We start from the raw sequence: 57,671 nt of genomic DNA, 5'->3' as shown, positions 1-57,671 counted from the left end.
CCGGTTAGTGGCGCCATTGACGTGGTGGCTGAAATAGCAAAAATTCAAGAGGAGTTACAATATACAAAGGGCTTTTTGAACTCCGTTCAAAAGAAATTGTCCAACGAGCGTTTTGTGAACAATGCCCCGGAACAGGTAATTGCCATAGAGCGAAAAAAACAAGCGGATGCGGAAGCCAAGATAGAAACCTTGGAAAAAAGTTTAGCAAGTCTACAATAAGTCAGAAGGACAAGTATTATCTATTCGAATCTTGGATTAATTAATTAACTATTTTACATATTTTTTTATTTAAATTTTAATTTCTTCTTGTTGGAAATATAGGATTTTACGTTCTTTGTTTAAAATGATTCTAAATAATGAAAAAACAACGTGAACGCTCCAATAAAATGCGTACCTACCACAGGTATTTGGGGTTCTTTCTTGCAGGTATTATGGCCGTTTATGCCCTTAGTGGTATCATCTTAATTTTTCGAGACACCGATTTTTTAAAGAACGAATACAAGAATGAAAAGCAATTGGAAATCGGTCTCACTCAGGAAAAAGTTGGCGAAGCATTGAAAATTCGAAATTTGAAATTTCAGAAAAGCGAAGGAGAAATCGCCAGCTTTGAAAATGGTACATACAACACGAATACTGGAATGGCCGAATTTACAACGAAGCGTTTACCCTTGGTTTTGGATAAAATGACGCATTTGCATAAAGCTAAATCTGCCGATCCACTTTATTTTTTGAATATATTCTTCGGTTTGTCCCTTTTATTTTTTGTGCTTTCTTCATTTTGGATGTTCCTCCCCAATACGACGATTTTTAAGAAAGGTCTTTATTTTACGGCAGCAGGAATGATACTTGTATTTGTGCTCTTGTATCTCTAAGTTTTGTATCTTATCATATAAAATTTGATAAGAACATCATGAAAGAATTACGAAAAGAGGAAATAAAACAAGAAGTCTTCGATCTCTATGATGCCTACGCGCACAACAAACTGCAAAGAAGGGAATTCATGGAGAAACTCTCCTTATACGCGGTAGGGGGTGTAACGGTTGCATCATTAATGAGTTTTTTAATGCCTAATTATAAGGATACTTTCTTGGTGGATAAACAAGACCCTAGATTGGAAAGTGGCTTTATCACGTATAATTCTCCAAAGGGAGGCGGTGAAATCAAAGGGCTTCTGTCCAAACCCGCAAAATTTGACGGAAAACTGGGTGGTATTGTAGTAGTCCATGAAAATCGTGGGCTCAACCCATATGTAGAAGATACGGCAAGACGTGCTGCGTTGGAAGGTTTTATAACATTGGCACCAGATGCCTTAAGTCCCTTAGGTGGTTATCCGGGTACTGATGATGAGGGCAGGACAATGCAAAGAAACCGTGATCGTAACGAAATGTTGGAGGATTTCATAGCTGCATTTGACTATTTGAAAGCACATGAGGATTGCAACGGAAAAATAGGAGTGGTAGGATTCTGTTTTGGCGGATGGATTTCGAATATGATGGCCGTTAGGGTGCCCGAGTTGGCCGCTGCCGTTCCGTTTTATGGAGGGCAACCTACGGAGAATATAGACCGAATAAATGCTCCTCTAATGCTTCATTACGCCGGGCTGGACGAACGCGTGAATGCAGGTTGGCCTGCCTATGAGGAAGCGTTGAAGAAATACGGTAAATCCTATCAGGAATTTACCTATCCCGATGTAAATCATGGATTTCACAATACAAGCACACCACGCTATGATGAGCCGGCCGCTGAATTGGCATGGGGTCGGACCATGGATTTTTTCAAAAAACATCTCAGTTGAAAATAATTCGATTTTTTTGTAATCACTAGGTTAATTTGTAGGAATTGTTTTGCCCTAAAACGCTCTACATTAGCCTGTCTTAACTATTTATTAAATTCCAGTAACTTTGTAGACGCTATAAAAAAGAAAAACATGAGGTCTACATTTATATTTACAATTGTCTTAGTTATTTTAAGCTTAGGCTGTTCTACCGATTCCATGGACAGTTCTATGAATTCTGATGAGGATTTAATTCAAGCAACTGCCCCTAGGACAAACATTACTGATGCTGCTTTTGAACAAGCTTTAGTAGAACTTGGCTACGATGATGTTGTAGATGGCACCGTGATAACCGCCGATATCGCTGAGGTTAATTCTTTGGTGCTTAATGATAAGGGTCTAACCGATTTATCTGGAATTCAAGATTTTAAGGCTTTGGATAACCTTTGGGTCAACGATAATGAAATAGTATCGCTTGATGTTTCGTCCAATATACTGTTGAAGTTCATCTTCATTGAAGATAATGGATTGACCTCGTTAAGTCTCCCTGCTTCTTCTATTTTGGAGAAAGTGAGTGCCTTTAATAATAACCTCACTTCCTTGGACATTACAAGCAATACCGGTCTACAAGTTTTGAGTTTGGCCAATAATGCCATTTCTGCTATCGACATATCTAATGTTCCCAATGCTTTTCAATTAAATACATTTTCAATTGAAGAAAACCCTTTGACATGTATAAAAGTAAATGAGTTTCAATTGGAAAGCATACCTGATCAATGGACAAAAGATGTGGAGGATATTTTTGCATTGGTATGCAACTAGTTTGGTCTTCTCAGTTTTACGTCTTGGACAAACTAATAAAAATCCATATAATATAAATCTTATAGAGCCAGTAATTAGGTCATTAGAGGACACGGGGTATTCACATATTTTATATTCTTTCTTCTTATTAACCAATAAAAACTAATAGTATGAGAAGTCTTTTGTAGCTAGTGGCCGTTATTTGTATAATTATTTGGATTTTAGGTATAGTTCCTGGTCTAGCAACAGGGAGTTTGGTCCATATTCTTTTGGTTATCGCGGTAATAGTGATTCTATACAACGTAATTTCTGGACGTAAGCCCTTATAGTCCATATTAAAATATTTGATCATCCCATGGTTAAGACTTTAAAGCCTAAACCATGGGATTTCTTTTTCCAACTTCCGAGTCTTTCTTAATTGTACAGAGCATTATTGTTTCATATCTTTATGAAAACCCTTCTTGTATGAGAAATAAAGCTTTATTGGGACTTTTCTTAATTGGGGCCATTATGCAGGCTCAAGAAAAGATTTTAAATATTCTTCCTGCAGAAATTCAAATAAAAACTGCCGTCTTACCAGCTCCTGAAGCAGAAAAAGATAAAGCAATGGTATATGGGTATAATAACGAGGGGGAATTGATAGTTTTAAGAGAGGGCAGCAATAATTTAATATGTCTGGCCGATGATCCTCAGAAAGAAGGTATAAGTGTATCCTGCTATTCTAAAAAATTGGAGCCGTTTATGAAGAGGGGCAGGGAGCTTACCGCTGAGGGAAAAAACTTTAAGGAAAAACGGGAGATAAGGGGAATGGAAGTTGCCCAGGGCATATTGGAAATGCCCAAGGAACCTAGCATGACCTATATTTATTATGGCAGTGAAGAGGCCTACGATGACGAAACGGGAGAACTAGGGGACGGCCAGTTCCGCTACGTCATATATACGCCCTTTGCTACTACGGAGTCAACTGGATTGCCGGACAAGCCCCACGCCAAAGGAATGCCTTGGTTGATGGATCCAGGAACATTTCGAGCACATATAATGGTAGGGCCGTTCAATTAGATTTAAGGTTCCATGGAAACTTATGCAACTGCATTGCTCTATGCTATCCCGTTTTTTATGCTGCTCTTAGGAGTGGAAATCGCCTACGGTCATTTTGTAAAAAATCAAAAGCATAAGGTGCTGGATTCCGTATCCAGTATAAGTTCAGGGCTCACAAACATTATTAAGGATTCTCTTGGAATAGGCGTTGTGATTATTACCTATCCCTACCTTCTGGAGCATTTAGCCATTTATGAAATTGAAAACACCTGGGTAGTTTGGGTAATCGCATTTGTAGTTATAGATTTTGCGGGTTATTGGAACCATCGATTGAGTCATAAAATCAATTTCTTTTGGAATCAACATGTAATACACCATAGCAGTGAGGAATTTAATTTGGCCTGTGCGCTGCGGCAATCCATTTCAAATCTTTTGGGTTATTTTCCATTTTTGTTACTGCCCGCTGCATTAGTGGGCGTTCCTAATGAGGTTATTGCTGTTTTAGCTCCTGTGCACTTATTTGCACAGTTTTGGTATCACACGCAACACATTGGTAAAATGGGATGGCTAGAATACATAATTGTTACACCGTCCCAACATAGGGTACATCATGCAATCAATCCAGAATATATCGATAAAAATCTGGGACAGTTATTATGTGTCTGGGATAGGTGGTTTGGAACTTTTCAAGAAGAGTTGGACGAGGTGCCTCCTCAGTATGGAGTATTGAAACCTGCCGCCACGTGGAACCCTATTCATATCAATTTTCAACACGTTTGGAGATTAATGCAGGATGCATGGCGTACGAAGAGTTATTGGGATAAAATGAGAATTTGGTTTATGCCCACTGGTTGGCGACCAGAGGACGTTAAAGAAAAGTATCCGGTTGCGATTATTGAAAATGTCTATGATTTTGAGCGTTACGCTACCCCAAGCTCCAAGCTCTTCAATGCTTATATTATTTTTCAATTACTATTTACGACCGGCATGTTGCTCTTCATGTTTTATAACTATTCACAAATAGGGCTAGAGTCGCTTTTCCTCTTTGGAGGTTTTGTATTTCTGGGTATTTATGGGTATACCAGTTTAATGGATGGTGCTCCATATGCCATCTGGGTTGAAATTACTAGAAGCGTGGCTGGAATAGTATTTATAGTTCTAAACGGGGATTGGTTTGGCTTGAATTCCTATTTCCAACAGGGAAGCCTTTTGATTATTATTTATTTTTTAATCACTTTGTTGGGAGCAGTTTACTTTACTTTTAAGAATAAATCGATTTTACACGATAGCCTTACTATAAATTAGAAAAATGATTAGACCCTATATTTTAGCTGAAACCAATTGGAAGGCACTGAAAGACTCCCGTTTTGATTTAGCAATTCTTCCATGGGGTGCCACGGAAGCCCATAATTATCATTTACCATATGCAACGGATAATTATCAAGCGGACTCCATCGTCGCAGAATCTGCTAGAATAGCATGGGAAAGTGGGAGCAAGGTAATTGTTTTACCCACAATTCCCTTTGGAGTAAATACAGGACAGCATGATATTTATCTGGATATCAATATTAACCCTAGTACGCAATTGGCCATATTAAGGGATATTATAACTGTTTTGAACCGACAGGGAATACACAAATTGCTAATTTTTAATGGACACGGCGGCAACGGCTTTAAACCATTAGTTAGGGAGTTGGGTCTGGAATTTCCACAAATGTTCATCAGTTTTTGCTTCTTTCCACAAATGGTGGATAAAGCTGAATACTTTAAAGAAAAAGGTGATCATGCGGATGAAATGGAAACCAGTTTAATGCTTCATTTGCATCCGAATCTTGTGCTGCCCAAAGGAGACTGGGGGAGTGGTAAAGCCAAGAAATTCAGGATACAGACATTAAATGAGGGTTGGGCCTGGTCAGAACGTCAATGGTCTAAAGTTACCGTAGATACGGGTGTAGGTAATCCAGAATTTGCCTCAGCTGAAAAGGGGAAAAGATTTTATAATGATATCTGTTTGAAGTTAAGCGAATTTTATACCTCGCTCTGTAAGGCAGATTTGGACGATTTATATGAGTAGTGACTAGGGCGATAGACGGCTAAGTTCAGATTTGACCAATTTTATATATGCCTTCATAGCTTGGTCCCCGGTTATGTTTTTGGCCTGTATGAGCGCATTGGCCTTAAAAGCATTAATTAATGGAGTCTTACTCCCGGGATGGTCAAAATTTTCGTTGGCAATTTTATAATATGCATATAGTTTAAGCAACAAATCTGCTGGAATCGGTCTTTCATAATTATTAACGATTTCAACGGCCTCCTGAAAATCAATAAGTAGCTTCTTCTTTTTCATTAGGATTGACATATGATGCGATACATGTTTGTGCCCCTTTCACTTTTTGATTCAGCGTTACATTAATTTCGCAATCTAAGGGTAAAAATAAATCTACTCTTGAACCAAATTTAATAAATCCTGAATCATCTCCCTGCTGAACACTCTCACCTTCTTCTGCATAGTTAACAATGCGTCTGGCCATTGCACCTGCTATTTGCCGATATAGGATATCTCCGAACTTAGGCGTGCGAACAACTACGGTTGTTCGCTCATTTTCCTCGCTAGATTTGGGATGCCAAGCCACCAAATATTTTCCACGGTGATACTTTGAGTAACGGATGTAACCACTCGCCGGGTATCGCGTTACGTGCACGTTCGTAGGGGACATAAAAACGGATACTTGCTTGCGTTTATCTTGAAAATATTCATTTTCTTCAACCTCTTCAATTACTACTACCTTGCCATCTACGGGAGACAATATCTCATCAAAGCTTTTGGCCGTTATCCTTTTTGGGTTTCTAAAAAATTGTAGGACAAGAAGTAACAAAACCACGCCAAATATTTGAATCGATAATTTGAGCCAAGGAATATTAATAAAATAATGCGCTAGAAGAACTCCCAAGCCAACCAGAAAAAAAGTAGTCAATATGATTTTTTGACCCTCTTTATGAAACATAGCTAAAAATATTTAAAGTTAAGTAGGCAAAGGGCGCAGCAAAAACAAGGCTATCCAAGCGATCTAACATTCCACCATGACCAGGCAATATTGCCCCACTATCCTTTACTCCGGCCATACGTTTAAATTTAGATTCTATCAAATCCCCAAAACTACCGGCTACAACGATCACTGCAGCAAGAATCATCCACTGCCAAGGACTTATTATCGGTTCCTTGGTTCCCATTATATAGGCCGCTACTAGTGCAAATATAAAACCTCCCACGGTTCCTTCAATGGTTTTTTTTGGAGAAACCGAAGGGAATAATTTTGTCCTGCCAATGCTTCTCCCCACCAAATATGCAAAAGAATCATTGACCCATATGAGAATGAAGATACCCATAATCAAGAGTTTGGCAAACGCATCGTTTTTATATGGAATCATGGTAAGAAAAATGCATCCACCTCCTATATAAAAGAGACCTATAATGAATTTGTGAAGTTTCGTGAAATATTTCTCTTTTTTAGAATAGAGATAAAATAAAAGTGCAATATCAATTCCTATAGTTATTACCATAAGAATATTTATCAAAATTTGGTCACTTACGAAGTATATAAAGGCCCACCAAATAGCCAAGTAAGCCGCAAATATGTGATAGCCTTTTAAGCTAACGAGGCGTTTGTATTCGTATAAACAAGCTAGACCAAATGTCATGAAAAGAAAATCAAAGGCATCTGTACTGAGGAAAACGGCGGATAATAATAAAATGATATAAACCGCCCCTGTAAGTGCTCTTCTTAAAACTTCCTTCATACTATAAATCTTCCAGAAGTAAAAGATAAAGATTTTTAGTACTACTTCCGTAAGTTAGGAAATCATCAGAATTTTCTTTTGTTGCTTTAAAATGTTTTAAGGTAGTGATGTTGGCAGGTATTTTTGGACCATATTTCTTTTTAATAATTTTTAGTCCTTCGCCAATAGATTCCACGAGTTGACTTGTGGTGGCGTAAACAACAACGTTACTAGGTAGTTCGTTCAATTTTTTTTCGTTCAACTGGTTAGAACAAACTAATATAGACCCGTTCTGCGCTACCAGATGCTCACAGGTTGTAAAGAATACTTCGCTTTCTTTTGATTTTTCAGTGAAGACAATATCCTCCTGACTGAATTTTTGAACCAATCGGTTGTCCATGGCGAAAAAAGATTGATCTTGCCAACCATTTTCTATAATTATGTTGCTCAGCGCATCGGATATTTCTTCGGAAGAGACACAGTAGATAAATTTGCCACCGTTCTGTTTAAAATGAATGGTAAACTTTTCATCAACAGGAATATTCAAATCTGGCATGTGCTGGCCGCGAGTCTCCGCGGTTTCTTTCGAAACCTTTTTTTACCACCACCAAATAAAATGTCTAAAAAGCCCATTTATGATTATGAAGTATTCCTTTTCCTATACTTGCTAAATTTTACAACGGTTCATCCGATGAATTTATTTTCTCAGATTTTTTCTTCTTTTCCGAGTCTTTAGCAGCTAATGTCTCCGTTTTTCTTTCTTCCTCTTCTAAAAGATCCTTTTTGAAAGCTCTTTTGCCAAAGATTTTTTCTAAATCTTCCTTAAAGATAACCTCTTTCTCCAATAATCTTTCAGCAAGCGTAGTAAGTTTATCCTTATTATCCGTTAATACTTTTATAGCACGTTGATATTGTTCCTCAATTATTTTGGAAATCTCTTGATCTATCGTCTTTGCAGTTTCCTCGCTGTAAGGTTTTGAAAATCCGTAAGAATCTTGTCCAGAGGAATCATAGTATGTTAAATTTCCAATTTTGTCATTAAGACCATAAATGGTTACCATGGCCCTGGCTTGTTTTGTTACCTTTTCCAAGTCACTCAAAGCTCCAGTTGATATTTTGTTGAATATTACTTTTTCTGCAGCCCTTCCACCCATAGTGGCACACATTTCATCCAACATTTGTTCCGGGCGAACAATTAAACGTTCTTCCGGTAAGTACCAAGCGGCGCCAAGGGACTGGCCTCTGGGCACTATAGTTACCTTTACCAAGGGAGCGGCATGCTCCAGCATCCAACTTGTAGTTGCGTGCCCGGCCTCATGGTAAGCGATTGTTTCTTTCTCTCCTGGAGTAATTATTTTATTCTTCTTTTCAAGACCGCCAACAATTCTATCCACGGCATCTAAAAAGTCTTGCTTATTTACGGATTTCTGCTCTTTTCTTGCCGCAATCAATGCAGCTTCATTACAAACATTGGCTATATCCGCACCGGAGAATCCTGGTGTTTGCCTTGCTAAAAAGTCCAAATCCAAGGTTTCTGCAGTCTTGATCGGTCTTAAATGTACTTCAAAAATTTCCTTTCTTTCCCTAATATCCGGAAGATCAACATAAATCTGCCTGTCAAATCTACCGGCACGCATCAAAGCTTTATCTAGTACATCCGCCCTGTTCGTAGCGGCCAACACGATAACATTCGTATTGGTCCCAAAACCATCCATTTCGGTCAACAATTGGTTCAGCGTATTTTCGCGTTCATCGTTAGAACCTGTAAAATTATTCTTTCCCCTGGCCCTACCAATAGCATCTATTTCGTCAATAAAAATAATAGCAGGTGATTTATCCTTTGCCTGTTTGAACAAGTCCCTCACACGGGACGCACCAACACCCACGAACATCTCAACAAAATCGGAACCGGAAAGTGAGAAAAAGGGTACTTTAGCTTCTCCTGCAACAGCTTTTGCCAATAAAGTTTTACCGGTTCCCGGAGGTCCTACTAACAACGCTCCTTTTGGTATTTTGCCACCTAAGGAGGTATACTTATCTGGATTCCTCAAAAACTCAACAATTTCTTCTACTTCTTCCTTTGCACCTTCAAGACCTGCAACATCTTTGAATGAGGTTCTTGTATCGGTTTTTTCGTCAAAAAGCTTTGCCTTTGATTTACCGATATTGAAGATTTGGCCTCCTCCGCCACCAGCTCCGCCACCGGACATTCTGCGCATAAGGTAAATCCAAATTCCAATGATAAGTACAAATGGTAATAAGGATAAAAGAAAGTCCAAAATAGCCGTGGATTCTTTTCCGAATTCCACGATGGTATCTAAATTGTTTTCCTTTTTGATTTCAGTTATCTCATTTTGAAAAATTTGGAGGTCGCCGTAATCCAAGGTATACTGTGGCACACTACCCGTAGTAGGAAGAAAAGACTTATCATTGACGTCCCTGTGAACATCCTTAGCAAGTGCCTCATCCGTTAGGAATACCTTAGCCTGGTTGGTATTGGTGATAATCATAATTTTTTTGATATCACCATTCCTTAAATATTCCTGTAATTCGGAAGTAGTCGTTTTTTCCGTACTCGCAAGATTATCACTATTGAACACCTGAAAACCAATCAGCAGCACTGCAACTAATCCATAGATCCACCACGAACTGAATTTTGGTTTTTAGGAGTTGTACTATTATCTTTCGCCATTTTATTTTTTATTGATTAATGCTACTTTCAATGGTCGTGAACTTTGCGTCACCCCAAAGACCTTCAATATCATAGAAATCCCTAATCTGCTTTTGAAACACATGCACTACTACATTAACATAGTCCATAAGCACCCATTCGGCATTGTCTTCGCCTTCAATGTGCCACGGTTTGTCTTTAATTGATTTGCTGACTATTTTTTGGATAGAACCGACTATTGCATTAACATGCGTGTTAGAAGTACCATTGCAAATGATAAAGTAATCGCAAACTGTATTTTCAATTTCCCTGAGGTCAAGTAAATTTATATTAAGTCCCTTGACATCTTCTATTCCCTGTAAAATTAATGCAATTAACTCATCTGCACTAGCTTTGCCTTTCTGCATTCAAAAATTTTAATTTCTACAAAGTTATTATTTTTTTGTTCTTTTAGGTCTAGTATTTAACAATAGATTAAAGATTGCCAAGCATTAGCCCTATGCAAATAATCAAACTTAGTGCCACGGAGTCCACAAACACCTTTTTGCAGCGATTGATGCGAAAAGAAAATTTACAAGATTTCACTGTGGTCGTTACCGAAAATCAAACTAGGGGGAGAGGTCAAAGAGACGCATTATGGGAGTCCGAGAAGGGTAATAACCTTACTTTTAGTGTTTTAAAAAAACATTTGGAGTTAAAAACGCAGCACCAATTTTTAATAAGTATTTGTGTTTCACTGGCCGTTTATTCCCTCCTCATCGAACTTAATTTACCACGCGTTAAAATTAAGTGGCCTAACGACATTCTGTCAGGTACGTTAAAAGTTTGTGGAATTCTGATAGAAAATGTGCTAAACGGGCAGGAAGTGAAGTCATCTGTCATAGGGATTGGGCTAAATGTGAACCAAACTGTTTTTCCGGAACGGCTTAGGGCAACTTCGATAAAAAAGGAATTAAAGCAGGAACTGCATTTAGAAACTTTACTACAGAAATTGATCGGAAAACTTCAATTTTTTTATCCCAAGTAAAAGTTGCAAACGAACTTCAGCTCATCTCGAAGTATGAGGAGCTCCTGTTCCGAAAAGACATGGCGTCCACTTTTCAAAAACCAGACGGTTCTATCTTTAGCGGAATTATCTCAGGTGTTACTCCTAATGGCAAATTGAATGTGAAATTAGAAGATGACACAAGTGTAAAGTTTGGCCTAAAAGAAGTCAAACTACTATTTTAGATTTTACCTAGATTATCGGATAATGTATTGATAAAATTGGTTATCGGATTTTTTATCATCATAGCCATCATAGCGTTAAACTCACCTGCGAAACTAAGCACCACTTCGCTAGAGGTACTTCCTGAAGGAGATATTGCCGCGGTTAATGTGAATGGAAGTTTTTCACTTGCTGCGCCGAGTATCAACATACTATGGGGAATCTGATCCTTTTTTTCCAAAACGATTTCTGGCATTCCTTTGAGTGCGAATAAAAATCTGTTCTCGTTCAAAACTTCGAACTTATCTATATTTTCAGGCATCAATTTTTCAAAATTGGCGAGATCACTTAGAAAATTAAAGGTTTCTTCGGCGCTTTTCGCAACCGATGTTTTTGGTGTTTCTATAAACATATTATTGTAACCATTTTGAAGGATTGATTCTCCATTCCATTAGAGCTTTAAGCTGTTCTTCCTTTATATATCCTGTTTCCGATGCTTGTTCAATGAGGTAGTCATAGCTACTTAGTGTATGTAGCTCAACGTTAGATTCCTCAAAATTCTTTTGTGCGGTATCAAACTCATAGGTGAATATCGCTAGCATACCTTTAACATTGGCATCGGCCTTTTTAAGTGCGTTTACGGCATTAAGACTACTTTTACCAGTACTTATTAAATCTTCTATGACTACCACGTTTTGATTGGCTTCCAGCCGACCTTCAATCTGATTTTGCCTTCCGTGTGACTTGGGCTCCGGTCTTACATAAATAAACGGCAAGCCCATGGTGTCCGCCACTAAGGCCCCAATTCCTATCGCACCTGTAGCGACCCCTGCAATGACATCTGGTTTGCCATAAAGCGATTCTACCTGTTTGGCCATTTCCTCTCTAATATAGTTGCGAATTACGGGATAAGAAAGTAAGATTCTGTTGTCACAATATATGGGGGATTTCCATCCCGACGCCCATGTAAACGGATTTTCGGGTTTCAATTTTATTGCATTAATTTGCAACAGAAGTTCTGCTGTTTTTTTAGCGGTGTTCTTGTCTAAAACCATGACGCAAATGTATAAAGTTTTTGTTAATGAGTTGCCCTTGATTTTAACAAATAAACTATCGGAAACAGCTAACGGCGAGTATTTCTTACTCAATCAGTCCTCTATAAACAATGCCATTAAGGCATTAAAGAAAAAGAAATTGACCGAGGCCTACATTTACCATCCCAACCACGAGGAAATTCTAAAGAAATTTACCAAAGAAATACCGTTGATCGTAGCGGCTGGTGGCGTTGTAACGAATGACCAGGGTAAGGTATTGTTTATATACAGGAATGATAAATGGGACCTACCCAAAGGAAAACTGGATAAGGGCGAGTCCATTGAAGATTGTGCCATACGTGAAGTAATGGAAGAAACTGGCGTGACCGGGTTACGCATAGAAAACTTCTTGAGAACCACTTACCATGTTTTTAATAATGGGGGAACCCCAACGTTAAAGCAGGTCCACTGGTATGCCATGAAAACAGAATATGATGGCAAATTGAAGCCAGAAAAAAAAGAAGGGATTGTAAAGGTTAAATGGAAAGGGCCTAAAAAGATTCAAAAGGCGCTTCAGAATTCTTATGTGAACATTAAAATTTTATTTGAAGGAGATTAGTCCGCAGTTGCTTCATTCCCTTTTGGAATTCTATAAACGGGATATTGCAAATGTGCCTTTTCGTAATAGGGCGACTTTTCAAAAATCCATTGTAACTGGGCATACCAATTTTGAGAAAATTTTTCGTCGACCTCTTTTTTTGATTGAAACTCCTGAGCCAGAATGGTATCATTCTCTAAAATCCTAAGTGCACTATCTTCAAAGACATAAGGAGAGAAACCTTCCTTTTGCTGCAATATAGTATCGAAAAAATTCCAATTGAAGAATGAATCTACCATCGCAGGTTCAAGTGTCTCAAGAATATACCTAATCCCTGGTTGGTCAGTATTAATGACGATATCACCTTCCGTAAAGAGGATTTCTTCCATTGAGGCGCTTACTTCAGTATTGTAATGCAAATAATGACCTTCATACGGATTTTGAACCGTTTCATAATCTTTAATCCTGTAGACCTCGACGGTCATAATAGTATCGGATTGAATCGTTTCGTATTTGATTTGATTGGCTTTTAGCAAATCTATTATGGCTTTCCATTGTTTTTGAATGATATAGGCCTGTGGAATCTTAATCGAATCCGTGGGAATAAAATAATTCAAGTATTCAACTTCCTTTTCAAAAGCTATTTCCCTGTTGTATTTTAATCTGGGAAAACCGGTTATGTCACTTGTAATAGTATCTACTTGGTAGCCTTTGAAATTAAGAACTGAACTTTTGGTTGTATCAACTTTCCAATCAGTAGGATAATATTCCCAGGTCAAGTGGCAGTCAAGAGCGTTTTTTCGTAGCGATTTTATTTTCTCCCCATCATTCTCGGCAATTGAAATCATCTTCTGCATTAGACTGTACGTTCCATCTACTCTCTTCTTATACGGTTTTAGCATATGTGTTTCGACCATCATTCCCAGGGTGTTCCACAAGGTGGTGTAACCGGTTGAGTATCTGGGATAATCCATAAACTGCTCAAAACCTTTTTCAGGCGGACTGTTAAATACATTTACGTAAGGGGTTATGTCCCATTGGTCTGCAGCCAGGGAATCTTGAAGTGCTGGCATCAGTTCTTTATGAAGATATGCTCCTAGCTGACCACCTAATTTATCATGTTGCGTAAATAAATGGGTTAGCGCATACTGGTAGTCGGCACCGTTGCTCACATGGTTATCTATAAAAATATCAGGTTTTATTAAATGATAGATTTTTGTAAAGGTTTGAGCATTCTTTGTGTCGTTTTTTATAAAATCCCTATTGAGGTCATAATTTTTAGCATTTCCCCTAAAACCGTAGGCATCAGGGCCGTTTTGATTGGCGCGAGTCGTAGAGTTTCTGTTTAATGCTCCGCCTACATTATAAACGGGTATGGTTACGATGACCGTATTTTGCGGAGATGGTATTTTTTCACTTGCCAAATCCCTAAATAGCAACATGGTAGCATCAATTCCATCACTCTCTCCTGGATGAATTCCATTGTTTACAAGTATTATAGTCTTGTCCTCGCCAATCTTTTGGAAATTAAAATCCCCTTCTTTACTGTAAGTAACTATGTGTAAAGGTTTGCCGCTATCCGTTTCTCCTATAGTCTGGATATTTACTTCTGGGAACTCCTTTGCAAGCGATATATAGAAATCAATTACCTCTTCGTAAGTAGCGGTATTGGTACCTTCTGAAGTTTCAAATGGTGTAGGAAAATTAATTTGAGCATCCTCAATTTTTTCTTCACACGAAAGCAACAAAAGAAAAGCGAGTATAAATGCTAGTCTCATTACAATAACACTTAATTTTTAGGAAAAAACCTAAGTTCTAAAGTGCAAAAGTAATCAAAAGCTATAGTCCGTAACTAGGCAACTTTTGTTATTTCGGCTATCCTTTCTTTTTGGATAGGTTTGTTGTTGAACGTGATGAGGTGATGTGTTTTGTCCCTGTAAATCTCCCAGTTTTGTGTATCTGCGGGGTCTATGGACGAGGTAACAATATTAATTCTTATTTTTTCTGTAATGGGCAGTGCGATAAACTCTTCTAAAAACTGCCATCCATCCATTATGGGCATATTGATGTCCAAGAAAATGACTTCCGGTAGCGATTGATCATCTTTAATTTTCGATAGGATGAACTCTAAGGCAATTTTTCCATTGGCAAAAGACTCCACCTTAGCACAATCTACAGTGGTGCTTAGCATTTTGCGAATACCGAAAACCGTTATTGGGTCATCATCGATAATTCCTATTGATTCAATTTTTTCATTAAAGTAGATATCAAATTTTGTTCCTTCTCCCACTAAGCTGTCAACGGTAATCTTACCGTTCATAGCCTCGATCTGGTTCTTAGAAATGTAAAGCCCTATACCTCTGGCGTCCTTGTTGTCATGAAAAGTCTTGTACATGCCAAAAAGTTTATTTCCATATTTTTTTAAATCAATTCCCATTCCGTTGTCCTGTATACTCAAAACGGTATAGTCACCCTTTCTTTCCGCACTTAGTATTATTTCTGGACGTCTGTCGGGATGTTTGTATTTGACGCTGTTACTGATAAAATTCATCAAAATACTTTCTAGGTACGCGGGTTCTACATTGATAAAAACATCATCTTTTACCTTATTAATGATTTTTGCATTATTGTTCAATAAAAATCCTAAAAGGCTCTTTTGTACACCGACGATTGTTTTACCTAGACAAACGAATTTTTTCTCAACGTTCAAATTCGTATTAATTGCGACTACTTCGTTGAGGTTATCCAAGGTTTCCAATAAATTGTTGGAAGCATCGGTAAGCATGTTCAGTATATTGTTTTTTTCTTCCTCATCTGTTTCATGCACTAAAAAGTTCAATAGCATAGAGAAATTTGCACTATGAGACCGCAAGTTGTGCGAAACAATGTGAGCAAAATTTAGAAGTTTTTTGTTCTGTAAGGAGGCAACATTAATAATATTCCTAAGCTCCTTCTCCTTTTCTTTTAAATTGGTAATATCCAAGCTTATGCCTACCAACCCGTTGGCCTGGCCTTCATCATCTATAAGCGGGATTTTAGAGGTAAGAAAATGGGTCTCTGTCCCATCTTTTCTTACGCTCAGCGTTTCTTTCGCTAAGATAGGCTCTAAGGTTTCCATAACTTTCAAATCCTCATTTCTAGAGATTTGTGCTATTTCTTCGGCATAGAGATCAAAATCGTTTTTGCCTAAAATATCATTTGCGTCTTCAACACCGAGATAATCACATTCGGACTTGTTCACTAATACTTTTCTGGACTCTGTATCCTTAATAAAAACATTTAAGGGAAGATTATCAATCAAGGTTTTCAGCAATTTTTCACTTTCCTTGGTTTGAATATCAGCCTCTACTTGTTCATGGATATCCTGAAAGGTTCCTATTAATCCTATAAGTTCCTTATTTTTGTGAATAGGCTTTCCCGCTGCCATCACCCACTTTTCTTTACCCGTGGCGGTTATTATCTGGAGCTTTAAATTCCAGGGTGTACCTTTGTCCGTCGCTTCAAAAATAGCCATTGATATAGAGTTTTTGCTGTGGCCCTCTTTATAAAAATCGATTGCGGTTTCAATGTTAGGCTCATAATTTGGAGGAACCTCATGTATGGCCTTGGTCATGCTACACCATGTAAGTGAATTCTTCAGAATATCAAATTCCCAATTCCCAATTTTTGCAATTTCAGATTGTTGCCTCAGGAGGGTTTCTGTTTTGTCTACACAGAGCTGATTATTTACGGCGTCTGTCATATCATTGATATGAATAATGGCGCCTACTAAGTTTTCGCTGGTGTCGTACCAAGGTGAACTGGACCATTCATACCATTTTTCATTATTCTTCTCATCCAATGAGCGTTGAAGACCCATTGGTTTTGGTTTTCCTTTAAAGCACTCTTGAAGTACAGGTTTCCATTTTAAACTGAGCGAGGAGTAAATTTTAAATAAATTTTTTCCATATACATCTATACCTTCTTTCTTGAATATATCTGTCCACTTATCAGAAACGTGAATAATTTTAAATTGCTTATCGATAACGACAACGGCGGTAGGTAGTTGTTTTATCAGATATGATGTTGAAAAAGTTTGGGAATCCTTCAGCATAATAAGGGAATTTCCTACTAATTTATGTTGAATATTCAACTAGTGTAAAAGTTTGTTGTGAACTAACCAATAGTTGTGGTTAGCACCACCAGAAACAGTTATGGGGCGATTTTAGTTGGTGTTAAAAAAGATGCTAAAGGTTGAACCTTGACCCAAAACGCTCGTTGCCGAAATTTTTCCGTTCATAGCTTCTATCTGGTTCTTAGATATATACAGGCCTATTCCCCTAGAATCCTTGTTTTTATGGAATGTATTGTAAATCCCAAAAAGTTTGTGTCCAATTTTTTTCATATCCAGTCCTAATCCATTATCCTCTATATGCAATACAGTGTAGTCTTTCTGCTTTTCTACACTCAGGATTATGATCGGGTCTTTATCAAGATGTCTATATTTTAAGGCATTTGTAAGGCAATTGGTCAAAATGCTCTCCAGATAGGCCGGTAATGCTTTTACTTTAACATCATCGGAAATTTCATTCACTATTTTACCATTATTTTCTTTAAGTAGTCCAATCAAATTTTGCTCTACGGAAAATATACAATCGTTCAATGAAAGAAGTCTTTTTTCCTCATTTACGTTCGTTTTTATGGCTACAATTTCCCTTAAGCCCTTTATTGTTCCTGAAAGGTTGTCCGATGCACTGAACAACATTCCCATTAGTTTTTTGCGTTCATTATCTCCTTTTTCTTTGTCCAAAAAGTTCAATAGGAGCGAAAAGTTCGTGGCATGGGCTTTGAGGTTATGAGATACCATGTGGGCAAAATTCAATAATTGCTCATTCTGGACTTTAGACTCGTTAAGTACTTTTTTAAGATTTTTTTCTTTCTGTAGGTCCCCGGTCAGGTTTTCGACTGTGGTCAATACTTGGGTATGATGATTATCATTTACTAAGAGTTGACCTGAGAATTTGAGGTTAAGCTTTTTACCATTCTTATGACTGAAGGTCATTTCAAAAGGTTCGTAGGATTCATTTTCCTGTAATTGTGCAGCAAAAGAGCTACTTCTCTTTTTTATCGTCTGTGTTACGAAGCTTTTAAAACTTTTACCGCTGAAAAAAGTTTTGTCATACCCCGTAAGACGCAAAAAACTCGAATTTACATTTAAAAGTTTTCCGGTTCTAAAATCGGTAAGGATGAGTCCAAAAGGGACTTTTTCGAAAAATGGGTTTTCCGTAGCGCTAACCCTTTTTACGTTTAACGTGTGATTAAAGGTATGCGTAATGTCCTGTACTGTTCCAATAACCCTTAAACAAACACCATCCTTATATTTGGGACGTCCAATGGAGTTTACCCAAATCGTCTTTCCGTCGCCACGCACCAATTGTAAATTTTCATTCCAAGGTTTGCCCGTGGTAATTGCCTGTTCAACGGCATTTTTTATCGTGTTTCTGGATTTTCCTTCTTTGTAATGTTTTAGGGCTTCATCCAAGGATGGTTTTAAATCCTTCTGTACAGCATAAATGCTGTTCACGGCCGGAGTCCAAACTAATTTTTTGTCTGCAATTGTATATTCCCAGCTTCCAATTTTAGCAATTTTACTTTTTTCGCTTAATAGGATTTTGGTGCGTTTAAGCTCCAGTTCCAATTCCTTTGTTTTCGAAATGGTATCAGCTTTTAGAATAACGCCAATAATATTTCCATAACCATCTTTCCAAGGATTTAAATTCCAGAGTAGGTTACTATCGGGGTCTCTAGTTTCCGCGTAGTGGTCTATAATCTTTATGTCCTTTAGTCCATCAAGACAATATTGCAATCTACTATCCCAGTCCTTAGAAAATCTAGGGAAAAGCTCGAATAAATTGGTTCCAGATAAATCCTGTTCCCCAAACTTGAATTTTTTTAGCCAATTGGGGGAGGCGCTAACGAAATTGTAGTCGGTATCTATTAAAGCGATTGCCGTAGGTATTTGTTGAATCCAATCAGATGAGAATGACAATTCGGAACTGGTTTTGATCATAACAGGAAGAAATTTCCTACTAATCTAAAAGAATATTCAAGTTATACTATCAGAATTGTTGTAAATTATTAAAAAACTGTTGTTGATAAGTCTAAAGGTGTGGTCTAAGACTAATTTTCTATGGTATTCTGACGGAATCTGGGACTAAACCAGTGTAATCACCTCCATTTCTAATAACATCCCGTACTATTGAAGAACTTATATAGGATTTTCCTGAAGAGGTAAGTAAAAAAACAGTTTCAATTTCGGAAAGCTTACGGTTGGTATGAGCGATTGCTTTTTCAAATTCAAAATCAGCCGGATTGCGTAATCCCCTAAGAATAAAATTTGCCTCTATTTGTCTACAAAAATCAACTGTTAGGCCCTTATAGGTAAGCACTTTTATTTTTGTCTCGTTCTTATAAGCTTCCTTAATGAATTTTGTACGTTCCTCTAAACTGAACATGTATTTCTTCTCCGAGTTCTCTCCTATGGCGATAATCAATTCATCGAACAAGGTTATACCCCTAAGTATAATATCATGGTGACCTAACGTTAGAGGGTCAAAAGAACCTGGAAAAATTGCACGTCTCATATTCAGATGAATGGAATTAAAGATAGTTAAATTAGGATAAAGCTTCTTCAATTGCGCTTTCGAACAATTGGGATAAATCTATTCCTGCTTCTTTTGCTTGTTGGGGAAGGATACTTTCCTTAGTGAGTCCCGGGGTAGTATTCACTTCCAAAAGAAAAGGATCCTCTCCAATGAATATAAATTCGCTTCTAGAAAAACCGTTCATCTTTAAAACGTCATAGATGGTCCTGGCGATACGGGTCACGTTCTGTTCCTGCTCATTGCTGATTCTGGCGGGTGTTATTTCCTGGGACTTTCCCTCATACTTTGCCTCGTAATCAAAAAAGTCATTTTCAGTCACTATCTCCGTTATGGGTAGTACGGTTGTTTCCCCTTTATATTTAATCACTCCTACTGATACTTCGGTCCCTTCCAAAAATCCTTCGATGATAATTTCATCGTCCTCCATATAAGCTAGGGATATGGCGTTTTTTAGCTCCTCGGCTTTATAGACCTTGGTAATACCATAACTGCTACCGGATTTATTTGCTTTAACGAAACAGGGCAATTTAACCTTATCTATTATTTGTTTTTCATCAATTTTATCGCCCTTGTTCAAATAATAAGAAGGGGCGGATTTGATGCCATAGGCCTTGAGTACACTTAATAAGTCTCTTTTGTTAAAGGTCAACGCAGCTTGATAAAAACCACATGAGGTTTGTGGAATTCCCAACAACTTAAAGTAGGCTTGCATTAGACCGTCTTCTCCTGGAGTTCCGTGAATGGCATTGAACACACAATCGAATTTGACCATTTGATTATTAAGTTTCAACGAGAAATCGTGTCGGTTAACTGGAAACTCTTTTTCATTAGAATCAACGTAAATCCATCTATCCTTAAAAATGTGAATTCTATAGGCATCATACTTTTCCTTGTCCAAATAATCGTAAACTACGTTTCCACTTTTGAGTGATATTTTATACTCACTGGAAAAGCCTCCCATAATAATCGCTACTTTTTTTCTCATTTTGGGCCGGTGTTATTGCTTACACAAAGATGTGTTATTCCGCTTAAACAAAAAAGACAAATAAAAACGTTTGATACCAATCAACATAAATATCTATACATAACATTTAAATAAGTGACTAAGAAGGTACAATGGCATTTATTATATTTGCGGTGTTAATGACCTTAAATGAAGAATTTTTTAAATTTTTTGAGAAGTAAGACATTTTTAATCCAAATAGGTCTTGCTCTAATAGTTACCATATTGCTGGTCTTTGGCGTTTTGCAATGGCTAAAGAGTACCACCAATCATGGCGAATTTGTTGAGGTCCCGGATTTTTCTAAATTATCTGTGATGGAAATGCGCAAATCTGTAGAGGAAGCGGGGTTGCGCTACGAGGTTTTGGACTCCGCCAACTACAATCCGGAATACCCTAGATTTTCAATTATTACACAAGACCCCCCGGCAGGTACAAAGGTAAAAGCAAATAGAAAAATTTATTTTGCCGTAAATCCTTCAGGATACAAGAAGGTAACTGTCCCAAACATCATACAGGTTACTAAAAGAAATGCGTCTTCTATGTTGAGGGCGGTAGGACTAGATGTGCAACGCGTTACCTATATTGACCAGCTTGGCAAGGATATGGTCTATTACATTAAGCACAAAGGAAAGGACGTGAAGCCAGGGGACAAGCTTCCTAAAACTTCTAAAATAGAGCTGATATGTGGAAACGGCAGTATTCCCGATAGTGCTATTATTAGAGCAGATTCAGAATAGTTTATGGAATCCATAGAAAATCCTGAACAAGAGGATAGCGAGCTTTTTGAGCACCATCGGATCGTAGCCTCTAAAGGTCAGGAGCCTTTGAGAGTGGACAAATTCTTAATGAATTTTATTGAGAATGCGACGCGTAACAAAATTCAACAGGCAGCAAAAGACGGCCATGTTTGGGTAAACGATTCCATTGTCAAATCCAATTATAAGGTAAAGGCAGGGGATGAGGTGAAAGTTCTTTTTGAGCACCCGCCCCATGAGTTCTTACTGGTGCCCGAAGATATTCCCTTAGATATTGTATACGAAGACGATGTGCTTTTGGTCGTGAACAAACCTGCGGGTATGGTCGTACACCCGGGACACGGAAATTATTCGGGAACGCTCATAAATGCATTAATCTATCATATTGATAACTTGCCCGCCAATAGCAACGAACGGCCGGGATTGGTACATCGTATAGACAAAGACACCTCTGGACTCTTGGTCATAGCTAAAACGGAGGCAGCCATGACGTATTTGGCAAAGCAGTTTTTTGACAAGACTTCAGAACGGGAATACATTGCCTTGGTTTGGGGAAATATGGAAGAGGACGAGGGTACCATTATCGGGAATGTGGGCAGAAATCCAAAAAACAGGCTACAGATGCATGTTTTTCCTGATGGTGACGAGGGGAAGGAAGCGGTAACCCATTTCAAGGTCTTGGAACGTTTGGGGTATGTTACTTTGGTTTCCTGTAAATTGGAGACGGGAAGAACTCATCAAATTAGGGTACATATGAAATATATTGGTCATACGCTTTTTAACGATGAGCGTTATGGCGGTGAAAAAATTCTTAAGGGCACTACATTTACAAAGTATAGGCAGTTTGTGGAAAATACGTTTAAACTGCTCCCTCGGCAGGCGCTACATGCCAAAACATTGGGTTTTGTGCACCCTGTGAGCGGAAAACAAATGCGTTTCGATTCTGAACTCCCTGAGGATATGCGAGCTTGCATTGATAAATGGAGGAACTATACCAAAAACAGCTTGGGGTAATAGTTATCATCAATGCGCCTATCAAAACTCTTTTTGGGGAAGAATAGGTTCTATGTTAAATCCTGATTATTTTTAGAGCGAATAAAAGGAACGCTATGAAATGAGCCATACCAACTCTTGATATTAACCAAGATTTTCAATGGCGAATTACATCTGGCTTTTAAAAAACATTAAAATTTAAACAGATGAAAATTGTTATTTCCCCTGCCAAATCGTTGGATTACGAATCCGAATTGCCGACCTCAAAATTTACGGAGCCCGACTTTATAAGGGAAGCTGAAAAACTGAATAAGATTTTGGCAAAGAAAAAGCCAAAAGCCTTATCCGACCTTATGTCTATTTCAGATAATCTGGCCCAACTGAACTGGGAACGTAATCAAAATTTTTCTGTTCCCTTCACTCCAGAAAATGCCCGGCCTGCGGTTTACGCGTTCAATGGTGATGTGTACCAGGGATTGGATGCCTATACTATTTCCGATTCAAAATTATCTAGGCTACAGGATATGCTCCGTATTTTATCCGGTCTTTACGGTATTCTGAAACCGTTGGATTTAATACAGCCATACCGTTTGGAGATGGGAACTTCCTTAAAAGTAGGTAGGGATAAAAATCTGTACGACTTTTGGAAAAAGAAAGTAACCAATTCCTTGAATTCTGAATTAGAGGATGATGAGTTGTTCCTTAATTTGGCCAGTAATGAATATTTTGGAGCAGTTGACACTAAAACACTAAAAGCACCGGTAATAACCCCAATTTTTAAGGATTGGAAAAATGATAAATTAAAAGTCATCAGTTTTTACGCAAAAAAGGCAAGGGGCTCCATGGTCCGCTATATTTTGGATGCGAACGCGAAAACTTTGGAAGATATCAAAGGTTTTAATTTGGACGAATACGAATATAGTAAGGAGCATACCCTCAAGGAGAACGAACCTGTTTTTATCAGATAAAATATTCCTTCCCATTTGCCGTTTGATTAGTAATGGTTTAGGCCTTAATCAATGCATATGAAAAGAATTCTCTTATTAGCTATCTTTCTTTTGGGCATCATAATATCCTGTACGGACAGGGACGATGATGTGGATAGGGTGAATATTCGTATTAAGAACAATACCAACTTATTCTTTAATGAGGTAAGGGTGGTTCAAAAAGATACTGTTTACGAAAATGTAGGAGCAGGGGAATTTTCAGATTATTTCGAATACGAGCAAGCTTTTAGAATTACAGCCTTAAGTGTCACCACGGACTCCACTTCCTTAAATTTTGTTCCCGACGAGACCCCCACAGATTCTTTGCCTATTGGGTTCTATACGTATGAACTGGGCTTGGACGATGAGGATGCGCTAACCTTTACTTTTAGAATCGATTATTAGTCTATTTACAATAGTTTCGGTGGTTAACTAAACGTTGTAGAACAGGATTGCTCGCTTACACACTTTACCTAAATTTTGCAGTTATAGATGAGTTGAAATAAAAAACTCGTATCAGTTCCTTATTTCTTTTTCCCGACTTTTATTTTCTCTTCAACCGTAGGTCTTTTTTTAATTCTCTTGGGTCTTCTGGCCCCATAGGAATTATTTGCAATTTTTCCCCTTTTCGATTTCCTATCTCCTTTTCCCATATCATTAATGCTTACTGATTATTTTAAAGTTAGTAAATTCGAGGTCAATTAACAACGTAATATTGAGTTAATACGAGAACCTTATTTTGAATATAAATGTTCCTTCATACGCACCCATATCCCCCTTTTCTTTTTAAGGAAGCTACTAAACTAATTGTAGGTACGCTTCCGCCGCCTAGGTTCACTACGGGTGATTTAAAGGAAGGTGACGTAAATTTTTGTTATGGAAGCAGGGATGGCCAACTATGGCCCATATTAAATATTATTTTTGACTTAAAGCTGTCCTTCGAAACTTCCGAAAGAGCCATTGAAGAGCGCAAAAAATTTTTAAGAAAACGCCAAATAGGTATTTGTGATATCGTAGCGAGTGCCAAAAGGGAAAAGATTGATGCCTCAGATTTAGGAATGCAGCAAATTCAATTACGCAATCTACTCCAATATTTGAAACAGTACCCAAACATCAAGACCCTTTTGTTTACAGGTGGTAATAGTAAAAATGGCCCGGAATATTTTTTTAGAAAACATCTTAAGGAATATGGACTTAGTCTGAAAACTGTATCAGACGAAGTGCCAAGAATAAACGAGTTTACGCATCCAAGCACGGGGAAATTGGTAAGGACGGTTTCCTTAACGGCACCGTCCGGTGCGGCCAACAGGGCGGTAGGTAGTAACCCACTTTATAAAAAACTGAAGGGCCAAAATCCAAATTTTACTACACTAGATTTTAGGGTGATGCAATACAGTTCTTTTTTTTAAATTATCTCTGCTCCGAATGAACTATGTTACCTGGTAATTTTTACCCGCTTATCAATTTCTATCGCTCTTTTATAGAACTTTTCAAATTCCTTCGGACTGTATTTGGCTCGCATGGCACACAGAACGTCGTACAGGCCTAAGCTGCACCAATCCCAAAGCATAGTCTCAAAGTTATATTTTATCATTTGCCTCCCGACCTCGAGGCGGATTTCTTCCGTTTCTAAAGCATCAATCCCAACTTCTAGTAAACGTTCACTTACCAGTTTTTCATTTTCAGGAGTAAATTCTGTATCCAGATATGGCTCTAAAATCCAGTCCCAGTTAAAACTATGTTTTATGAGTTGAATCTTGTGTTCTTTAGCAAACGCTAATATTTCTCCTTTTTGAACTGAGGTAACAAATACAATGTCATTTTGAATATAAATCCTACAAATTCCAAAATCTGTACTTATATATTGAATGTCTTTTGCTAAGATTTTTATTTCCGGATATGCTACGGAGGGTTGAAAAGGATAATCAGTAATAAAAATTTCGTTATTCTTTATTTCCGATTTCCCAAAACCACATAAGAGGTCTTTTATTTCGCGGTCAGACAAATTAAAAAGTGTTCTACTTGTATTGGTCTTAAAAAAGTTCTTGAAGAAATTCATGGTATTTAGCAAGTGAAGATAGAAATAAGCACTAATTAAGCTTAAGTATTTTATAAGTAAAGTTAGAGGTCTATACAAACTTAATGTGCGGAAGGTGTAACAAACGTAAGTAACTCTTTAGGATACTTAGAGGAATTGGGTTGAACTAAAAAGAGCCCGATCAATAAAGACCGGACTCTTTTACGAGAACACTATATGAAAATGAAAAAAATTATTTATGTTATTATAAATTAAAACTAAGGACCTTATTAATGATTTTTAAATTTTTGTTGTCAAACCTGTTGTTTTTGTGGTGTCCCAAATGTATTTTGTTATTTAAGGGTAATCATGCTACTGATTCTGGTAGAATAGCGATATTTATGCATTATAATTCCTATTAAGGGATTGGGTCTGAATTTAAAAAATATATTAACCGAATTGATTTATGCAGCAGTCAGAACGCCTAGAAGAGTTTAAAAAATCCGTACAGAACAAGTTCAATGTGTACAACAGTTTGTTCTTGAATTTACCTTATAGAAATATAGAAAATGTGGGGATGTTGATTCCACTTTTATTGGATCAGTCCCAAAAAGGTCTGGCAACCGGACTCAACCCCAAGGAAATCCTTGAGACATTCTTTGATAAATTTGCCGAGATTGAAGAAGAAAAGGACCGTATAGATTTTATGTTCCGCATTATCCAATACGTAGAACGGCAGGTTGTACTTTATGATAGTGTAGAGGACGCAGCCTTTCCTAAAATTCACCGCCATACCAGTTCCCTTTCTCTCAAAGACTATTTTCAGTTGGTAGCCAAGAATGATTCTTGGGACGATATAAAGGACAAATTAGCGTCCTTTAGTGCACGTATTGTACTTACTGCGCATCCAACTCAATTCTACACCCCGGCGGTACTGGATATTATATCCAATTTAAGAACCTTGATACTTGAAGACCGGATAGATGAAATCGATGTTGCCTTGCAACAATTGGGTTTAACGTCCCTAATCAATGCAAAAAAACCTACACCTCTGGACGAGGCCAAAAACATCATTTATACACTGAGACATGTTTATTACGATGCCATAGGTGATTTGTACGCACACATAAAAAGTAGCATAAACAATCATAATTTTGAGAACCATAATATCGTGAAACTAGGTTTTTGGCCAGGCGGTGACAGGGACGGTAATCCTTTTGTGACTTCGGAAATTACCCGCGATGTTATGAACGAGTTAAGGGTCACCCTAATGAAATGTTATTATAATGATTTAAAGCGTCTGCAACATAAACTTACATTTAAAGAAGTTCAGGAACCATTGAATAAATTACGGAACAACCTTTATAAAGCGATGTTCGATACTTCCAAGGACGTTGGATATAAGGATATCATCGATCCTCTAACAAAGATTCGGGAAGCACTAGTTGAAAAATACAACAACCTGTACATTAAGGACCTGGATTTGTTTATAGATAAGGTTAAAATCTTTAAGACCCATTTTGCCACTATTGATATTAGGCAGGACCATAGTATTCATACAAAGGTTATGAATGAAGTCTTACGCAAAAAGGGGTTCATTAAGGAGGACTACAAGGAGCTATCAGAAGATGGTTTGATTTCTATCTTTTTGAACGAAAACTTTACGCTTTCGCCAGATGATTTTGAAGAGGAAATTGTTAAGGACACTATAAGGAACATTTCCCAGCTACAGACTATACAGGACAAAAACGGGGAGGAAGGTTGCAACAGATACATTATCAGTAATTCGGAGGATATATATTCGGTCCTTTTCGTATTGGCACTATTTAGATGGTGCGGATGGGGCAATAATAAAATAACCTTTGATATTGTTCCCCTGTTCGAGACCATGATTGGAATGGAAAATGCGGAGGTCACCATGGAAAAGCTTTTTAGTCTGGAACCTTATCGCAAGCACCTTAACAATCGAGGAGAAAAGCATACGATAATGCTTGGTTTTTCCGATGGCACCAAGGATGGTGGTTACTTAAAGGCCAATTGGTCTATTTTAAAGACCAAAGAAACCCTTTCTGCGGTTTGTGAGGCAAATGGGATAGCAGCAATTTTCTTTGACGGTAGGGGAGGGCCACCTGCACGAGGCGGTGGCAAAACACATCGTTTTTATGCGGCACAGACGAATCGGGTGGCCAATAACGAGATTCAGTTAACTATCCAAGGGCAGACCATCACAAGTACCTATGGCACCAAGGAACAGTTTATTTATAATAGTGAACAATTGCTTACCGCCGGTCTTTCCAATACAATATTAGGTAAGGAGATTACCATCTCGGATGATTCCAGAAAATTGATCGAGGAATTATCAGAAGATAGTTTTGCTAAGTACGATGCCTTAAAACATCACGACAAGTTTATGCCCTATTTGGAGAACATGAGTACGTTGAAGTACTACACTAAGGCCAATATCGGTAGTAGACCGGGCAAACGTGGGAATAAGGCAAAACTAGAATTATCCGATTTACGAGCCATATCCTTTGTGGGCTCGTGGAGTCAATTAAAACAGAACGTTCCTGGATACTTTGGTATAGGAACCGCTCTTAAAAATCTTGAAGATAAGGGTAGATTTGAAGAGGCCAAACAATTATACGACAATGTACCGTTCTTCCAAGCATTAATGATGAACAGTATGATGAGTCTTTCCAAATGTTATTTTGAATTGACCAGTTATATGAAAGAAGATAAGGAGTACGGGGCCTTCTGGGAAATATTGCATGAAGAGTATCAGCTTTCAAAGGACATGTTATTGAAGCTTTCCGGAATGGAAATATTAATGGAAAAAGAAGCAATATCCCGTGAATCGATTAAAATTAGGGAACATATCGTATTGCCGTTATTGGTTATTCAACAATATGCCCTACAACAGATTAGCGGCGGTACAAAGTTCAACGAAGAATACGAGAAAATAGTAACCCGTTCGCTTTACGGCAATATTAATGCAAGTAGGAATTCTGCTTAAAATTCTTTATAGGATAGCATGTAAAGGTAAACCATGTCTGGCCATAAGATTTTGATGCTGAAAGTTTAACGCTTAATATCGTGCTGTTAATGTAGTAAGATTTCCAAACGGAAATTATACTCTTGTAAGATCTATTCAGGTTCTATACCGTTTAGTCATTTTGTATATTTGGAATAATTATTGTTGAAAAATCTCAAAACGAACTATCATGCGGATATTCCTATTATTGTTGTTTTTGAAAGGTTTTATTGTATTCTCACAAGGGGCTTCTAACGAAAGGATTGAAATAAAAGGTTTAGTCATGACCGCAAATGGAAATCCAATTAAAGGCGCCATACTCTATGTAGATTCGGTGAAAACATTTGTGAGGACAAATAGAAAGGGTTTTTACAAGACAAAGATATATAAGGATACAGAATCCATTATGGTATATGCACCAGCGCATGGATTGTATTCGAAAGACTTTAATGGGACAGGGGAGTTGAATTTCCAATTTTTGAATAGTATTGACCATTTAACCGAAAATGACTTAGAAGAACTAGGGTATATTACGGAAGCACCTAGAAAAGGTACTATCGACCCATCAAAATTTAAGGAATTACCGACTATTTACCAGTTGATCCGTGAAATGTTTACTGGGGTAGAAGTAAACGGAAGCAGAATTGTAGTCAGAGGCGTATCATCTTTTGGGGATAACACTCCGCTATTCATTGTAGATGATAACTATGTTACTGATATTTCATTTGTTCTTCCTGCAGAAGTAAAATCGATACAACTGCTAAAAGGTTCAGATGCAACCATGTATGGATCCAGAGGCACAAACGGAGTTTTTATCATTCACCTCAGGAAATAATCTAATTTAATTTAGTGGAAAGTAGCGCATAGAATACTTCAATACCGTATGCTATTTGTCTAATTTTCAAATTTTCGTTCGGACTATGTTGGTTATTGTCCGGGTTTACCATGGGGACTATAAAAGCCGGAATCTTTAATTCATTAATGAAGGGAGCTATAGGAACTGTTCCGCCCATAATCCTTATTTGGACTACCTCCTCCTTCATTTTATCTTCAAGTGTACTGACTAAAAAATTTCCGTAGGGATTATTGAGATCGGTTCGGAATGCATCCGTCACAGGTCCTTCCATTACGGTTATTATTTTGTCATGTTCCATACGCTGTTCTTGGGTTGGTACGATACCCGTAATAAAGTAACCTTCATTTTCAATATGTTTTTTTATCAAGGATTTTAGTCTTGACCCATCGGATTCCGGAACTAGCCTCAAATCCAGTTCGGCTGTGGCCGTGGCCGGAACAATGGTTCTTGCCTGTTCGCCTATCCAACCGGAACCCATTCCCCTTATATTCAACGAAGGATATTGCAATGCTTCTTGATAGTAAGAGCCAACTTTTTCTGCTGTTTTAAATTGAAGATTTTTAGCGATAGTTTTTTCATCATCCGGAACGCTTCGTAGTACAGCTGAAGTGGCATCGTCTAAAATAATGCCGTCGTAGTATCCTGGAATCAAAACTCGGCCTTCTTTATCTTTCATAGTAGCTAACATATGGGCTAATTGAAATCCGGGATTTGGCGCGTAGTTCCCATAATGTCCGCTATGTTGAGGTTTAACTGGGCCATAGGTCGTTAGCGATAACGTTGTAATGCCGCGACAACCATAGATAACCGTTGGCTTACCAGAAACATGAACAGGACCATCGTTAATTACTAAAAAATCGGATTTTAAGAGCTCCAGATATTTTTTTACAGCATTCGGTAATGGCGCGCTACTTTTTTCTTCCTCACTGTCCAAGATGACTTTTATATTAAAGGGAATATCAATATTATCCTTTTTTAGAAGGTCCATTGCATTTAAGAACATGATTATAGGACCCTTATCGTCTGATGTTGAGCGCCCAAAAAGACGCCACTCATAATTTATGTCGTCGTCCAAATCGTCAAAAGACTCATTTTTCCATTCGCCACCGGCATTAGATTTTAAAACGGTTTCGTAGGGGTCGGGCTGGTCCCATTTGGAAGCGTCTACCGATTGGCCGTCCAAATGCATATAGAACAATATCGTCGGTTTGCTATCGTCCATGGGTAATGCGGCAAAGAATAATGGTAGATTTTCTGTTTCTAAAATGGAGGTATTAAATCCACGTTCATTGAATTTATTCCGTAACCAAATGAGGTTTGCATCTATATCGTCTGCGTTCAGGGCATCGTTCGGAATTTTTACAAAATCTATGAGTTCATCAATACTATGACGTACCTGGGATTTCATTTGGGTAGAATCTTGAGCACTTGTTATAATTGAAATTAGCAATAAAAGAAGTATGTAGATTCTTTTCATTATAGTTTTGGGATTAATTTTATTGAAATTTAAGAAATTGATACTAATAGTTTTGTTACTATAAAATAAAAAGGGGCATTATAGCCCCTTTTTTTGATTTTTATAGTTTCGATTATTTGATAATAACAGTCTTTGCGAAAATTTCGCCCTCTATCTCAAATAAGAGATAGTAATATCCAGAAGGATACCTATCCACTGCCATTTGTTCCATTTCATTATGAGAAGTTCCAAAAGTGTGAGTGTTCACCAATCTATTAGATTCATCATATAAACTGACTTTTACGTCCAAATTCATGAAATTTCCTAGTTGAATGTTTATAATATCAACTGTGGGATTTGGATAAATAACCAAGGAATCTTGATTGTTTTCATTCGGAGCATTTGGGTCAAAGACTTCGTCGTCGCAATCATCAGGGATACCATCTAAGTCTACATCAATGGAATCATCTCCATTTTCACAGATGTCGCACCCGTCCGGCACCCCGTCGCTATCGGTGTCGACGTTATCGTCGCCGCCCTCGCAGATGTCACAGCTGTCCGACACGCCGTCGCTATCGGAATCCACGGAATCGTCCCCAGCTGCACAGATGTCACAGCTGTCCGGAACGCCGTCGCTATCGGAATCCGCGGAATCGTCCCCAGCTGCACAGATGTCACAGCTGTCCGGCACGCCGTCGCTATCGGAATCCACGGAATCGTCCCCAGCTGCACAGATGTCACAGCTGTCCGGCACGCCGTCGCTATCGGAATCCACGGAATCGTCCCCAGCTGCACAGATGTCGCACCCGTCCGGCACGCCGTCGCTATCGGAATCCACGGAATCGTCCCCAGCTGCACAGATGTCACAGCTGTCCGGCACGCCGTCGCTATCGGAATCCACGGAATCGTCCCCAGCGGCGCAGATGTCGCACCCGTCCGGCACGCCGTCGCTATCGGAATCCACGGAATCGTCCCCAGTGGCACAGATGTCACAGCTGTCCGGCACGCCGTCGCTATCGGAATCCACGGAATCGTCCCCAGCGGCGCAGATGTCGCACCCGTCCGGCACGCCGTCGCTATCGGTGTCGACGGAATCGTCCCCAGCGGCGCAGATGTCGCACCCGTCCGGCACGCCGTCGCTATCGGAATCCACGGAATCGTCCCCAGCGGCGCAGATGTCGCACCCGTCCGGCACGCCGTCGCTATCGGAATCCACGGAATCGTCCCCCGCGGCACAGATGTCGCACCCGTCCGGCACACCGTCGCTATCGGAATCCACGGAATCGTCCCCCGCGGCACAGATGTCGCAGCTGTCCGGCACACCGTCGCTATCGGAATCCACGGAATCGTCCCCCGCGGCACAGATGTCGCAGCTGTCCGGCACGCCGTCGCTATCGGAATCCACGGAATCGTCCCCAGCTGCACAGATGTCACACCCGTCCGGCACGCCGTCGCTATCGGAATCCACGGAATCGTCCCCCGCGGCACAGATGTCGCACCCGTCCGGCACACCGTCATTGTCGGCGTCCACGGTATCGTCACTCCCCTCGCAGATGTCACAGCTGTTAGGGACTCCGTCGTTATCAGAATCCACGGAATCGTCCCCCGCGGCACATATGTCGCACCCGTCCGGCACTCCGTCACCGTCGGTGTCCACGGTATCGTCACTCCCCTCGCAGATGTCACAGCTGTCAGGGACTCCGTCGTTATCGGAATCCACGGAATCGTCCCCCGCGGCACATATGTCGCACCCGTCCGGAATGCCATCGTTATCGCTATCTATCGAATCGTCACTTCCCTCGCAAACATCCTCGTTATCGCACACCCCGTCGTTGTCGGAGTCGGGGCAGTTGTCGGCGCCCTCGGTTATGGTGACGAACTGGTTGGGGTTTGGTGATATTACCTCGTCGACTATACCGGATGGCCACCTTACGACGATTTTGTCTATGGTGGTCTGGGCACCCAATCCGAAGTGTTGGGTGAAGGAATTGAACACTCCGTACCCTTCTCCTGATTTTACTTCTCTTATCTGTAGTCCCCACGGCCCGTAGAGTTCCACCCTTGCACCTATGCCGTTGATGTTGCTCTGTACGCCCGTGAGCTGAACGTTGAGGAAGTTGTTCGTGTTCCCTTGGTTTATCCATAGTCTGTCCCTTACGGTTGAGGGATTGTTCAATCCTGTGGCGTAGCCTGCATATATGTCCAAAAATCCGTCATGGTCCAGGTCCCCTACGGTAAAGGACTGTATAGTGTTGGAGTTGAAGGGATTGTCGGCGAGTGCGAAGGTACCGTTCCCGTTGTTGTAGAACAGAAAGTGGTTGTCCCCGGAGACCATAAGGTCGAGGAACCCGTCGTTGTTAAAGTCCTTGAAGAAGCCCTGTACGCCATAGAGGTTCTCCGGCGCCAGTGTCGGAAGGAGTCCGCTGGACGCGGTGACCTCGGTGAAGGTGCCGTTCCCGTTGTTGCGCATCAGGTTGGGCCCGCTGCCGTGGTTGATGATGATTGCGTCCATGTCGCCGTCGTTGTCGATATCCCCGAAATCGGTGAGCCACGTCTGCTCACCGTTCTTCAGGTTTGACGATGCTGCGTCCTCGGTGAAGGTGCCGTCGCCGTTGTTGCGCATGAGCATGTTTATCCTTCTGGGGTCGGTCGGGTCTGTGACCCCTCCCCGGCACTTGGAGATGTAGAGGTCCAGGTCGCGGTCGTTGTCGTAGTCTACCCACATACTGGCGTAGTTTCCGGAGTTGTCGCTCACTGGCACTGTTTCTGTATCGAGTATGGTATCGTTGAATGAGAACGTACCGTTTTGGTTGTTGATATATGTTCTTGACTCTGCGTCGTCATGGCAGGCGAACACGTCCGCCCAACCGTCGTTGTCGATGTCGGCGAAATTACTACCTTGGATGAATATATCGGAATTGGGCAGGTTCGTTATATTATAGGAATTATTTCCATTGTTGTTGGCAATTACCTTTACATTGTCGTAATATCCTCCTGTCATAATATCGTTGAAACCGTTTTGGTCATAATCGGCAATGGCCGTACTCCATTGTTTTATAGTGCTGATCTGTCCTATGTTATGGTTGTCGAAGAGCTCTCCGGCTGTTTTTTGGTAATGTACGGTAATATTGTTGCCGTTGTTGAACCTTACGATATCGTCCCTTCCGTCCCCGTTCATGTCCGCGACGGCCATGACCAGGCCGCTGTAGTTGTCCCCCTGTAGCAGGGAGGTGGCGTCGGTGAACGCCACTGCCGAACCGTCCGTACCCGTATTTACTGTAATCTCGGTGGTATCGGTCCCCGTCATGGTCCCGTCGTCGGCGGTAAGGGTCACGGTATAGGTCCCGGGCACGCTGTATACATGGTTCGTGGTCTCCCCCTGTGCCGTGGCCCCGTCACCGAAGTCCCAGTCGTAGGTAAGGGTGTCCCCATCGGGATCCGATGACGCTGAGGCGTCGAAGTCCACCGACAGGGGCGCCGGACCGATGGTTACGGATGCCGATAGTACGGCGTCCGGTGGGTTATCGGTAATGGGGGTCAGGGAGTTTATCCAATCGGCGATGAGCTGCACGCCTGCGGCGTCCACGACGTCCTTGGCAATGGGGGGCATCTCCACGTTCTGCTGCAGGGAGTTCATCCTGTGGTACATCAGGGAGCTCCCGGTCTGTTGGGGCACGACCACTTTTCCATCGGGGAGTCCCAGGTCGTAGGCGACTTCCCCGTATATGATGTTCTGGTCCACGAGCGGGGTAGTGTAGCGGGCGTCGAACTGTGCGATGTTGTCCACGGTGGGGTTGTGGCAGCTTGCGCAGTTCACGTCGATGTAGCTCCTCGCCCTGTCCTCGAGGATCTGGAGAGGTCGTCCTTGGCGGCCACGGCCATGTAGTTGCCCGCATTGGCCTCGGTGATGTTCTCGGCGATGATGCCCATCTCGCTCAGGTTGGCCAGCTGGTTGGCCGACACCCCCCCGGGATAGGTGATGGTCTTGTTCAGGTTCCTGGTCTTCGGTCCCAGTACGCCACCGTTCTGCGGGAAGTGGCAGGACACGCACTCGGCCCTACTGGGGTAGTGCCAGCTCTGCACGGTACCGTCGACGTCGACGTCCTCGTCCAAGGACCCCACCAACAGTTCGGCATCGGTCTGCGCGGCGTTCCACTTGTAGGTAAGGTAGTAGTATACGTCGTCGTCGCCCTTGACCTCGAAGCGCGTCTCCAGGCGCTTTCCGCCGAGCTCGAAGTGCTTGATCAGCACGGACCCCCTGGGGAAGTCCCATGCCTCGGTGTCGGAGAAGACGACCTGTTCGTCAGCGGTATCGTGGGTGCCGTCGTTGGGCACGGCCATCCACCTGGACTTGGAGGCGCCGTCCGACCAGAAGGGCTCAATCATCTCGTAGGGCACCACCCCGTCGCTGGCGGTAAGGGAGGCCAGGTCCGAGAAGGCGCCCGTCTGCGATAACAGGGCGGGGGCGAAGGGGCCGCTAACGTCGTCCGGTGTACCCACCGGGAGGTTGCCGTTAAGGAACTTGCCGATGGGCAGAACAGGGATTGCCGGAGCGAACACCGCCCTGATTTGCTTGGCCCTCTCGGCCCGATATGAAAGCGTGGTCACCTCTGAACCGTCATAATTCTCAAATGTAGTGGAGCGCGGTAAGGAAAGACCATCATCAGCCAAAGCCAAATCATGGTAGTTCGATTCTGAAGGATTGTTTTCAAAAATAGCTCCGTCAAAGGATATAAGGAGTATTAAAAGTAAGGATATGAAAAAAATCACCTTATTGCCCATAATGTATTTTTATAAAAAATTGAGCTCTTAAATTTTAAGGAGAAGACAAAACTTAAGTTTAAAGTCAAACAGAAGCATTAACTAAAGCGGATTTAACTAAACAAATAAGTTTTAACGGTAATTTTACTCCATAAAGTAATTTTAAGAGACAATGTTATTAAATTTCTTTTTCAATTTTTAGCAGAACAAATCTAGTATAAAATAGAATACAATATCCGAAATGGGCAAGTGTAAAAGAAGGAATAAACAGGAAATTCGGTAATCCGCATTTTTAATAGATATATGTCAATATTATGATAAAAATTATCTCATTTAATCGGAATTTCGCATAGTGAAAATCTGTAAAATTTTGAGAATAGCAAACTTAATTAGATTCCAGAAACGTGTTGAAAATTTATTTTAACGAATTGCAGCTACAAAATCACTAATAGTAGACGTGCCATTTTTGGTCAAATATTTAATAAAAGCGGAACCGATTATGGCACCCTTGGCAGTTTTAGTAGCTTGTTGAAAGGTTTCTGAATCCTTGATTCCAAACCCTACAATTTGGGGATTGGTAAGCTTCAGAGAAGCTATTCTTTGGAAATAATCTTCTTGTTCCTTCCCAAACCCTGACTTAGAGCCCGTTACACTAGCAGAACTTACCATGTAGATGAACCCTTTGGAGGCATGGTCAATCTGAAGTATGCGGTCATCACTTGTCTGTGGGGTAATAAGAAATATATTCAGTAAATCGTATTTTTTGAAAATAGGCTCATATTCACTTTGATAAACACTTAATGGGAGGTCTGGAAGGATTAATCCATCAATGCCGGTATCTTGGCATTTTTTACAGAACTTCTCAACACCATATTGCAACACGGGATTAAAATAGCCCATAATAATTAAAGGTATGGAAACAGTTTTCCGTATGTCCTTCAATTGTTCGAATAGCGTATCAGAGGTCATTCTATTTTTTAGTGCTGTTGTGGAGCTTTCTTGAATAGTAGGCCCGTCGGCCAGTGGGTCGCTGAACGGAAGTCCAATTTCAATCATATCCACACCGCTCTTCTCCAAATCTTGGATAATTGGAACGGTGTCATTTAAGCTGGGATAACCTGCCGTAAAATAAATGGACAATAGTTTCTTATCTTCTTTAAGTTTTTCTATAATTCGATTACTCATGATATTATGCTAGATTAAAATAATCTATATAGGTTTGTAAATCCTTATCCCCACGTCCTGATAGACTGATCACAACAATATCTTCTGGCTTGAACTTTTTGTGTTCAAAAATGGCAAAGGCATGTCCTGTTTCTATTGCGGGAATTATTCCTTCCAACTGTGAGAGTTCCAATCCTGCGGTCATGGCCTCGTCATCCGTAGCAGAATAGAATTCTGCCCTTGCCGATTCGTGCAAGTGCGAATGCATAGGTCCAACCCCAGGATAGTCCAATCCGGCGGAGATGGAATAGGGTTCCGTTATCTGGCCGTCTGCTGTTTGCATTAACATAGTTTTACAACCATGGATAATACCAACTTTACCTAGGGCCGAGGTTGCTGCGCTTTCACCAGAAGCTACCCCTTTCCCTGCAGCTTCAACGGCAATTATACCGACTTCTGTTTCATCCAAAAAATGATAATAGGTGCCAGCTGCGTTGCTTCCACCGCCAATACAGGCCACAACATAGTCAGGATTTTCCCGGCCTTCTTTTTCCTTTAATTGCCATTTAATTTCTTCCGAAATAACCGATTGAAACCGTGTGACCATATCAGGGTATGGGTGCGGTCCAATGGCCGAACCAATTATATAATGCGTGTCCACGGGGTTATTTATCCAATCCCTGATGGCTTCATTAGTGGCATCTTTTAAGGTTTTGCTACCCGATATTGCAGGACGAACTTCTGCTCCCAACATTTTCATTCGCGCCACATTCGGCGCTTGTCTGGCAATGTCTATCTCCCCCATGTAAATAATACAGTCCATGCCCATTAAGGCACAAACTGTGGCGGTAGCAACGCCATGTTGGCCTGCACCGGTTTCCGCTATTATTCGGGATTTGCCCAAACGTTTGGCCATCAGGATTTGGCCAATAGTGTTATTCACTTTATGCGCTCCGGTATGGTTTAAATCTTCCCGTTTGAGATAGATTTTACATCTGTGTTTTTCGGAGAGGCGTTTTGCAAAAAATAAGGGGGAAGGTCGGCCAACATAATCCTTTAATAATTGATGAAATTCCTTTTGAAAGGAATCCTCATACATAATCTCCAGATATTTTTGACGCAATTCTTCTACATTTGGATAGAGCATTTCTGGAATGAAAGCTCCGCCAAATTCTCCGTAATATCCTTTTTCGTCAACGTGATAAGTCATTCTTTTTCAGTTAGTAATTTTTTAAATTCTTTTAGTTCTCTAATATTCTTCAAACCTGGTTCAATTTCAAATCTGCTGTTCACATCAATGGCATGGCAGTATTTGGATTCTGGCCGATTTAAAAATTCTTTGATTGACTTTATATCTTCGATTCCTATTCCTCCACTTAAAAAGTAGGGTTTGTTTGAAGGATAGTTTTTTAGGACAGCCCAGTCAAAAGTATATCCGTTACCTCCAGGTAATTTGCCTTTGGTATCGAAAAGATAAAAATCACAAACGTCCTCAAACTGCGCTAAAATTTTAAAGTCGAATTCATCCTTAATCGAAAACACCTTTATAATTTTAATTTGGGGAACTTCTTTTTTTAGCTCATCACAAAAAGCCGGGCCTTCCTTGCCATGAAGCTGAACCATTAAAAGCCCAAATTGCTTAACTAGTTTCTTGATTTCATCTATACTTGCATCCACAAAAACACCGACTTTTTCAATATTGTGTGGAATTGAAGGCATATCACCCTCAAAATAGCGTTTGGAGGGTTCCCAGAAAATAAAACCCAGATAGTCCGGTCGCAGAGCAGCGACTTCCGTTGTATTTTTATTCATACCACAGACCTTCAGTTTTAAGGAATCTCTTCCTGCTGAAGCTGTTCTGTTAACCTTATTGGTATAATAATAGTCCATTTGTTACTCTAGTTGCTGTATAAACGCGGATGCACTCTTGCCCGGATTTTTTGTTTTCATAAAATTCTCACCGATCAAGAAACCTTGATAGCCGTAGGATTTTAAATTCTTTATCGTATTGATGGAGCTAATACCACTTTCGGAAACTTTCACAAAATCATCGGGAATAAGAGTACTCAAAGTCCTACTGGTTTCCAGGCTCACTTCAAAGGTTGTCAAATCCCGGTTATTAACCCCGAACATATCCAAACTTGGCATAACGGATTTGTGTAATTCATCCTCGTTATGGACTTCCAATAAAACATCCATTCCTAGACTTTTCGCCAGTTTGGAGAGAGTTTTTATTTCCTCTCTAGACAACACCGCCGCAATGAGCAATATAGCATCGGCACCGTTCGCTTTGGCTTCCAGGACCTGATACTCGTCAATCATAAATTCTTTGCGGAGTAGGGGTATGTCAACCGAGGCACGCGCTAAGAGTAAGTCCTCTAGTGAGCCTCCAAAGTATTTAATGTCAGTTAGAACACTCATACCACAAACCCCTGCATTTTCGTAACCTTGCGCTACTTGACCAACATTTGTATTTTGATTTATAGTGCCTTTTGAAGGCGAACGTCTTTTATGCTCCGCAATAATTCCCGTGGTGCTAACTCTTAACTTCTGGGCTAATGAATAGGTGTCTCTATCAAATAAGAAAGATGATTCCAGTTGCGAAACGGGATTAATCATTTTCTTTAAATCGACTTCTATACGTTTATCGGCTACTATTCTATCTAAAATATTCATTGGCTCAATTTCTGCTCAATTCTTGCAGCTTCTTTAAAGTTTTCAATCCGTTACCATTTAAAAGAGATTCTTTAGCTTTTTCAAATCCGGCTTTCGGTGAAATATGCTCTACTGTTGCAATCGCAATTCCGGCATTGGCGCAAACCACGTTATTCTGTGCTTCCGTGCCTCGTCCCTGCAAAATATCCAAGAAAATCTGGGCGGATTCTTCTATGGATTCTCCACCAACTATTTCAGATTGCTTTACAAGTTCAACACCAAAATCGGAAGGCCTAAGTAGACCCTCGCTCGTATTAGAAATTGTCTTGGTGTTACATGTTAAAGAGATTTCATCATATCCATCCAAGGCATGTAGCACAGTAAAATTCTTATCCGTATTTTGATAAAGATACCCATACATACGGGCAAGCTCTAAATTAAATACGCCTACAATTTGATTTTTAGGAAATGCGGGATTCACCATAGGACCGAGCATGTTAAAAAAAGTTTTCACGGCTAGTTCCCTTCGAATAGGGGCAACATTTTTCATTGCTGGGTGAAAAAGCGGGGCATGCAACACGCATATTCCGGCTTGGTCAATGGACTTTTCCAGAAATTCTTTTTCATTACTGAATTTAATCCCTAAGAACTCCATTACATTACTGCTGCCGCACTTGGAAGAAACACCGTAATTACCGTGTTTAGTAACTTTGATTCCTGCTCCCGCAGTAACAAAAGAAGCCAAAGTAGAGATATTAAAAGTATCTTTACCATCCCCACCGGTTCCACATAAATCGATTGGATTATAGTCGGATAGATCAACGGCCAAACATAGTTCTAATAACGCATCTCTAAAGCCTTCCAATTCCTCGGTAGTAACGCTGCGCATCATATACACGGTTAAAAAGGCAGCTATCTGACTAGTATTATAATCCCCTTTCGCAATATTCACCAATATTTTCTTCGCTTCCTCTTTCGGAAGAATATCGTGATTAATTAATTTATTTAATGTTTCTTTCATTTTATGCTGAATGTATTTCAGTGCCTATTCCTTTAACCAATTCTCCAGTATTTTTTTTCCATTTGGCGTTAATACCGATTCTGGGTGAAACTGAACGGCGCAGACACGATACTCCTTATGTCTAAGGGACATGATTTGGCCATTTTCATCAATCGAGGTTGCTTCTAAAACCTTTGGTAAATCCGGATTTACAACCCAAGAGTGGTAACGCCCCACTTCAATTTCATTCGGCATACCTTCAAAAAGCGGATCATCACCTTTGAGGATGCTTATTTTAGTGGCTATGCCATGGTATACTTCGTTCAGGTTGATGAGCGTGCCTCCAAAAACTTCGGCTATTGCTTGCTGCCCTAAACAAACGCCAAATATTTTTTTTGTTGGGGCGTAGGTCCGAATGATATCCTTTAGCATGCCTGCTTCATCAGGGATTCCCGGGCCAGGAGAAAGTACTATGTCGTCAAAAGGACTCACATCATCCAGTAACAGCTGATCGTTTCGCTTAACGGTTACGGCACAATCCAAATCCTCCAAATAATGCACTAGATTATAGGTAAAACTATCGTAATTGTCTATGACTAATATCTTTTTCATAATCTAAATAGTCTCCGCTATTTCAAGTGCTTTGGTCAATGCACCCAATTTATTGTAGGTTTCTTGTAGCTCGTTTTCTGGTTCCGATGCTGCAACCAGTCCGGCTCCGGCTTGATAATGCAGTTGATGGTTTTTGCTCAAAAAAGTACGGATCATAATAGCATGGTTAAAATTACCTTTGAAATCCATGAAGCCAATGGCTCCGCCGTAATAACTCCTACCTGTTTTTTCATATTTCTCTATAAGTTGCATGGCCATATGTTTTGGCGCGCCGCTTAAAGTCCCGGCGGGAAAAGTATCCGCCACAACCTTCATCGTTGAAATATCCGCTTTTTTTTGCCCGGTGACCTTACTTACCAAGTGAATCACGTGAGAAAAGAATTGAACTTCTCTGTAATTCTCTACTTTAACCACGTTCCCGTTTCTGCTAAGGTCGTTCCGCGCAAGGTCTACCAGCATTACATGTTCGCTATTTTCCTTATCATCAACCTTTAATTTTTTTGCAAGTTCTGCATCTTGCTCATCGTTGCCAGTTCTTTTAAAGGTTCCCGCGATAGGATGTATTTCTGCCTTGCCATTGTTAACTATTAGCTGAGCTTCTGGCGAGCTCCCAAATATTTTAAAATCTCCGTAGTCAAAGTAGAATAAATAGGGCGAGGGATTTACAGAACGTAGTGCTCTATAAACATTAAATTCATCCCCTTTAAAATCTTGTGAAAACCTTCTGGATAAAACTAGTTGAAAGACATCACCACGTTGACAGTGTTTTTTGGCCAAAGCAACATGTTCCCTGTATTCTGCATCCTCTAGATTAGATGTTGGTTTTCCTTCAGTCTTAAAATTATAAGATGCAAAATTCTTAACGTTGAGCATCTGTTCCAGCTCGGAAATATTATTTTCGGTCTCAAAGCAATGGGCAAAGAGGTATGCCTCATTTTTAAAATGATTGATGGCTATGATATTCTGATAAACGGCATAGTAGATATCCGGAATATCCAAGGAGCCTTCCTTCTTTGAGATTTTTACGTCCTCAAAATAACGAACGGCATCATAGGCCATATAACCAAAAAGACCATTATTGATAAATTTAAACTGATTGTTTTCCGTTTCAAATTTTTGACTGAAATCGTGAATTATCTCGACAACGTCGGTGTCAGCTTCAATTTGTAATTCTTGATTAGTACCATCCGGAAATTGTTGAAAAATTGTTTCGTTTTCTATCTTAATAGATGCGATGGGATTACAACAGATATAGGAAAAACTATTGTCGTTAGCATGATAGTCACTACTTTCCAACAGGATGCTACTGGGAAAACGATCTCTAATTTTGAGGTATACGCTAACCGGCGTAATAGTATCCGCAAGTATTTTTTTATAATGAGTTTTCAATCTAAAAATCATAACAAATCATATAAAATGAAAAAAGCCTGTCGTGATGACAAGCTTTACTATAGTTTAACTACAAGGTTGCTTAGCTCACGAAGATCGTAAGTTAGTCCACCACCATGTATTTACATTTCTTTTTTGCATTGAACGTCAAAGATAGAAATCATTTCCTTAATACCCAATATGTACCGTATAAAAAAATCCCGCTATCCTATTTGAGGTTAGCGGGACCAACTTGTGAGGTCAAGTTTATTTATAATTGTAAATCCACTACCAAATCAAATTCGTCGTAAATGGTTTTGTCCCCAAGATTATCAAAGAAACTTCCAGACCCATAACGCACATCATATTCTGCTCTATCCACTTTCATGGTAGCGGTTGCTTTGTTCTCATATACAGAGACAACAAATGTTATTGGTTTCGTAGTTTCCTTAATGGTCAAATCTCCCGTTACGGTGTATGAATTTTTATTAAGTGGTTTTACCGAAGTAAATACCAATTTGGCAGTAGGGTGAGTGGCTACACCAAAGAAATCGTCGGACTTCAAATGTCCTTCTAATTTTCCCTTGGATTCACCTTCCAAGTCTGAATTGGAAATAGAGGTCATATCTACTACAAATTGCCCCCCGGTAAGTTTTTTGCCGTCCATTTCCAGATACCCGGATTTTAGGTCAATTGTGCCTTCGTGTGACCCGGTTACTTTATAACCTTTCCAAGTTACTGTGCTTTCGCTGGCTTTCACTTCTTTCTTCTCTCCATCTAATGGGGTGGTTGCAGTTGCGGAAAATCCGAAAACTAATGCAAGTGCGATACTAAAAATTGTCTTTTTCATGTTTGTGATTTAAATGTTAATATGTTTATTGTTTATTTATATATGAGTGAATAATTCTTTTGTTGATTTACGGACCTTTGGATAATGTTGGGTCTCATCTTCTTGGGAACGATATCCAACTGCCAAAACTACCGACGCATTTAAGTTCTTGTCGTTTAGGCCTAATATATCGTTGTATTTCTCCGTTTCAAAACCTTCCATAGGGCAAGTGTCTATTTCAAGTTCTGCCGCAATAGTCATCACGTTTCCAAGTGCCAGGTATACCTGATTTGCGGTCCAAACTTCCTTTTCTGCATCACTGAGCTGCATAAGTTTAGATTTCATAAAATCGGAATAACCCTTTAAATCTTTTTCAGCAATACCCCTAGTGTTCCCAACAATTTTCAAATAATCGTCTACCAAATCTTCTTCAAATGTGGTTTTGTTCGTGAAAATGATTAGATGGGATGCATCCGTTATCTGTGATTGTCCCCAGGATGCCGGTCTTAACTTTTCTCGGATTTCATTGTTTTCTATTACTAGTACGTGATACGGCTGAAGACCATAGGACGAAGCACTTAATCTCGTTGCTTCTAAAAGTGTATTCAAATCCTCATTACTAATTTTCTTAGAGCTATCGAATTTTTTTGTGGCATAACGCCAGTTTAGTTTGTCAATTGTTTTGTTCATTTGCTTTTTAGAATTTATCTAATAATCTGTTCAACTCCGAAAGCTCTGTTTCAGAAAAATCACTTAGAATCTGTTCTTCTGTTTCAAAGAGTATGCCATCTATTTGATTTAAAAAATCCAATCCCTTTTCGGTTATGCTTATTTCAACCTTTCGACGGTTCTCCGGACAGACATCTCTATTTACGTATTTCTTTATTAGTAGTTTGTCCACCAATCTAGTTGTATTGCTGCTTTTGGTCACCATACGTTCGTTAATAGTAGAAAGATTGGCGGGTTTCCCTTTTTGCCCTCTTAAGATTCGTAATACATTAAATTGTTGAATGGATATATCAAAAGGTTTTAATGCAGAAGATACCTCATCGTCTATTTTATTACAGACTAAGGAAAGATGAATTATCGTTCTTCTTTCCAAAGGTATTTTCTTATCTGTTTTTATGATTTCCTCTACATTCATGTAGTTACAACAATTGTATATACAAATGTATAATTTTAAATTATCATGATAATGAAAGAACAAATTAAATTTTTGTTAAAAAGTAAAATGTTTGCATTTGAACGAAATCGGTTATTTTTGAAATTCTAAAGTTTACAACTATGGCAGATTTATCACAAGAAGAATGGGAAGAGCAATTATCCAAAGATGACAATGCATTTATTTTAGATGTTAGGACACCAGAGGAAATAGAGGAAGGATACATACCCAATTCTAAGAATATCGATATTTATTTAGGGCAGGAATTTTTGGACGAATTAGAGAAATTAGATAAGTCCAAGAATTACTATGTGTATTGCAGGTCCGGTAATAGAAGTGGACAAGCTTGTGCCATTATGAACAGCATTGGTATCGCTAATGCCTATAATTTAGAAGGTGGTTTTATGAATTGGGAAGGCGAGACTGCAGGCTAGATTGGTTTTGTATAAATTAAGTACCCGCTTTAAAGCGGGTTTTTTACTTTTAGGTCATGCGTGAGGATTTGCTTCATTTTATCTGGAAATACCGAAAATTTCCAAGTTTAGAATTGAAAACAACTGATGGTGAGTTGTTATCGGTGCTATCAGTTGGCACCCATAACATGCTGGCAGGCCCCGACTTTTTTAATGCTCAAATTAAAATTGATGACCAACTATGGGCAGGAAATGTGGAAATCCATGTGAATTCCTCAGATTGGTATGCCCACAAACATGAAGATGATAAAAACTATGACAATGTCATATTGCATGTGGTCTATGAGGATGATATTAGAGTGCATAGAGGAGATGGCTCGGTAGTTCCCACCTTGGAGCTCAAGGCATATATTAATGATGAATTATTACAAGCTTATGAGAAGTTGTTTGAGCAACAACGGCATCAGTTTATCAATTGTGGAAAAGATATCAAGTTAGTTTCGAATTTCAAATGGGACAACTGGGTGGAAAGATTATATATTGAAAGACTGGAACAAAAATCCGAAGTTATTTTAGAGCTTTTAAAGACTTCTCAAAACGATTGGGAAAAAGTCCTGTTCGTACTTTTATTGAAGAATTTTGGATCTAAAATAAATGGGGATGTCTTTTATAACTTAGGTACCAACCTAGATTTTTCAATTATAAGAAAACTAGCAGGCAAACCATTACAAATGGAGAGTCTACTCCTAGGGCTTGCCAAGCTTTTGGAATCGGAAGAAATTGTTGACTCTCATTTTTTAAAACTCAAGGAGGAGTTTAATTTTCTCAAGCACAAGCATAATTTGGAGGAGTCCACCATAGGTCCCCCAGCGTTTTTTAAACTGAGGCCTTCCAATTTTCCAACTATTCGCTTATCACAAATAGCAAGGCTATATGCTGCCAACCCGAATATGTTCCACAAGCTTATTGAAGCTGAAAACAGTAATTACTATGAAATTTTAAAAGTAACTGCAAATCCGTATTGGGATAATCATTATACGTTCGGTAAAGTTTCTAAAACACGTTCAAAAACTACTTCCAAAAAGTTTGTAGATCTATTGATCATAAATGCCATTTTACCTATAAAATTTTGTTATCTAAAATACAAAGGTTTACCAATAGATGAATCGTTTATACAAACTATTAGAGGTATTGCAAGCGAGTCTAATAACATTATCCAAAACTATGAAAAACTTGGGGTACCGGTCGAAAGTGCAGAAAAAAGTCAGGCCTTACTTCAGTTATATAATAATTATTGTACCAAGAACAAATGTTTGCAATGTGTGGTTGGTTCCGAGTTATTAAATTTAAAGCCTTAATTTTATACTATGAACATATTCTACGACTTATTACATTATTTGCAAAAAAGAGGTTTTGAAGTTTGTGGGAGGATTGCCGAAAGACTAGGTATTAGGGCTAGGGTAGTTCGTACTTCTTTTATTTACTTAACGTTCGTTACATTGGGTTTTGGTTTTGCTTTATATCTTTTCCTTGCATTTTGGTTAAAAATCAAGGATTTAATTTATACAAAAAGAACTTCGGTATTTGACCTCTAGGCATGATAAAGCTTTTTCGTTCTAAAATATATTTGGCGTTATTTCTCGTTTTAGTAGTCCTGATGTTCGGAGTAATCGGATATCGGTTTATTTCCGACTACTCCTGGATTGATGCTTTTTACATGACTATTATTACGGTAACTACGGTTGGGTTTTCTGAGGTAAGACCTATGGAAACTGAAGGCAAAATTTTTACCGTAATCCTAATTGTAACCAGCGTAGTAATCGTAGGTTTTGCTATTTCGGTTATTACGGAATATATTTTAAGCAGAAATTCGTTACAACTTTTAAAAAAGAGAAAGGTGAGAAACACTATTGAAAACCTATCCAATCATGTAATAGTTTGCGGATATGGTCGCAACGGCATGCAAGCGGCCGAAAGGCTTAAAGCCTATAAAAGACCTTTTGTAGTCATAGAAAGGGATAAAGAACTTATTGAGAAACATGAGGATGAAGTTCTTTTTGTGGAGGGTGATGCTAATGATGACGATGTATTGCACTTAGCTGGAATAACACGTGCCCAATACCTCATTACTGCCTTGCCAGATGATGCTATGAATTTATTCGTGGTGTTGTCCGCTAGGCAATTGAACAGGGATTTATTTATTATTTCCCGAGCCTCCCTGATAACCTCTCAGAAAAAACTACTACTTGCCGGAGCTAATAAAGTTATAATGCCGGATAAAATAGGGGGGATCACATGGCATCCCTTGTGGTTATGCCCGATTTGATAACGTTTATGGATAAACTCTCAATGGAAGGAGAGCACACCATTAATCTAGAAGAAGTTGCCATAGAGGATTTTGCAGATCAAGTGGACTGTAATTCGTTACGTGATTTGGATTTAAGAAAGAAAACGGGCTGTACCATAATTGGCTATATTGCCCCTGATGGTGAGTATATTATCAATCCAGAAGCAGACTTACAATTACTTCCCAAGAGCAAGGTTATCGTTTTGGGTAGACCTGAGCAAATAAGAAAACTGAATCAAATGTTCCATATAGCGTAGTGATCTTTTGAAGATATATTTGATTCAGTACATTATTTTTAGGATATTGCCAATCTTTCAAACTAACTAAATATAGACAATATGATGAAGTATAAACTTCTATCCCTTCTTGCAGTTTTACTCCCAGTTTTTTCCTTTGCACAAGAAAAAGGATTGGACGAGAAAGTAAATGATGCTTTCATGCCTTTTGCAACTTGGTGGGAGGCAACTGTCCTAACTTCGATTCCGGTAGCGGGTTATAATATTCCGATAGTTTTGATATTACTTATTCTAGGCGCTACATTTTTTACCATTTATTTTAAGTTTCCAGGTATTACGAAATTTCCTTTGGCGATTAACGTGGTGCGTGGAAAATATGAGGAAATTGAGAAGTATGGACTTGAGAAGGTGGAACTTCACATGACAGAGGACGGTGATATCCCTGATACCATCCGTGACGAAAGTGAGGAAGGGGAAGTAAGTCACTTTCAGGCATTGGCTACCGCTGTTTCAGGGACCGTAGGTTTGGGTAATATTGCAGGGGTTGCTGTTGCGATTGCACTGGGAGGTCCGGGTGCAACCTTTTGGATGATCGTGTGTGGTTTAATCGGTATGTCCACAAAATTTGTGGAATGTACGTTAGGGGTCAAGTATAGGGATGTAGGACCGGATGGTACTGTTTATGGAGGACCTATGTATTACTTGTCCAAAGGACTCAGCGAGGGCAATATGAAGGTTTTGGGTAAAGTTTTAGCTGCAATTTTTGCAATTTTATGCGTTGGAGCTTCCTTTGGTGGTGGTAATGCTTTCCAATCCAACCAAGCTGCGGTGCAGCTAACTACCATGCTCAGCTTGGAAGGTGGCGCCACAGGTGTGATTATTGGTGTCATCTTGGCCATTTTGGTCGGTATCGTAATAATTGGGGGTATAAAAAAAATAGCATCAGTTACCGAAAAGATAGTACCATTTATGGCCGGTATTTATGTGTTGGCCTCCTTGGTAATTATTTTTGCTAACATAAAATATATAGGTGATGCTTTCGGAATGATTTTCGCCGGAGCCTTCTCACCTGATGCTGCTATTGGCGGTATCGTAGGGGTAATCATTGTCGGCTTCCAAAGAGCTGCCTTCTCCAATGAGGCGGGTGCCGGTTCTGCCGCAATTGCCCACTCCGCAGTAAAAACCAGATATCCTGCAAGTGAAGGTATTGTAGCTCTATTGGAACCGTTCATTGATACTGTCGTTATATGTACCATGACCGCATTGGTCATCATATTCTTTAATATGGATGCTGGCGCCTTTGATTATGGAAATGGTGTGGGTAGCACGGTGTTACTTAATGAAAGTGGAGCTTATGTTGGTGGTGTTGATTTAACTTCCATGGCCTATGATTCGGTAATACCAGGATTTAGATATGTACTTACCATAGCCATAATTCTTTTTGCATTTTCAACCATGATTTCTTGGTCTTATTATGGGCTGCAGTCATGGAAGTACCTTTTTGGAAGGGGTAAAACCGCTGATATCGTCTATAAGGTATTGTTCCTTATGTTCGTCGTTATCGGTGCAGCCGCTACTTTGGATGCCGTGATTAAGTTTTCCGATGCCATGATCTTAGCCTTAGTCTTCCCTAACATGATTGGGTTATTGATATTATTCCCGAAAGTTAAAAAGAGTCTAAGTAGATACTTGGATGCCATCCAGAAGGTTTATTAAGCATTAAAAAATTGAAAAATTTCAAATCCCACTTCACGTTCAGTAAGCAAGAACGAAGTGGGATTTTCTTTTTGCTGCTTCTTTTAGTAAGTGTCCAAGTCGGCTACTTTTTATATCAGAAATTTAAAGTTGATACTACTGCATCGCTTGTAGTGAACGATGCCATGCAACAAAGGATTGATAGTCTAAAGGCAGCCACCACGAAAACCGAAATCAAACAGGCGTTTCCTTTTAATCCCAACTTTATTACGGACTATAAGGGCTACACCTTAGGTATGTCCGTTGAAGAAATTGACCGTTTGCATAAGTATAGGGCACAGAATAAGTTCGTAAACTCTGCAGAGGAATTTCAAACCGTTACCCAAGTCTCTGATTCACTTTTAGCATCAATTTCAACAAACTTCAAATTTCCTGAATGGACAAAAGGGAATAGTAAACCGAAAGTGGAAAGCGAAAATCAAAATGGAAAAAGCTCTCTTAATAAGAAAGCATCCAATGAAGCGCGGCCTGAACAAGCGGATTTAAATCTGGCTACGGCCCAAGACCTTAAACGGATTTATGGTATTGGGGACAAATTGTCCGCCCGTATCATAAAATTTAGGGATAGGTTGAGAGGTTTTCTAGTTGACGAACAACTTTACGATGTGTACGGGTTGGAGCCGGATGTGGTGGAAAGAACTTTAAGCCGATTCAAAGTTTTAAATCCACCCAAAATTGAAAAAATAAAGATCAATGAAGCATCCGTTCAAGAAATTGCCGAATTAGTATATCTTCAAAAAAATGTGGCTCAGGGCATCGTGGATTATAGGAATCTCAACGGAAGTATAAATTCATTTGACGAATTATCAAAAGTAGAGAATTTTCCAATGGAGAAGATAGACAGAATTGCATTATATTTGTCGCTAAAAAAATAAGGCTATGCAAAGTATGTACTTCACTGAAGAACATCAATTATTTAGACAAAGTTTAAAGGATTTTTTACAAAAAGAAGTAGTTCCCCACATAGATAAATGGGAGGAGACAGGCACTATTGATCGGTTTATTTGGGAGAAATTTGGTGAGATGGGATATTTCGGTCTGGCTACCCCAGAGAAGGACGGCGGTTTAGGTTTGGATTTGTTCTACACGGTAATCTTGTTGGAGGAACTCCAAAAAATAAATTCCGGTGGGTTTGCCGCGGCAATTTGGGCACATGCCTATTTGGCCATGACACATCTTAACAAAAATGCAGGAGAGGAGCTTAGGAAGAAATACTTGGCGCCAAGCGTTGCTGGTGAGAAAATTGGCTGTCTGGCGGTAAGCGAACCGTTTGGGGGTAGTGATGTGGCAGGTATGCGTACGACTGCGATAAAAAAAGGGGATTCATATGTACTTAATGGGTCCAAGACGTTTATAACCAATGGAGTTTATTGCGACTACATGATCGTAGCAGCAAAGACTGACCCTTCAGTAGGAAATAAAGGGATAAGCATTTTAGTGGTTGATAGAAACAGCAAGGGCGTTACTGCAAATAAGCTGAATAAATTGGGATGGAGGGCCTCGGACACTGCGGAATTGGCTTTTGACAACGTCGAGGTACCAATAGGAAATATTTTAGGGGAAGAAGATAAAGGTTTTACCTATATCATGGAGGCGTTTGCCCTGGAGCGGCTTGTTATGGGTATTAATGCGCATGCTAGAGCTGACTATGCTTTAGAATACGCGCTTCAATATATGTCTGAAAGGGAAGCTTTTGGACAAAAAATAGACCAATTTCAGGCCTTGCGACACACTGTTGCAGACCTTTATGCCGATATGGACATGTGCCGAGAATACAACTATTCCGTTGCATATAAGTTAAATCAAGGAGAATACGTTGTTAAGGAAGCCACAATTTCAAAATTAAGATCTACAAAGATGGCGGATGATGTCGCCTATGCCTGCCTTCAATTTTTAGGGGGATATGGCTACATAGAGGACTATCCTCTTGCGAGATTATTACGCGACAGCAGATTGGGGCCAATCGGTGGGGGTACCTCAGAAATTTTGAGGGAAATTATTGCGAAAATCGTGATAGACAAGAAGGAGTATAAGGGACCAAAGGATTAAAGATTGTATCGATTCTGAAATACTAGGTCACATAAATTTCAGTATTTACGTTTATAAATACCAAATATGGTTGTAGAATATAAATTAGTTCATATATTTGCGGCCTTAATCATTAAAGAAAGGAGGTTGTAGCCCATGTTAATAATACCAGTAAAAGAAGGAGAAAACATAGATAGAGCTTTAAAGCGCTTCAAGCGTAAGTTCGATAAGACAGGTACAATGAGACAGTTGAGAAAACGTCAGCAGTTTACGAAACCTTCTGTAGAGCGCAGAGCGCAGATTCAAAAAGCACAATATATACAAGGCTTAAGAGACCAGGAAGAAATATAATTTTCTGTTCCTATTTAGAATATAAATCCCGTTACGATTATAATCGTAACGGGATTTTTTCTGTTACGTTAATCTAACCAAAGGGAACTATTGGTAACTTTGACTATGTTACTATCACAATTCGAAGAATATCTTACCCTAGAAAAAAACTATTCTGTTCACACCGTAAACGCATATATAAATGACATAAATGAGTTTTCAACTTTTTGCGCGGATAATTTTGAATTGAAAGGCCTTGATCAAGCGGCTTACGTAATGGTGCGAAATTGGATTGTGCAATTGTCCGAAACGAAGGTGACCAATCGCACAATTAACAGAAAAATTGCTTCATTAAAAGCCTATTTCAAATTCCTTCAGAAAATAGGGGAAATAGAGGTAAGTCCCCTAGCCAAACATAAAGCGCTCAAAACAGCTAAGAAAATTGAAATTCCTTTTTCGGAAGTGGAAATGAACGCTGTGCTTTCCGCAATTGTTTATAATGATGATTTTGAGGGTAAACGAGATAGACTTATCATCCATGTGCTTTACGCCACGGGAATGAGAAGGTCAGAATTGATTAACCTCAAATTAACCGACGTGAATTTTGAATCCGATACCATAAAGGTTCTCGGTAAGCGCAAAAAGGAAAGGATAATTCCGATGCTACAAGAAACTAAGGGTTATTTTGCCTCCTACTACGAGGAGAGAAATAAGTTGGAGAATATTATAGATAAGCGCTTTGTTTTTCTTTCCAAATCGGGCAATAAAGTATACGAAACTCTTGTTTATAGAATTATAAATAAGTACTTTAGAGAGGTTTCCTCTAAGGTGAAAACAAGTCCGCACATTCTAAGGCACACCTTTGCTACCCATCTATTGAACAAAGGGGCTGATTTAAACGCGGTAAAGGAATTATTGGGGCATTCCAGCTTAGCATCAACGCAAGTCTATACACATAATAGTATAGCAGAATTAAAAAAAGTACATGCCTCGGCTCACCCTAGGGGGGAGAAATAAAAGTATTCGTTTAACCTGTCCTAGTTTTTTAGGATGCTAAAACTTAAGCCTATGAAAGTAAATGCACAATCAGTAAATTTTAATGCTGACGTTAAATTAATTTCCTTTTTGCAAAATCGTATGGATAAGTTAGAAACCTTTTACGATAAGGTTATAAGTTCCGATGTTTATTTAAAGGTGGAGAACACAAGCGCAAAAGAGAATAAGATCGTTGAGATTAAATTAAATGTTCCAAAGGATAAGTTCATTGTAAAAAAGCAATGTAAATCTTTTGAGGAGGCTGTTGATTCTGCATGTAATTCATTAGAGCGAAAGCTAATTAAAAGAAAGCAAAAATTACGTTTGTATGCCTAATTAAAATTTTCGAAATTTTGTTTTGAATAAACAAATAAATCAATACATTTGCAGTCCGTTAGAAATAGCGGACTTTTTTATGCGATAAAAAGTATAAAATGCCGATGTAGCTCAGCTGGCTAGAGCAGCTGATTTGTAATCAGCAGGTCGTGGGTTCGAGTCCCTCTATCGGCTCTTAAGTTCTTAAAATACTGGTTAAAAGGGGAGATACTCAAGCGGCCAACGAGGGCAGACTGTAAATCTGCTGACTACGTCTTCGCAGGTTCGAATCCTGCTCTCCCCACTTTAACTTTTGTTTGTGGGACTTTACTGAAATATTGATTTTTTATAAGCGGGAGTAGCTCAGTTGGTAGAGCGTCAGCCTTCCAAGCTGAATGTCGCCGGTTCGAACCCGGTCTCCCGCTCAATAATATCTGACAGTTATGTCATTCCTGCGAAGGCAGGAATCTATTTGATAAGGATAGATTCAACACTTTACGCCGGTGTAGCTCAGGGGTAGAGCGTTTCCTTGGTAAGGAAGAGGTCACGAGTTCAAATCTCGTCATTGGCTCAATTAAGGTATAAATTTGTACACTAATATAAACTAAGATTAAAATTAATAAACATGGCAAAGGAAACTTTTGATCGTTCCAAACCGCATTTAAATATTGGTACTATTGGACACGTAGATCACGGTAAAACTACATTGACTGCAGCTATTACAACGGTTTTGGCTAACGCAGGACTTTCTGAAATGAGAAGTTTCGATTCTATCGACAACGCTCCAGAGGAAAAAGAAAGGGGTATTACGATTAATACGTCTCACGTAGAATACCAAACCGCTAACCGTCACTATGCGCACGTTGACTGTCCAGGTCACGCGGATTACGTAAAGAACATGGTTACAGGTGCGGCTCAAATGGACGGTGCCATATTGGTTGTTGCCGCTACTGATGGTCCTATGCCACAAACCCGTGAGCACATCCTTTTAGGTCGCCAGGTAGGTATTCCAAGAATCGTTGTTTTCATGAATAAGGTTGATATGGTTGATGATGAGGAACTAATCGAGCTTGTTGAGATGGAGGTACGTGAATTACTTTCTTTCTATGAATATGATGGTGATAACGGACCTGTAATTGCTGGTTCTGCATTAGGTGCGTTGAACGGTGAGCAGAAATGGGTTGATACCGTAATGGAATTGATGAATGCAGTAGATGAGTGGATTGAGCTTCCAACTAGAGACGTTGAGAAAGATTTCTTAATGCCGGTAGAGGATGTATTTACGATTACTGGTCGTGGTACAGTGGCTACAGGACGTATCGAAACGGGAATTGCCAATACTGGTGATGCTGTTGATATTATAGGTATGGGTGCTGAGAAATTGGCCTCTACGATTACTGGTGTTGAAATGTTCCGTAAGATATTGGACAGGGGTGAGGCTGGAGATAACGTAGGTATTCTATTAAGAGGTATCGAAAAATCCCAAATTAGTCGTGGAATGGTAATCTGTAAGCCAGGTTCTGTTAAGCCACACGCTAAATTTGAAGCTGAGGTCTATATCCTTAAAAAAGAAGAAGGTGGCCGTCACACGCCATTCCATAACAATTATCGTCCACAATTCTATGTAAGAACTACAGACGTAACTGGTAACATTGCACTTCCTAGTGGAGTTGAAATGGTTATGCCTGGTGATAACTTAACAATTACTGTTGAGTTGATTCAGCCAATCGCATTAAGTGTAGGTCTACGTTTTGCAATCCGTGAAGGTGGTAGAACTGTAGGTGCTGGACAGGTTACGAAGATTTTAGATTAATCTTTAGACAATAAGAGTGTTACATCAAAGGGTGTCCGTCATAAGCGGATACCTTTCGATGTAAATACAAACGGGTGTAGCTCAGTTGGTAGAGCACTGGTCTCCAAAACCAGGTGTCGGGAGTTCGAGTCTCTCCTCCCGTGCCAAGTTATAATTGAGGTTTTCTCTTTTTTTGAATCTGAAAAATAATAGGAATGTTCACATATATAAAAGAATCTGTTGAAGAGTTAAGGAATAATGTAACCCTTCCTTCTCGTGCAGAATCCTCCAACCTAATGGTTATTGTTGCCGTATTTTCTATACTGTTCGCTTTGGCAACCTGGGGTGTGGATACTGTTTTTAGTAAGATTATCAAATTATATTTTAACAACGTTCTAAATTAATAGAAGCTCATGTCAGAAGTATTGGATAAGAAATGGTATGTGGTGAGAGCTGTAAGTGGTCAAGAAAATAAAATTAAGGGCTACATAGAGAGTGAAGTAGAGCGTCATGGATTTTCTGATTATTTGGAAGATGTTTTGGTGCCTACCGAAAAGGTGGTCCAGATTAGAAATGGTAAGAAAATAAATAAGGAACGAGTTTATTTTCCAGGATATATAATGATTAAAGCCAACCTGGGTGGTGAAATGATCCATATCATTCGATCCATTACCAACGTTATCGGTTTTTTAGGTGAAACCAAGGGAGGTGATCCCGTTCCCTTGAGAAAATCCGAGGTCAATAGAATGTTAGGTAAGGTGGACGAGTTGGCTATTAATACGGATAGCGTAGCCATTCCTTTCGTATTCGGTGAAACCGTAAAAGTGATAGATGGTCCGTTTAACGGATTCAATGGTACCGTAGAGAAAATAAACGAGGAAAAGCGTAAGCTAGAAGTAATGGTGAAGATTTTCGGAAGAAAGACACCGTTGGAACTTAGCTATATGCAAGTAGAGAAAGTATAAAAATAATTGTTACATATTTAAAGTTGTGTTGCTTCCAAGAACACGCTTTCAATTTAATTTTAAACAATGGCAAAAGAAGTAGGTAAAGTAGTTAAACTACAAGTTAGGGGAGGTGCAGCGAATCCATCGCCACCGGTTGGACCCGCCTTAGGTGCTGCCGGCGTTAACATCATGGAGTTCTGTAAGCAGTTCAATGCACGTACACAGGACAAACCGGGCAAAGTTTTGCCAGTTGTTATCACGGTATATAAAGACAAGTCTTTTGACTTTGTCGTAAAAACACCGCCAGCGGCAGTTCAATTAATGGAAGCGGCTAAGATTAAAAAAGGATCTGGCGAACCTAACCGAGTAAAATTAGGTAGTGTAACCTGGGACCAAATCAAGGCAATTGCCGAAGATAAAATGGTTGACCTTAACGCATTCACCGTAGAATCGGCTATGAGTATGGTAGCAGGTACTGCGCGATCAATGGGTATGAAGGTAGCGGGAAAACGTCCTTTTTAATTCTTAAAAAGCAATTTAAATGGCAAAGTTAACAAAGAAGCAAAAAGAAGCACATTCAAAAATAGAGAAGGATAAGTTGTACTCTGTGGACGAGGCTTCTGCTTTAATAAAAGAGATAACCAATACAAAATTCGATGCGTCGATTGATTTGGCCGTCCGTTTGGGAGTAGATCCTAGAAAGGCGAATCAAATGGTACGTGGGGTGGTAACACTTCCGCATGGTACTGGTAAAGATGTAAAAGTTTTGGCGTTGGTAACACCGGACAAAGAGGCCGAAGCACAGGAAGCTGGCGCCGATTATGTAGGGTTAGACGAGTATTTGGATAAAATCAAAGGCGGTTGGACAGATGTTGATGTAATCATCACCATGCCAAGCGTAATGGGTAAATTAGGACCTTTGGGACGCGTTTTAGGACCAAGAGGTTTAATGCCCAATCCAAAGACAGGAACCGTTACAATGGATGTAGCCAAGGCCGTAGCTGAAGTTAAGGCAGGTAAAATTGATTTTAAAGTAGACAAAACCGGTATTGTACATGCTGCAATAGGAAAGGCTTCCTTTTCTGCGGATAAGATAGCCGGCAATGCCAAAGAACTTTTGGAGACTTTAAACAAAATGAAACCAACAGCCTCTAAAGGTATTTACATGAAAAGTGTTTTCATGTCTAGCACCATGAGTCCAAGTGTTCAATTAGACCCTAAGTCAGTTTAAACACTGCTAGTTAAAAATTTCAATTATGACAAGAGAAGAAAAAGCAACGGTTATACAGGATTTGACTACGCAGTTGGCAGATAGCCCCATTATTTATTTGGCGGATATCTCTGGTTTGGATGCAGGAACTACTTCGGATTTGCGAAGAGCTTGTTTCAAGGCAAACATTAAGCTAGCAGTAGTTAAAAATACATTGCTTGCAAAAGCAATGGAGGCTTCCGAAAAAGAGTTTGGCCAACTTCCCGAAACATTAAAGGGTAATACCTCATTAATGCTTTCGGAAGTAGGAAACGCTCCAGCAAAGCTTATTAAGAATTTCAGAAAGAAATCTAATAAGCCTTTATTAAAAGGAGCTTTTGTAGAGGAAGCAATTTACATAGGTGATGAAAACTTGGATGCTTTGGTTAGCATTAAGTCTAAAGAAGAGATGATTGGCGAAATAATCGGATTGTTACAATCCCCTGCCAAGAATGTTATTTCTGGACTTAAATCTGGTGGTGGTAAACTCGCTGGAATCCTTAAAACATTATCTGAAAGATAAGTACGCACTAAAAACTAAGTATATTTTAAAATTTTATTAAACGATAGAAAATGGCAGATTTAAAAGATTTCGCAGAACAATTGGTTAACCTTACGGTAAAAGAAGTAAACGAGTTAGCTGATATTTTAAAAGAAGAATATGGTATTGAGCCTGCAGCTGCTGCAGTAGCTGTTGCCGCCGGTGGTGGTGGAGCAGAGGCTGGTGAGGCCGCTGAAGAAAAGTCAGAATTTGACGTAATTTTAACTGCAGCCGGTGGTTCTAAATTGGCAGTAGTAAAATTGGTTAAGGAATTGACAGGTCTAGGATTGAAAGATGCTAAAGACATTGTCGATAGCGCACCTAAAGCAGTTAAAGAGGGTGTTTCCAAGGACGAAGCAGAAGGCATCAAAAAATCATTGGAAGAAGCAGGAGCAGAAGTTGAGCTTAAATAATAGCAACAACCATAGCACTTTTGGTTTAGGTCTTCTCGCTTTTTGCGGTTAGACCTAAGCCTTTTTATAGAATTAGG

Annotated in this window: 60 protein-coding genes, 5 tRNA genes and 2 pseudogenes (1 of these 67 cut by a window edge); 39 read left to right on the top strand and 28 right to left on the bottom strand. The window is 39.6% G+C overall.

Translation table 11 applies throughout. From position 1 onward, the window contains the following. The 8 genes and pseudogenes from N8A89_RS02755 to N8A89_RS02720 form a co-directional block, all read left to right on the top strand. Positions 1-219, top strand: a pseudogene (locus tag N8A89_RS02755) (valine--tRNA ligase) (it extends 2,411 nt beyond the left edge of the window). A gap of 137 nt (positions 220-356) precedes the next feature. Beyond that, entirely contained in the window at positions 357-872 is a 516-nt protein-coding gene (locus N8A89_RS02750) for a PepSY domain-containing protein (protein ID WP_281540869.1), read from the top strand. A gap of 38 nt (positions 873-910) precedes the next feature. Beyond that, complete coding sequence (locus N8A89_RS02745; RefSeq protein ID WP_281540868.1) at positions 911-1,795, top strand: dienelactone hydrolase family protein; 885 nt, start codon at positions 911-913, stop codon at positions 1,793-1,795. Between the two features lie 132 nt (positions 1,796-1,927). Continuing rightward, positions 1,928-2,596: a leucine-rich repeat domain-containing protein gene (locus N8A89_RS02740; RefSeq protein WP_281540867.1), complete on the top strand. Its 669-nt coding sequence runs from the start codon at positions 1,928-1,930 to the stop codon at positions 2,594-2,596. Positions 2,597-2,766: 170 nt separating this feature from the next. Then, the gene (locus N8A89_RS02735; protein WP_281540866.1) at positions 2,767-2,904 is read left to right on the top strand and encodes a lmo0937 family membrane protein; all 138 of its coding nucleotides are present in this window, start codon (positions 2,767-2,769) and stop codon (positions 2,902-2,904) included. 136 nt (positions 2,905-3,040) lie between these two features. Further along, the gene (locus N8A89_RS02730) at positions 3,041-3,634 is read left to right on the top strand and encodes a hypothetical protein (RefSeq protein ID WP_281540865.1); all 594 of its coding nucleotides are present in this window, start codon (positions 3,041-3,043) and stop codon (positions 3,632-3,634) included. A gap of 12 nt (positions 3,635-3,646) precedes the next feature. Then, on the top strand, positions 3,647-4,918 hold the full coding sequence (locus N8A89_RS02725; RefSeq protein WP_281540864.1) for a sterol desaturase family protein: 1,272 nt from the start codon (positions 3,647-3,649) through the stop codon (positions 4,916-4,918). Between the two features lie 4 nt (positions 4,919-4,922). After that, a complete protein-coding gene (locus tag N8A89_RS02720; RefSeq protein ID WP_281540863.1) occupies positions 4,923-5,687 on the top strand; it encodes a creatininase family protein in 765 nt (254 codons plus the stop codon). A 3-nt stretch (positions 5,688-5,690) separates the two neighbouring features. Here the strand turns inward: N8A89_RS02720 and N8A89_RS02715 are convergent, their stop codons facing one another. The 6 genes from N8A89_RS02715 to rsfS all read right to left on the bottom strand — a co-directional run bounded on the left by N8A89_RS02715 (position 5,691) and on the right by rsfS (position 10,468). Continuing rightward, positions 5,691-5,960, bottom strand: a complete 270-nt coding sequence (locus N8A89_RS02715; protein WP_281540862.1) for an acyl-CoA-binding protein — start codon at positions 5,958-5,960, stop codon at positions 5,691-5,693. Further along, a complete protein-coding gene (locus tag N8A89_RS02710; RefSeq protein ID WP_289644884.1) occupies positions 5,935-6,618 on the bottom strand; it encodes a phosphatidylserine decarboxylase family protein in 684 nt (227 codons plus the stop codon). The genes N8A89_RS02715 and N8A89_RS02710 overlap by 26 nt, the downstream gene beginning before the upstream one ends. Continuing rightward, positions 6,608-7,411 (bottom strand): phosphatidate cytidylyltransferase, encoded by an 804-nt coding sequence (locus tag N8A89_RS02705; protein ID WP_289644883.1) that lies wholly within the window; start codon positions 7,409-7,411, stop codon positions 6,608-6,610. Before N8A89_RS02705 ends, N8A89_RS02710 begins: the two co-directional genes overlap by 11 nt. 1 nt (position 7,412) lies before the next feature. Then, the gene (locus N8A89_RS02700) at positions 7,413-7,946 is read right to left on the bottom strand and encodes an LUD domain-containing protein (protein WP_347343949.1); all 534 of its coding nucleotides are present in this window, start codon (positions 7,944-7,946) and stop codon (positions 7,413-7,415) included. Positions 7,947-8,064: 118 nt separating this feature from the next. Continuing rightward, positions 8,065-9,990, bottom strand: coding sequence for an ATP-dependent zinc metalloprotease FtsH (gene ftsH, locus N8A89_RS02695; protein WP_430682067.1), 1,926 nt, complete (start codon positions 9,988-9,990; stop codon positions 8,065-8,067). A gap of 100 nt (positions 9,991-10,090) precedes the next feature. Beyond that, positions 10,091-10,468, bottom strand: coding sequence for a ribosome silencing factor (gene rsfS, locus N8A89_RS02690; protein ID WP_281540861.1), 378 nt, complete (start codon positions 10,466-10,468; stop codon positions 10,091-10,093). Between the two features lie 92 nt (positions 10,469-10,560). On the opposite strand from rsfS, the gene N8A89_RS02685 reads away from it, so the two are divergent. Beyond that, positions 10,561-11,088, top strand: coding sequence for a biotin--[acetyl-CoA-carboxylase] ligase (locus N8A89_RS02685; RefSeq protein ID WP_281540860.1), 528 nt, complete (start codon positions 10,561-10,563; stop codon positions 11,086-11,088). A 199-nt stretch (positions 11,089-11,287) separates the two neighbouring features. On the opposite strand, the gene N8A89_RS02680 is transcribed toward N8A89_RS02685, so the two are convergent. Both N8A89_RS02680 and pyrE read right to left on the bottom strand, forming a co-directional pair. After that, positions 11,288-11,680: an SRPBCC family protein gene (locus tag N8A89_RS02680; RefSeq protein WP_281540859.1), complete on the bottom strand. Its 393-nt coding sequence runs from the start codon at positions 11,678-11,680 to the stop codon at positions 11,288-11,290. A gap of 1 nt (position 11,681) precedes the next feature. Then, on the bottom strand, positions 11,682-12,323 hold the full coding sequence (pyrE, locus tag N8A89_RS02675; protein WP_281540858.1) for an orotate phosphoribosyltransferase: 642 nt from the start codon (positions 12,321-12,323) through the stop codon (positions 11,682-11,684). A 7-nt stretch (positions 12,324-12,330) separates the two neighbouring features. Between pyrE and N8A89_RS02670 the strand changes: the two genes are divergently transcribed. Further along, positions 12,331-12,921 (top strand): NUDIX hydrolase, encoded by a 591-nt coding sequence (locus N8A89_RS02670; RefSeq protein ID WP_289644879.1) that lies wholly within the window; start codon positions 12,331-12,333, stop codon positions 12,919-12,921. On the opposite strand, the gene N8A89_RS02665 is transcribed toward N8A89_RS02670, so the two are convergent. The 5 genes from N8A89_RS02665 to N8A89_RS02645 all read right to left on the bottom strand — a co-directional run bounded on the left by N8A89_RS02665 (position 12,918) and on the right by N8A89_RS02645 (position 20,529). Further along, complete coding sequence (locus tag N8A89_RS02665; protein ID WP_281540857.1) at positions 12,918-14,678, bottom strand: M14 family metallopeptidase; 1,761 nt, start codon at positions 14,676-14,678, stop codon at positions 12,918-12,920. The genes N8A89_RS02670 and N8A89_RS02665 overlap by 4 nt on opposite strands. A gap of 74 nt (positions 14,679-14,752) precedes the next feature. Then, on the bottom strand, positions 14,753-16,993 hold the full coding sequence (locus tag N8A89_RS02660) for a PAS domain S-box protein (protein WP_281540856.1): 2,241 nt from the start codon (positions 16,991-16,993) through the stop codon (positions 14,753-14,755). Positions 16,994-17,104: 111 nt separating this feature from the next. After that, entirely contained in the window at positions 17,105-18,928 is a 1,824-nt protein-coding gene (locus tag N8A89_RS02655) for a PAS domain-containing protein (protein WP_281540855.1), read from the bottom strand. 139 nt (positions 18,929-19,067) lie between these two features. Further along, positions 19,068-19,523, bottom strand: a complete 456-nt coding sequence (coaD, locus tag N8A89_RS02650) for a pantetheine-phosphate adenylyltransferase (protein ID WP_281540854.1) — start codon at positions 19,521-19,523, stop codon at positions 19,068-19,070. A 31-nt stretch (positions 19,524-19,554) separates the two neighbouring features. After that, on the bottom strand, positions 19,555-20,529 hold the full coding sequence (locus tag N8A89_RS02645; protein WP_281540853.1) for a D-alanine--D-alanine ligase: 975 nt from the start codon (positions 20,527-20,529) through the stop codon (positions 19,555-19,557). 168 nt (positions 20,530-20,697) lie between these two features. On the opposite strand from N8A89_RS02645, the gene N8A89_RS02640 reads away from it, so the two are divergent. The 4 genes from N8A89_RS02640 to N8A89_RS02625 all read left to right on the top strand — a co-directional run bounded on the left by N8A89_RS02640 (position 20,698) and on the right by N8A89_RS02625 (position 23,687). Beyond that, positions 20,698-21,285 carry a PASTA domain-containing protein gene (locus N8A89_RS02640; protein ID WP_281540852.1) on the top strand — a complete coding sequence of 196 codons (588 nt, stop codon included), beginning with the start codon at positions 20,698-20,700 and terminating at the stop codon, positions 21,283-21,285. A gap of 3 nt (positions 21,286-21,288) precedes the next feature. Further along, positions 21,289-22,317 (top strand): RluA family pseudouridine synthase, encoded by a 1,029-nt coding sequence (locus N8A89_RS02635; protein ID WP_281540851.1) that lies wholly within the window; start codon positions 21,289-21,291, stop codon positions 22,315-22,317. Between the two features lie 185 nt (positions 22,318-22,502). Next, a complete protein-coding gene (yaaA, locus tag N8A89_RS02630; RefSeq protein WP_281540850.1) occupies positions 22,503-23,264 on the top strand; it encodes a peroxide stress protein YaaA in 762 nt (253 codons plus the stop codon). Between the two features lie 57 nt (positions 23,265-23,321). Beyond that, the gene (locus N8A89_RS02625; protein ID WP_281540849.1) at positions 23,322-23,687 is read left to right on the top strand and encodes a hypothetical protein; all 366 of its coding nucleotides are present in this window, start codon (positions 23,322-23,324) and stop codon (positions 23,685-23,687) included. A 119-nt stretch (positions 23,688-23,806) separates the two neighbouring features. Here N8A89_RS02625 and N8A89_RS02620 read toward each other — a convergent pair whose 3' ends face one another. Then, on the bottom strand, positions 23,807-23,935 hold the full coding sequence (locus N8A89_RS02620) for a 30S ribosomal protein THX (RefSeq protein WP_281540848.1): 129 nt from the start codon (positions 23,933-23,935) through the stop codon (positions 23,807-23,809). A gap of 96 nt (positions 23,936-24,031) precedes the next feature. Here N8A89_RS02620 and N8A89_RS02615 point away from each other — a divergent pair, with 96 nt between their 5' ends. Then, on the top strand, positions 24,032-24,691 hold the full coding sequence (locus tag N8A89_RS02615) for a uracil-DNA glycosylase family protein (RefSeq protein ID WP_289644875.1): 660 nt from the start codon (positions 24,032-24,034) through the stop codon (positions 24,689-24,691). A gap of 26 nt (positions 24,692-24,717) precedes the next feature. Here the strand turns inward: N8A89_RS02615 and N8A89_RS02610 are convergent, their stop codons facing one another. Next, positions 24,718-25,341: a hypothetical protein gene (locus tag N8A89_RS02610; protein WP_281540847.1), complete on the bottom strand. Its 624-nt coding sequence runs from the start codon at positions 25,339-25,341 to the stop codon at positions 24,718-24,720. Between the two features lie 424 nt (positions 25,342-25,765). Here N8A89_RS02610 and N8A89_RS02605 point away from each other — a divergent pair, with 424 nt between their 5' ends. After that, positions 25,766-28,312 carry a phosphoenolpyruvate carboxylase gene (locus N8A89_RS02605; RefSeq protein ID WP_281540846.1) on the top strand — a complete coding sequence of 849 codons (2,547 nt, stop codon included), beginning with the start codon at positions 25,766-25,768 and terminating at the stop codon, positions 28,310-28,312. 208 nt (positions 28,313-28,520) lie between these two features. Next, positions 28,521-29,165, top strand: a complete 645-nt coding sequence (locus tag N8A89_RS02600; protein ID WP_281540845.1) for a TonB-dependent receptor plug domain-containing protein — start codon at positions 28,521-28,523, stop codon at positions 29,163-29,165. Position 29,166: 1 nt separating this feature from the next. Here the strand turns inward: N8A89_RS02600 and N8A89_RS02595 are convergent, their stop codons facing one another. The 13 genes from N8A89_RS02595 to N8A89_RS02530 form a co-directional block, all read right to left on the bottom strand. After that, positions 29,167-30,663, bottom strand: coding sequence for a M20/M25/M40 family metallo-hydrolase (locus N8A89_RS02595; protein WP_281540844.1), 1,497 nt, complete (start codon positions 30,661-30,663; stop codon positions 29,167-29,169). 112 nt (positions 30,664-30,775) lie between these two features. Further along, positions 30,776-34,252, bottom strand: a complete 3,477-nt coding sequence (locus N8A89_RS02590; RefSeq protein WP_430682121.1) for an FG-GAP-like repeat-containing protein — start codon at positions 34,250-34,252, stop codon at positions 30,776-30,778. Between the two features lie 203 nt (positions 34,253-34,455). Next, entirely contained in the window at positions 34,456-35,424 is a 969-nt protein-coding gene (locus tag N8A89_RS02580; RefSeq protein WP_289644872.1) for a hypothetical protein, read from the bottom strand. 399 nt (positions 35,425-35,823) lie between these two features. Beyond that, entirely contained in the window at positions 35,824-36,588 is a 765-nt protein-coding gene (gene trpA / locus N8A89_RS02575) for a tryptophan synthase subunit alpha (RefSeq protein ID WP_281540842.1), read from the bottom strand. 4 nt (positions 36,589-36,592) lie between these two features. Continuing rightward, positions 36,593-37,777 carry a tryptophan synthase subunit beta gene (gene trpB, locus N8A89_RS02570; RefSeq protein ID WP_281540841.1) on the bottom strand — a complete coding sequence of 395 codons (1,185 nt, stop codon included), beginning with the start codon at positions 37,775-37,777 and terminating at the stop codon, positions 36,593-36,595. Continuing rightward, positions 37,774-38,457: a phosphoribosylanthranilate isomerase gene (locus tag N8A89_RS02565; protein WP_281540840.1), complete on the bottom strand. Its 684-nt coding sequence runs from the start codon at positions 38,455-38,457 to the stop codon at positions 37,774-37,776. Before N8A89_RS02565 ends, trpB begins: the two co-directional genes overlap by 4 nt. Positions 38,458-38,460: 3 nt before the next feature. Next, positions 38,461-39,243, bottom strand: coding sequence for an indole-3-glycerol phosphate synthase TrpC (gene trpC / locus N8A89_RS02560; protein WP_281540839.1), 783 nt, complete (start codon positions 39,241-39,243; stop codon positions 38,461-38,463). 4 nt (positions 39,244-39,247) lie between these two features. Continuing rightward, complete coding sequence (trpD, locus tag N8A89_RS02555; protein ID WP_289644868.1) at positions 39,248-40,243, bottom strand: anthranilate phosphoribosyltransferase; 996 nt, start codon at positions 40,241-40,243, stop codon at positions 39,248-39,250. 24 nt (positions 40,244-40,267) lie between these two features. After that, positions 40,268-40,834, bottom strand: coding sequence for an anthranilate synthase component II (locus N8A89_RS02550; protein WP_289644867.1), 567 nt, complete (start codon positions 40,832-40,834; stop codon positions 40,268-40,270). A 3-nt stretch (positions 40,835-40,837) separates the two neighbouring features. Continuing rightward, positions 40,838-42,235: an anthranilate synthase component I family protein gene (locus N8A89_RS02545; RefSeq protein ID WP_289644865.1), complete on the bottom strand. Its 1,398-nt coding sequence runs from the start codon at positions 42,233-42,235 to the stop codon at positions 40,838-40,840. 238 nt (positions 42,236-42,473) lie between these two features. After that, entirely contained in the window at positions 42,474-43,052 is a 579-nt protein-coding gene (locus tag N8A89_RS02540; RefSeq protein ID WP_281540838.1) for a YceI family protein, read from the bottom strand. Between the two features lie 36 nt (positions 43,053-43,088). Then, a complete protein-coding gene (locus N8A89_RS02535) occupies positions 43,089-43,721 on the bottom strand; it encodes an NAD(P)H-dependent oxidoreductase (RefSeq protein ID WP_281540837.1) in 633 nt (210 codons plus the stop codon). A 7-nt stretch (positions 43,722-43,728) separates the two neighbouring features. Then, positions 43,729-44,175 carry a MarR family winged helix-turn-helix transcriptional regulator gene (locus tag N8A89_RS02530; RefSeq protein WP_281540836.1) on the bottom strand — a complete coding sequence of 149 codons (447 nt, stop codon included), beginning with the start codon at positions 44,173-44,175 and terminating at the stop codon, positions 43,729-43,731. 140 nt (positions 44,176-44,315) lie between these two features. On the opposite strand from N8A89_RS02530, the gene N8A89_RS02525 reads away from it, so the two are divergent. From N8A89_RS02525 to rplL, 22 genes and pseudogenes are all read left to right on the top strand, one after another. Beyond that, positions 44,316-44,627, top strand: a complete 312-nt coding sequence (locus N8A89_RS02525) for a rhodanese-like domain-containing protein (RefSeq protein ID WP_281540835.1) — start codon at positions 44,316-44,318, stop codon at positions 44,625-44,627. Positions 44,628-44,683: 56 nt separating this feature from the next. Then, the gene (locus N8A89_RS02520; RefSeq protein ID WP_281540834.1) at positions 44,684-45,964 is read left to right on the top strand and encodes a DUF2851 family protein; all 1,281 of its coding nucleotides are present in this window, start codon (positions 44,684-44,686) and stop codon (positions 45,962-45,964) included. 9 nt (positions 45,965-45,973) lie between these two features. Next, positions 45,974-46,201 (top strand): PspC domain-containing protein, encoded by a 228-nt coding sequence (locus N8A89_RS02515; protein ID WP_281540833.1) that lies wholly within the window; start codon positions 45,974-45,976, stop codon positions 46,199-46,201. Positions 46,202-46,203: 2 nt separating this feature from the next. Next, a pseudogene (locus tag N8A89_RS02510) lies at positions 46,204-47,210 on the top strand (potassium channel family protein). An 84-nt stretch (positions 47,211-47,294) separates the two neighbouring features. Then, entirely contained in the window at positions 47,295-48,905 is a 1,611-nt protein-coding gene (locus N8A89_RS02505; protein WP_289645541.1) for an alanine/glycine:cation symporter family protein, read from the top strand. A gap of 11 nt (positions 48,906-48,916) precedes the next feature. Further along, a complete protein-coding gene (locus N8A89_RS02500) occupies positions 48,917-49,819 on the top strand; it encodes a ComEA family DNA-binding protein (protein WP_281540832.1) in 903 nt (300 codons plus the stop codon). 4 nt (positions 49,820-49,823) lie between these two features. Continuing rightward, on the top strand, positions 49,824-50,993 hold the full coding sequence (locus N8A89_RS02495) for an acyl-CoA dehydrogenase family protein (RefSeq protein ID WP_289644861.1): 1,170 nt from the start codon (positions 49,824-49,826) through the stop codon (positions 50,991-50,993). Between the two features lie 135 nt (positions 50,994-51,128). Beyond that, on the top strand, positions 51,129-51,323 hold the full coding sequence (rpsU, locus tag N8A89_RS02490; protein WP_047244701.1) for a 30S ribosomal protein S21: 195 nt from the start codon (positions 51,129-51,131) through the stop codon (positions 51,321-51,323). Positions 51,324-51,428: 105 nt separating this feature from the next. Beyond that, positions 51,429-52,319: a tyrosine-type recombinase/integrase gene (locus N8A89_RS02485; protein ID WP_289644858.1), complete on the top strand. Its 891-nt coding sequence runs from the start codon at positions 51,429-51,431 to the stop codon at positions 52,317-52,319. Between the two features lie 51 nt (positions 52,320-52,370). Beyond that, on the top strand, positions 52,371-52,673 hold the full coding sequence (hpf, locus tag N8A89_RS02480; protein WP_281540830.1) for a ribosome hibernation-promoting factor, HPF/YfiA family: 303 nt from the start codon (positions 52,371-52,373) through the stop codon (positions 52,671-52,673). Positions 52,674-52,773: 100 nt separating this feature from the next. Next, positions 52,774-52,847, top strand: a tRNA-Thr gene (locus tag N8A89_RS02475). A gap of 27 nt (positions 52,848-52,874) precedes the next feature. Then, positions 52,875-52,956 (top strand) — tRNA-Tyr (locus N8A89_RS02470). Between the two features lie 48 nt (positions 52,957-53,004). Next, a tRNA-Gly gene (locus N8A89_RS02465) sits at positions 53,005-53,077 on the top strand. A gap of 74 nt (positions 53,078-53,151) precedes the next feature. Beyond that, a tRNA-Thr gene (locus tag N8A89_RS02460) sits at positions 53,152-53,223 on the top strand. Between the two features lie 54 nt (positions 53,224-53,277). Beyond that, positions 53,278-54,465 (top strand): elongation factor Tu, encoded by a 1,188-nt coding sequence (gene tuf, locus N8A89_RS02455; RefSeq protein ID WP_281540829.1) that lies wholly within the window; start codon positions 53,278-53,280, stop codon positions 54,463-54,465. Between the two features lie 70 nt (positions 54,466-54,535). Further along, positions 54,536-54,611: transfer RNA gene (locus N8A89_RS02450), tRNA-Trp, on the top strand. 48 nt (positions 54,612-54,659) lie between these two features. Continuing rightward, on the top strand, positions 54,660-54,848 hold the full coding sequence (gene secE, locus N8A89_RS02445; protein ID WP_281540828.1) for a preprotein translocase subunit SecE: 189 nt from the start codon (positions 54,660-54,662) through the stop codon (positions 54,846-54,848). Between the two features lie 9 nt (positions 54,849-54,857). Further along, entirely contained in the window at positions 54,858-55,409 is a 552-nt protein-coding gene (gene nusG / locus N8A89_RS02440; RefSeq protein WP_281540827.1) for a transcription termination/antitermination protein NusG, read from the top strand. Positions 55,410-55,475: 66 nt separating this feature from the next. Next, positions 55,476-55,913 carry a 50S ribosomal protein L11 gene (gene rplK / locus N8A89_RS02435; protein ID WP_273567713.1) on the top strand — a complete coding sequence of 146 codons (438 nt, stop codon included), beginning with the start codon at positions 55,476-55,478 and terminating at the stop codon, positions 55,911-55,913. A gap of 19 nt (positions 55,914-55,932) precedes the next feature. Further along, positions 55,933-56,622, top strand: a complete 690-nt coding sequence (rplA, locus tag N8A89_RS02430) for a 50S ribosomal protein L1 (RefSeq protein ID WP_289644853.1) — start codon at positions 55,933-55,935, stop codon at positions 56,620-56,622. A 25-nt stretch (positions 56,623-56,647) separates the two neighbouring features. Continuing rightward, on the top strand, positions 56,648-57,163 hold the full coding sequence (gene rplJ / locus N8A89_RS02425) for a 50S ribosomal protein L10 (RefSeq protein ID WP_289644852.1): 516 nt from the start codon (positions 56,648-56,650) through the stop codon (positions 57,161-57,163). A 50-nt stretch (positions 57,164-57,213) separates the two neighbouring features. Next, complete coding sequence (gene rplL, locus N8A89_RS02420; protein ID WP_281540826.1) at positions 57,214-57,594, top strand: 50S ribosomal protein L7/L12; 381 nt, start codon at positions 57,214-57,216, stop codon at positions 57,592-57,594. Positions 57,595-57,671 lie beyond the last annotated feature (77 nt).

It is taken from the genome of Maribacter aestuarii (assembly GCF_027474845.2).
In the GTDB taxonomy this organism is placed as follows: domain Bacteria; phylum Bacteroidota; class Bacteroidia; order Flavobacteriales; family Flavobacteriaceae; genus Maribacter; species Maribacter aestuarii.
Note: the sequence above shows the minus strand (reverse complement) of the source record. Positions and strands in the feature narration are given on the sequence as shown.

Coding starts and splice junctions, on each gene's coding strand:
- N8A89_RS02705 (WP_289644883.1), bottom strand. CDS start 7,411: ATGAAGGAAGTTTTAAGAAGAGCACTTACAGGGGCGGTTTATATCATT.
- rplJ (WP_289644852.1), top strand. CDS start 56,648: ATGACAAGAGAAGAAAAAGCAACGGTTATACAGGATTTGACTACGCAG.
- trpB (WP_281540841.1), bottom strand. CDS start 37,777: ATGACTTATCACGTTGACGAAAAAGGATATTACGGAGAATTTGGCGGA.
- N8A89_RS02685 (WP_281540860.1), top strand. CDS start 10,561: ATGCAAATAATCAAACTTAGTGCCACGGAGTCCACAAACACCTTTTTG.
- N8A89_RS02640 (WP_281540852.1), top strand. CDS start 20,698: ATGAAGAATTTTTTAAATTTTTTGAGAAGTAAGACATTTTTAATCCAA.
- N8A89_RS02610 (WP_281540847.1), bottom strand. CDS start 25,341: ATGAATTTCTTCAAGAACTTTTTTAAGACCAATACAAGTAGAACACTT.
- N8A89_RS02565 (WP_281540840.1), bottom strand. CDS start 38,457: ATGGACTATTATTATACCAATAAGGTTAACAGAACAGCTTCAGCAGGA.
- N8A89_RS02670 (WP_289644879.1), top strand. CDS start 12,331: ATGTATAAAGTTTTTGTTAATGAGTTGCCCTTGATTTTAACAAATAAA.
- coaD (WP_281540854.1), bottom strand. CDS start 19,523: ATGAGACGTGCAATTTTTCCAGGTTCTTTTGACCCTCTAACGTTAGGT.
- N8A89_RS02515 (WP_281540833.1), top strand. CDS start 45,974: ATGAACATATTCTACGACTTATTACATTATTTGCAAAAAAGAGGTTTT.
- N8A89_RS02535 (WP_281540837.1), bottom strand. CDS start 43,721: ATGAACAAAACAATTGACAAACTAAACTGGCGTTATGCCACAAAAAAA.
- N8A89_RS02625 (WP_281540849.1), top strand. CDS start 23,322: ATGAAAAGAATTCTCTTATTAGCTATCTTTCTTTTGGGCATCATAATA.
- N8A89_RS02545 (WP_289644865.1), bottom strand. CDS start 42,235: ATGATTTTTAGATTGAAAACTCATTATAAAAAAATACTTGCGGATACT.
- nusG (WP_281540827.1), top strand. CDS start 54,858: ATGTCAGAAGTATTGGATAAGAAATGGTATGTGGTGAGAGCTGTAAGT.
- N8A89_RS02710 (WP_289644884.1), bottom strand. CDS start 6,618: ATGTTTCATAAAGAGGGTCAAAAAATCATATTGACTACTTTTTTTCTG.
- rsfS (WP_281540861.1), bottom strand. CDS start 10,468: ATGCAGAAAGGCAAAGCTAGTGCAGATGAGTTAATTGCATTAATTTTA.
- N8A89_RS02520 (WP_281540834.1), top strand. CDS start 44,684: ATGCGTGAGGATTTGCTTCATTTTATCTGGAAATACCGAAAATTTCCA.
- N8A89_RS02620 (WP_281540848.1), bottom strand. CDS start 23,935: ATGGGAAAAGGAGATAGGAAATCGAAAAGGGGAAAAATTGCAAATAAT.
- N8A89_RS02540 (WP_281540838.1), bottom strand. CDS start 43,052: ATGAAAAAGACAATTTTTAGTATCGCACTTGCATTAGTTTTCGGATTT.
- N8A89_RS02505 (WP_289645541.1), top strand. CDS start 47,295: ATGAAGTATAAACTTCTATCCCTTCTTGCAGTTTTACTCCCAGTTTTT.
- N8A89_RS02605 (WP_281540846.1), top strand. CDS start 25,766: ATGCAGCAGTCAGAACGCCTAGAAGAGTTTAAAAAATCCGTACAGAAC.
- N8A89_RS02730 (WP_281540865.1), top strand. CDS start 3,041: ATGAGAAATAAAGCTTTATTGGGACTTTTCTTAATTGGGGCCATTATG.
- N8A89_RS02740 (WP_281540867.1), top strand. CDS start 1,928: ATGAGGTCTACATTTATATTTACAATTGTCTTAGTTATTTTAAGCTTA.
- rpsU (WP_047244701.1), top strand. CDS start 51,129: ATGTTAATAATACCAGTAAAAGAAGGAGAAAACATAGATAGAGCTTTA.
- rplA (WP_289644853.1), top strand. CDS start 55,933: ATGGCAAAGTTAACAAAGAAGCAAAAAGAAGCACATTCAAAAATAGAG.
- trpC (WP_281540839.1), bottom strand. CDS start 39,243: ATGAATATTTTAGATAGAATAGTAGCCGATAAACGTATAGAAGTCGAT.
- N8A89_RS02495 (WP_289644861.1), top strand. CDS start 49,824: ATGCAAAGTATGTACTTCACTGAAGAACATCAATTATTTAGACAAAGT.
- pyrE (WP_281540858.1), bottom strand. CDS start 12,323: ATGGTTTTAGACAAGAACACCGCTAAAAAAACAGCAGAACTTCTGTTG.
- N8A89_RS02720 (WP_281540863.1), top strand. CDS start 4,923: ATGATTAGACCCTATATTTTAGCTGAAACCAATTGGAAGGCACTGAAA.
- hpf (WP_281540830.1), top strand. CDS start 52,371: ATGAAAGTAAATGCACAATCAGTAAATTTTAATGCTGACGTTAAATTA.
- N8A89_RS02615 (WP_289644875.1), top strand. CDS start 24,032: ATGTTCCTTCATACGCACCCATATCCCCCTTTTCTTTTTAAGGAAGCT.
- N8A89_RS02600 (WP_281540845.1), top strand. CDS start 28,521: ATGCGGATATTCCTATTATTGTTGTTTTTGAAAGGTTTTATTGTATTC.
- N8A89_RS02580 (WP_289644872.1), bottom strand. CDS start 35,424: ATGGGCAATAAGGTGATTTTTTTCATATCCTTACTTTTAATACTCCTT.
- N8A89_RS02745 (WP_281540868.1), top strand. CDS start 911: ATGAAAGAATTACGAAAAGAGGAAATAAAACAAGAAGTCTTCGATCTC.
- N8A89_RS02530 (WP_281540836.1), bottom strand. CDS start 44,175: ATGAATGTAGAGGAAATCATAAAAACAGATAAGAAAATACCTTTGGAA.
- N8A89_RS02665 (WP_281540857.1), bottom strand. CDS start 14,678: ATGAGACTAGCATTTATACTCGCTTTTCTTTTGTTGCTTTCGTGTGAA.
- N8A89_RS02595 (WP_281540844.1), bottom strand. CDS start 30,663: ATGAAAAGAATCTACATACTTCTTTTATTGCTAATTTCAATTATAACA.
- trpD (WP_289644868.1), bottom strand. CDS start 40,243: ATGAAAGAAACATTAAATAAATTAATTAATCACGATATTCTTCCGAAA.
- N8A89_RS02750 (WP_281540869.1), top strand. CDS start 357: ATGAAAAAACAACGTGAACGCTCCAATAAAATGCGTACCTACCACAGG.
- N8A89_RS02700 (WP_347343949.1), bottom strand. CDS start 7,946: ATGCCAGATTTGAATATTCCTGTTGATGAAAAGTTTACCATTCATTTT.
- N8A89_RS02525 (WP_281540835.1), top strand. CDS start 44,316: ATGGCAGATTTATCACAAGAAGAATGGGAAGAGCAATTATCCAAAGAT.
- rplL (WP_281540826.1), top strand. CDS start 57,214: ATGGCAGATTTAAAAGATTTCGCAGAACAATTGGTTAACCTTACGGTA.
- yaaA (WP_281540850.1), top strand. CDS start 22,503: ATGAAAATTGTTATTTCCCCTGCCAAATCGTTGGATTACGAATCCGAA.
- N8A89_RS02635 (WP_281540851.1), top strand. CDS start 21,289: ATGGAATCCATAGAAAATCCTGAACAAGAGGATAGCGAGCTTTTTGAG.
- N8A89_RS02660 (WP_281540856.1), bottom strand. CDS start 16,993: ATGCTGAAGGATTCCCAAACTTTTTCAACATCATATCTGATAAAACAA.
- N8A89_RS02715 (WP_281540862.1), bottom strand. CDS start 5,960: ATGAAAAAGAAGAAGCTACTTATTGATTTTCAGGAGGCCGTTGAAATC.
- N8A89_RS02485 (WP_289644858.1), top strand. CDS start 51,429: ATGTTACTATCACAATTCGAAGAATATCTTACCCTAGAAAAAAACTAT.
- tuf (WP_281540829.1), top strand. CDS start 53,278: ATGGCAAAGGAAACTTTTGATCGTTCCAAACCGCATTTAAATATTGGT.
- secE (WP_281540828.1), top strand. CDS start 54,660: ATGTTCACATATATAAAAGAATCTGTTGAAGAGTTAAGGAATAATGTA.
- N8A89_RS02645 (WP_281540853.1), bottom strand. CDS start 20,529: ATGAGAAAAAAAGTAGCGATTATTATGGGAGGCTTTTCCAGTGAGTAT.
- N8A89_RS02725 (WP_281540864.1), top strand. CDS start 3,647: ATGGAAACTTATGCAACTGCATTGCTCTATGCTATCCCGTTTTTTATG.
- rplK (WP_273567713.1), top strand. CDS start 55,476: ATGGCAAAAGAAGTAGGTAAAGTAGTTAAACTACAAGTTAGGGGAGGT.
- trpA (WP_281540842.1), bottom strand. CDS start 36,588: ATGAGTAATCGAATTATAGAAAAACTTAAAGAAGATAAGAAACTATTG.
- N8A89_RS02550 (WP_289644867.1), bottom strand. CDS start 40,834: ATGAAAAAGATATTAGTCATAGACAATTACGATAGTTTTACCTATAAT.
- N8A89_RS02680 (WP_281540859.1), bottom strand. CDS start 11,680: ATGTTTATAGAAACACCAAAAACATCGGTTGCGAAAAGCGCCGAAGAA.
- N8A89_RS02590 (WP_430682121.1), bottom strand. CDS start 34,252: ATGCCCCCCATTGCCAAGGACGTCGTGGACGCCGCAGGCGTGCAGCTC.